We start from the raw sequence: 54,959 nt of genomic DNA on the forward strand, positions 1-54,959 counted from the left end.
CGAGGGCTTGTCCTCAGTTGCTCGCGTCCACTGTGTTGGTTCTGAAACCACGAACAGCCTCACGTTGCCACGCGTGGTGCGGCTGACAGTTTCATAGTGTTTCGGTGGTTATAGCGTAGGGGAAACGCCCGGTTACATTTCGAACCCGGAAGCTAAGCCTTACAGCGCCGATGGTACTGCAGGGGGGACCCTGTGGGAGAGTAGGACGCCGCCGAACTCCTTTTAGGGCTCTGGCTCTTGGGCGCACAGCCCGAGGGCCAGAGCTTTTTTGCGTTGAGGTAAGGTCAGGGGGCATCGTTGGTACGTTTCCCACAGGAGGCCCCCGGGTGGAGGTTCAGGAGACTCGCGTCCAGACGGACCGTGTGCTCACCATCCCGAACATCCTCAGCATGGCGCGGCTCGTCGGCGTGCCTCTCTTCCTGTGGCTGATCCTGCGGCCTGAGTTCGGTGGGCCCAAGAGTGACGGCTGGGCACTTCTGGTGCTGGCCCTGAGCGGCATCAGTGACTACCTGGACGGCAAGCTCGCGCGGCGCTGGAACCAGATCAGCAGCCTCGGCCGGCTTCTCGATCCCGCGGCCGACCGGCTCTACATTCTCTCGACATTGGTCGGCCTCACCTGGCGCGAGATTCTGCCCCTTTGGTTGACCGCCGTACTTCTGGCGCGCGAGCTGGTTCTGCTGGTGATGGTGGGCATCCTCCGCCGGCACGGCTATCCGCCGCCCCAGGTGAACTTCCTGGGCAAGGCCGCCACGTTCAACTTGATGTATGCCTTCCCCCTGCTCCTGCTCAGTGACGGAAGTGGTTGGATCTCGTCACTGGCTGCTATTTTCGGATGGGCGTTCGCCGGATGGGGTACAACGCTGTACTGGTGGGCAGGAGTCCTCTACGTGGTACAAGTCCGCCGCCTGGTCCGTGCGGACTCCATGGCCGATTGAACTCGCGGATTGGTTCGCCCAGCGCCGTGCGATGGCCCGTGGTCGAAAAGTGCGGGACAATCCTCGCGGGGGAAGTCGGCCAGACCGTCGTCTCTTCGAGGAGGACGCTTCCGACATGAAGGCCGTCGTGATGGCCGGAGGCGAAGGCACGCGCCTTCGCCCCATGACCTCAAGCATGCCCAAGCCGCTCCTGCCTGTGGCCAACCGCCCGATCATGGAGCACGTTCTGCGGCTGCTCAAAAGGCATGGGCTCAACGAAACAGTCGTAACTGTCCAGTTCCTGGCCTCGCTCGTCAAGAACTACTTCGGTGACGGCGAAGAGCTCGGTATGGAGCTCACCTATGCCAATGAGGAGAAGCCACTCGGTACCGCCGGAAGCGTCAAGAACGCCGAAGAGGCGTTGAAGGACGATGCCTTCCTTGTCATCTCCGGCGATGCTCTGACGGATTTCGACCTCACCGAGCTGATCAATTTCCACAAGGAAAAGGGCGCGCTGGTCACGGTCTGCCTGACGCGTGTGCCCAATCCTCTGGAGTTCGGAATCACCATTGTCGACGAGGAAGGCAAGGTGGAGCGCTTCCTCGAGAAGCCCACCTGGGGCCAGGTCTTCTCCGACACCGTGAACACCGGCATCTATGTGATGGAGCCCGAGGTCTTCGACTACGTCGAGCCCGATGTGCCCGTCGACTGGTCCGGCGACGTCTTCCCGCAGCTGATGAAGGAAGGCAAGCCGATCTACGGCTATGTGGCCGAGGGATACTGGGAGGACGTCGGTACCCACGAGAGCTACGTGAAGGCGCAGGCCGATGTCCTGGAGGGCAAGGTCGACGTCGACATCGACGGGTTCGAGATCTCCCCGGGAGTATGGGTCGCCGAGGGTGCCGAGGTGCATCCCGACGCCGTTCTCCGCGGGCCCGTCTATATCGGTGACTACGCCAAGGTCGAGGCCGGCGCCGAAATCCGCGAGCACACCGTCGTGGGTTCGAACGTGGTCGTCAAGAGCGGCGCTTTTCTGCACAAGGCCGTTGTCCACGACAACGTCTACGTGGGGCCGCACAGCAATCTGCGCGGCTGCGTGGTCGGTAAGAACACCGACATCATGCGTGCGGCGCGGATCGAGGACGGGGCGGTCATCGGTGATGAGTGCCTGATCGGTGAAGAATCGATCGTCCAGGGCAATGTGCGGGTCTACCCGTTCAAGACCATCGAGGCCGGTGCCTTCGTCAACACCTCGGTGATCTGGGAATCCAGGGGACAGGCGCACCTCTTCGGTGCCCGTGGTGTCTCCGGAATCCTGAACGTGGAGATCACGCCGGAACTGGCGGTGCGTCTTGCGGGTGCGTATGCGACGACCCTGAAGAAGGGCTCGACCGTCACGACGGCCCGGGACCATTCGCGTGGTGCCCGAGCGCTGAAGCGGGCGGTGATCTCCGCATTGCAGGCCAGCGCCATCGACGTACGGGACCTGGAGAACGTGCCGCTGCCCGTGGCCCGGCAGCAGACCGCGCGGGGCAGTGCGGGCGGGATCATGATCCGTACCACGCCCGGCGTGCAGGACTCCGTCGACATCATGTTCTTCGACGGGCAGGGCGCGGACCTCTCGCAGGGCAGCCAGCGGAAGCTGGACCGGGTGTTCGCGCGCCAGGAGTACCGGCGCGCCTTCCCCGGGGAGATCGGTGACCTGCACTTCCCGGCCAGTGTCTTCGACTCGTACACCGGGTCGTTGCTGCGGAACGTCGACACGACCGGGATCGCGGACTCCGGGCTCAAGGTGGTCGTGGACGCGTCCAACGGCAGCGCCGGTCTCGTGCTGCCGAGCCTGCTCGGGAAGCTCGGTGTCGACTCGCTGACGATCAACCCCGGTCTGGACGAGTCCAGGCCGACGGAGACGGCCGACATGCGGCGGTCGGGCATGGTGCGTCTCGGGGAGATCGTGGCGTCCTCGGGGGCCGCGTTCGGGGTGCGGTTCGATCCCGTCGGTGAGCGGCTGTCGCTCGTCGACGAGAAGGGGCGCATCATCGAGGACGACCGGGCGCTGCTCGTGATGCTGGACCTGGTCGCCGCCGAGCGGCGCAGCGGCAGGGTCGCGCTGCCGGTGACCACGACCCGGATCGCCGAGCAGGTGGCGGCGTACCACGGGACCCAGGTCGAGTGGACGACCACCTCTCCCGACGACCTCACGCGCGTGGGCGGTGAGGAAGGGACGATCTTCGGTGGCGACGGCAAGGGCGGGTTCATCGTCCCCGAGTTCAGCAGCGTGTACGACGCCACCGCGGCCTTCGTACGGCTCATCGGGCTCGTGGCGCGGACGCAGCTCACGCTCAGCCAGATCGACGCACGGATCCCGCGGGCGCACGTCCTGAAGAGGGATCTGGCGACCCCGTGGGCCGTCAAGGGCCTGGTGATGCGGCGGGTCGTCGAGGCGGCCGGAGATCGCTTCGTGGACACCACGGACGGTGTGCGGGTGGTGGAGACCGACGGGCGCTGGGTGATGGTGCTGCCGGACCCGGCCGAGGCCGTGACCCACCTGTGGGCCGAGGGGCCGGACGACGCGTCCGCGCAGGCCCTGCTCGACGAGTGGGCGGCGGTCGTGGACAGCGCCGGCCGGTAGAACGGGCTGCACGCGTGCGTGCCGGACAAGTGTCCCCAACAGGGCCTGTCCGGCACGCCGGTGGGGCCGTTCGGAGGTAGCGGCTCCGACGTGCGACGATGTGCGGCATGCCGCAGCAACCCCCCATTCGGAGTACACCCACGCGGCCCCGGCGCCCGGATGCGTCCATGTCGTTGATCACCAACGTCATGGATCACAGCCTCGACGACGGCTACGCCGAGGCCGCCGCGCGGAAGAGGGCCGCGGGCGACGGCGGCATGCCGAAGACGCTCAGGGCGAAGCTGGGGCTCGCCGCCGGGCTGGTGCTCGCGGCCCTGGTCGTGACCGTCGGAGCGGCACAGGCGCGGGTCGCCGCCCCGGTCGTCGCCAAGGAGCGGGAGGAACTGGTCGACCGCATCGACCGGGAGACCGAGGCGGCGGACAAGCTGGAGGACTCCGTCGACGAGCTGCGCGAGGACGTGAGCGCGCGGCAGCGCGAGGCGCTGAAGCACAGCGGCGGCAGCGCCCGGTCCGAGCTGGTGGGCATCCTGTCGGGCGCCGTGGCGGTGCACGGTCCCGGCGTGAAGCTCGTGGTGAACGACGCCAAGGAAGTCGGCACGGACGGCGACGGTGATCCCCGTGAGAACTCCGGGTTCTCCGACACCGGGCGGGTGCGTGACCGGGATATGCAGCGCGTGGTCAACGGGCTGTGGGAGTCGGGCGCCGAGGCGATCTCCATCAACGGGCAGCGGCTGACGGCGCTGTCCGCGATCAGGGCCGCGGGAGACGCGATACTGGTCGACAACAAGCCGCTGGTGCCGCCGTACACGGTGCTCGCGGTGGGGGACGGGCAGCGGCTGAGCACGCGGTTCCAGAACAGCGCGGACGGGTTGTACCTCAACGCGCTCCAGGAGAGCTACGGCATCCGGACGGCCATTTCCGCGGAGGACGACCTCCGGCTGCCCGCCGCACCGAGTGTGATCGTACGTACAGCACAGCCGAGCACTGAGAAGAGCGAGAAGGGCACATCGTGATCGCCGTACTGGGCCTCGTCGTGGGAGTCGTGGCCGGCCTGTTGGTCCGGCCTGAGGTTCCGGCGGTGGTCGAGCCTTATCTGCCGATCGCCGTCGTGGCGGCGCTCGACGCCGTCTTCGGCGGACTGCGGGCCATGCTCGACGGCATCTTCGACGACAAGGTCTTCGTGGTGTCGTTCCTGTCGAACGTGGTGGTGGCCGCGCTGATTGTGTTCCTGGGTGACAAGTTGGGCGTGGGTGCCCAGCTGTCGACCGGTGTGGTGGTCGTCCTCGGCATCCGGATCTTCTCCAACGCCGCGGCGATCCGCCGGCACGTGTTCCGGGCGTGAGGCCGATGAGCGAGCACGACGAGAAGCGCGCCGAGGAGCAGGGCGACCCGCGCGAGGAGCGGCAGCAAGGGCGCGTCGAGTCCGGGAACAGGCTGCGCAAGGAACTGCCCCAGGAGGTGTCCGCGTCGGTCCCCGCCGCCCAGGACGCCCCGAAGACCGACCCGAAGCCCGAGCCGGAGACCGACCCGAGGACCGACCCGGAGCCTGAGCCGGAGGCGGACCCCGAGCCGCGGCTGACCGGTCGGCAGCGGCTGGTGCAGGGACTGTGGCCGCCGCGTGTCTCACGGGCCCAACTCATCGTCGCGGTGCTGCTGTTCGGGCTCGGGTTCGGGCTGGCCGTGCAGGTGGCCTCGAACAGCGACAGTGACAGTGCCCTGCGCGGTGCGCGGCAGGAAGATCTTGTCCGGATCCTCGATGAACTGGATGACCGTACACAGCGTCTTGAGGACGAGAAGCAGGGTCTCGAGAAGCAGCGCGACGAGCTGGAGAACAGCTCGGACCAGGCCGAGGAGGCCCGGAAGCAGACGATCGAGAAGGAAAGGCAACTCGGCATCCTCGCGGGCACGGTGGCCGCGCAGGGGCCCGGCATCACCATGACCATCGAGGACACGAAGGGGACGGTCGAGGCGGACATGCTGCTCGACGCGATCCAGGAGCTGCGCGCGGCGGGTGCCGAGGCGATCCAGGTGAACGGTGTGCGGGTCGTCGCCGGAACCTATCTGACGGATTCCGGCAAGGGTGTGAGCGTCGACGGGAACAAGATCAACGCGCCCTATCGTTTCAAGGTCATCGGCAAGCCGCAGGACCTCGAGCCGGCGCTCAACATTCCCGGAGGCGTGGTGCAGACTCTCGAGAAGGAACAGGCCACCGTCACGATCGAGCGGTCGACCAAGATCGTCGTGGACGCCTTGCGAGCGGCGAAGCGGCCTGACTACGCTCGGTCGTCCTCCCAGTGAACCGGCGGTGCATGGGCGGCGTCCGGCCAGGGCATGAGGTTGCGGGGGGTCGGCGCACCGAATGGGTGGTGCGTGGTGGAAACTGTCTGGTGCAGACGGACGTTGTCAGGATGTCCGGGTCGGCCAGAGTGTTCAGTCAGGGTTCGTCCTGCCCCACGGGCGGGTCTGTTTCGGTCAAGGGGAATCGCCCGTGAAGTTGTTTGCGAAGTTGTTCGGCAAGAGCGCGCGAGAGGGCAGTGACAACGCCACCGCTCGTCATCGCGCACAGCCTGACGCGGAAGGCCAGCGGCCGCTGTTCCGTGACCAGGTCGGTGGTCCGGGCGGTGACATTTCCGGTGGTCAGGGCGCGCCGTCGGTTGACCCTGCGCAGCCCGGCGGCATAGGTTTCGGCCAACCGTCAGCCTCAGGTGCGGGTGGAGGGTTCTCCGACCCGTATGCGTCCAATGCCCCCGGTGGGCAGCCGCGGCAGGAGGATCCGATGTCGGCCCTGGTGTGTACGAGGTGCGGTAACCGCAACGCGGAGAACAGCCGCTTCTGCTCCAACTGCGGCGCGCCGCTGCGGGCCGGGGCGGCGGCCGAGCGTCCCTCCGAGACGACGTCCACGATCTCCATCTCCGGTCTCGAGGCCTACGACAGCGAGACCACCGGCCAGACGCCGATGCCGACGCTGTCCCCCGAGGCGCAGGCGGCCGTCGACGCGCTGCCGCTGGGCTCCGCGCTCCTGGTCGTGCGCCGCGGGCCGAACTCGGGCAGCCGCTTCCTGCTGGACGGCGATCTGACCACGGCCGGGCGCCATCCGCAGAGCGACATCTTCCTGGACGACGTGACGGTCTCCCGGCGGCACGTGGAGTTCCGCCGCGGGCAGGACGGCTCGTTCACGGTGGCCGACGTGGGCAGCCTGAACGGCACGTATGTGAACCGCGAGCGGATCGACCAGGTCGCCCTGAACAACGGTGACGAGGTGCAGATCGGCAAGTACCGGCTGGTCTTCTACGCCAGCCAGCGGGGCTACTGACCGGACTCGGTCCGGGGGAGACCCAGCGAAGGTCCATCCGTCAGGGAAGGTCCATGCTTCAAACACCGAGCGGCGGTGCCGGGCACGGCGCCGCCGCCACGGACAGTGGGCTGATGAGCATCGGCACGGTGCTGAACGTGCTTCGCGACGAGTTTCCCGAAGTCACCATCTCCAAGATCCGCTTCCTGGAGTCGGAGGGGCTCATCGAGCCGCAGCGCACCCCCTCGGGGTATCGCAAGTTCAGCGCCCACGACGTCGAGCGCCTCGGTCACGTCCTGAGGATGCAGCGGGACCACTATCTGCCCCTGAAGGTGATCCGGGAGCACCTGGAGGCCATGGAGCGCGGCGAGGCCGTACCGCTGCCCGCCCTGGGCCGCCAGCGGGACGGCGAGGCCGCGCCCGAGCAGGCCGAGGGGCCCACGGCCGCCAGGATCGGGCGTGCGGAGCTGCTCGCCGCCGCCGGTGTCGACGCGGAGGAGCTCAAGGAGTGGGAGTCGTACGGGCTCGTCACTCCCCTGGAGGACGGGGCGTACGACGCCGAGGCGGTCACGGTGGCCTCGCTCATCGCCGAGCTCGGGCGGTTCGGGATCGAGCCGCGGCACCTGCGGGTGATGAAGGCCGCCGCCGACCGTGAGGCCGGGCTCGTGGACCAGGTCGTGGCCCCGCTGAAGCGGCACCGGAACCCGCAGACCAGGGCTCATGCGGAGGCCCGCACCAAGGAACTGGCGGGGCTCACGGTGAAGCTGCACGCGGCGCTGGTGCAGACGGCGCTCGGTGTGCGGCTGCCCTGAGGCGGCCGGCCTCGCGAGGGCCGGATCAGGCGCCCGATCCCGGCCCGACTACCCAAACGTCCCGAGCACGGCCTAGGGTTGCTGTGTGAACGAGCTCGATGTCGTAGGTGTCCGGGTCGAAATGCCCTCCAACCAACCGATCGTGCTGCTGCGTGAAGTGGGAGGCGACCGTTACCTCCCCATCTGGATCGGACCGGGGGAGGCGACGGCGATCGCCTTCGCCCAGCAGGGCATGGCTCCCGCGCGGCCGCTGACCCACGACCTTTTCAAGGACGTGCTGGAAGCAGTCGGTCAGGAGCTCACGGAAGTGCGCATCACGGACCTGCGTGAGGGCGTCTTCTACGCGGAGCTGGTCTTCGCCAGCGGCGTCGAGGTGAGCGCCCGCCCCTCCGACGCCATAGCGCTCGCCCTGCGCACCGGGACGCCGATCTACGGCAGCGACACGGTGCTCGACGACGCCGGCATCGCGATCCCGGACGAGCAGGAGGACGAGGTGGAGAAGTTCCGCGAGTTCCTCGACCAGATCTCCCCGGAGGACTTCGGCAGCAGCAGCCAGTGAACCCCCGGGGCCGGTAAGGGCCGGACGAGGACGGAGAGCACCAGCGGTCGGTGAGGTGTGTGGGCGGTCCGGCGGACGATGTGGTCCGCGGCGGGGCCGCCCGCAGTGTTGTACCGGGTGAATTGCCCGCATGTGCCGGAGGCGAGTGAGAGCGTCACGCGGCCCGCGCCGAAGGCATTCGGCTAGCCTTTCCCCGCGGTGGGGCACGGGAAACCACTCCTAGGGTGATTATCACTCGGCGTGGCGAGTGTGGCGATCGTTGACGCACCCCTGGTGACTGCCTACCGTCGAGAAGGCAGGTCAAGGACGGAGGTCGGCGTGAGAAGCAGCGGCGACGGTACGGCTGGGGGCGGCCCCGAGCGCAGTCTCAGGGCGAGCGGTCCGTACCCTCCCCCCGGCTCTCGGCTCCGCTCGAGCGGGGGATACTCCCAGCCCGGCGGCGCGGCCGATCATGCTCCGCAACGACCGACGGCCGTGCCGAGCAGCGGAGGGACGACGTCCATGGCGTCCGAGCAGATCGGCTATCGCGGCCCCACGGCCTGTGCGGCCGCCGGTATCACCTACCGGCAGCTGGACTACTGGGCCCGCACGGGTCTCGTCGAGCCGAGCGTGCGCCCCGCCTACGGGTCCGGGACGCAGCGGCTGTACAGCTTCCGGGACGTCGTCGTCCTGAAGATCGTCAAGCGGTTCCTGGACACCGGAGTGTCGCTCCAGAACATCCGCACCGCCGTCCAGCACCTCAGGGAACGCGGTTTCCGCGACCTGGAGCGGATGACGCTGATGAGCGACGGCGCGACGGTCTATGAGTGCACCTCCCCGGACGAGGTCCACGCCCTGCTCCAGGGGGGCCAGGGCGTCTTCGGGATCGCCGTGGGCGTGGTGTGGCGGGACGTCGAGAGCGCGCTGTCCCAGCTGCACGGGGAGCGGATCGACACCGGTGAGACGCTGGTCGGGCCCAACCCGGCGGACGAGCTGGCGCGACGGCGGAACCGGGCCGTCTGAGGCCCTGGCAAGCAAGGGGCCGCAGTAGGCGGGACGTTTCCGCGCCCGACTGCAAGCGGTTTCCCCCGGCGCGGTCTGAGCGGTCGTCGGGGGCGTTGTCAGTGGCATAGGGCAGCATCGGAGATGTGAGAACCGCGCCTACGATCCTGCATCTCGACATGGATGCCTTCTTCGCCTCGGTGGAGCAGGCGTCCAAGCCGAGCCTGCGCGGGAAGGCCGTGGTCGTGGGCGGTCTCGGGCCCCGGGGCGTGGTCGCCACGGCGTCGTACGAGGCGCGGGTCTTCGGGGTGCATTCGGCGATGCCCATGGCGCAGGCCCGGCGGCTCGCGCCCAACGCCGCGTATCTCGTGCCGCGCTTCGGGTTCTACCGGGCGATCAGCGAGCGGGTGATGGAGCTGCTGCGCGCGCTGTCGCCGTTGGTGGAGCCGCTGAGCCTGGACGAGGCGTTCGTGGACCTGGAGGCCGGGGGAGCGGCCTGGGACGAGCAGTCGGCGCGGCTGGTCGGCGTGCGGCTGCGCGCGGACATCCGGGCCGTCACGGGGCTCACGGGGTCGGTGGGGCTCGCCGCCTCCAAGATGCTCGCGAAGATCGCCTCGGAGCAGGCCAAGCCCGACGGGCTGGTCGTGATCGAGCCGGGCACCGAGCGGGCGATGCTCGGGCCGATGTCGGTGCGGACGCTGCCGGGAGTGGGGCCGGCGACGGGCGACCATCTGCGGCGGGCCGGGATCACCACGGTCGAGGAGATCGTCGAGGCGGGTGAGGACGAGCTGGTCCGGCTGCTCGGGAAGGCGCACGGGCACGGCCTCTACGCGATGGCGCTGGCGCGGGACGACCGGCCCGTGGTGGCGGAGCGGGAGACGAAGTCGGTGTCGGTCGAGGACACGTACGACGTGGACATCCACGACCGGGTGCGGGTCGGGCTGGAGGTGCAGCGGCTCGCCGACCGGTGCGTGCGGCGGCTGCGCGAGGCCGGGCTCTCCGGGCGGACCATCGTGCTGAAGGTGCGGCGGTACGACTTCTCGACGCTCACCCGTTCCGAGACGCTGCGCGGGCCGACGGACGATCCAGGGGTGATCCGTGAGGCGGCGGCCAGGCTGCTGGACTCGGTGGACACGACGGGCGGGGTGCGGTTGCTCGGCGTTGGGGTCAGCGGGCTCGCCGACTACACGCAGGAGGACCTGTTCGCGCAGGCGGCGGGGGAGCGGGCGGTCGCGGAGGGGCCGGTCGAGGAGCCTGCCGTGGGGGAGGCCGAGGAACAGCCGGCCCTCGCCGAGCGGCGGTGGCCGGCCGGGCATGATGTGCGGCACGCCGAGTTCGGGCACGGGTGGGTGCAGGGCAGCGGCCTGGGGCGGGTGACCGTACGGTTCGAGACGCCCGCCTCGGAGCCCGGGCGGGTGCGGACCTTCCGAGTGGACGACCCCGAGCTGGAGCCGGCCGACCCGTTGCCGCTGGTGTTACGAATACCCGAGGGGAGCGGTGGCGCCGGTTCCGTAGCGGCTGAGGGTGGTGGGGGCAGCCGGGCTTGTGGGGTTTCCGGTTCTGGCTGACCGCCCTGGCCGCAGGCCGTCAGGTCGTCGTCTCGTCCTTGTCGGCCAGTCTGCCGAAGTCCTGGTCCGGGAGTGGGGGAGGAGCGGCGACGTCGAGGCCGTAGTGGTGGTAGAGCTGGAGTTCCTGCTCCGGGGAGAGGTGGCGGCCGACGCCGAAGTCGGGGGCGTCCTTGATCAGGGCGCGGTCGAAGGGGACGTGGAGGGCGCCGTCGATCAGTTCGCTGGGCTCCAGGGGGACGAAGGCGTCCCTGCTGAACAGGCCGGTCCGTATGGCCGCCCACTCCGGTTCGCCGGTGGCGTCGTCGAGGTAGACCTCGTCGATCGTGCCGATCCTGGTTCCGTTCCGGTCGAATGCCTTGCGGCCGATCAGGTTGCGCGGATCGATCTCGGTACGCACGGGCCCTCCACATGGTCGCAACTCATCCGTAATCACTACAAAACGGCACAATCGGAGAGGTGGCCACTCGAAGGTTCGTGCGTTGACCTCGCTGGTACGCTGGCAGCGGCTGTTGACCCTGTGCGGGAGAGTCCTCCGGACACCATCGGAGGCGCCGAAGGAGCAAATCCTCCCCGGAATCTCTCAGGCCCACGTACCGCACGGACGAGGTCACTCTGGAAAGAAGAGCGGGTGTCGACGGCTTCCGCTCTCACCGACGGTGAAAGCCGGAGGCCTTCGGGCGATCCGGTGAAGCTCTCAGGTTGAGATGACAGAGGGGGAGGCCGTCCGGGTACCCGCGCCGTGGTGCCCCTCGAAGGTCGTGTCGACCAGGAGGCCTCCGCAAATGACCGCCCACCGCATTCCGCTCTCCGAGCTCGAAGAGGCAGTCCCCTTCGAGCAGCGCCACATCGGCCCCGACCACGAGGCCCGCGCCAAGATGCTCGCGCAGGTCGGCTACGGCTCGCTGGACGAGCTGACGGCCGCCGCGGTCCCGGCCGTGATCAAGAGTGCCGAGGCCCTCGACCTGCCGAGCGCGCGCAGTGAGGCCGAGGTGATCGCCGAGCTGCGTTCCCTCGCCGACCGCAACCAGGTCCTCGACTCCATGATCGGACTCGGCTACTACGGCACGTTCACGCCGCCGGTCATCATGCGCAACGTCATGGAGAACCCGGCCTGGTACACGGCCTACACGCCGTACCAGCCGGAGATCTCGCAGGGGCGGCTCGAGGCGCTGCTCAACTTCCAGACCATGGTCGCCGACCTGACCGGACTGCCGACCTCCGGCGCCTCCCTGCTCGACGAGGGCACGGCAGCCGCCGAGGCCATGGCGCTGTCCCGGCGTATGGGCAGGAACAAGAAGGGCCTGTTCCTGGTCGACGCGGACGCGCTGCCGCAGACCATCGCGGTGATCCAGACCCGGGCCGAGCCGACCGGCGTGGAGGTCGTCGTCGCGGACCTGAGCGAGGGCATCCCGGCCGAGGTCGCCGAGCGCGAGATCAACGGCGTGCTGATCCAGTACCCGGGCGCCTCCGGGGCCGTACGGGACATCAAGCCGGTCATCGACCAGGCGCACGGGCTGGGGGCGCTCGTCACCGTCGCCGCCGATCTGCTCGCGCTGACGCTGCTGAAGTCGCCCGGTGAGCTGGGCGCGGACATCGCCGTCGGGACGACGCAGCGCTTCGGTGTGCCGATGGGCTTCGGCGGACCGCACGCCGGTTACATGGCGGTCCAGGAGAAGATGGCGCGCAGCCTGCCCGGGCGGCTCGTCGGCGTGTCCGTGGACGCGGACGGGAACAGGGCCTACCGGCTGGCGCTCCAGACCCGTGAGCAGCACATCCGCCGGGAGAAGGCGACCAGCAACATCTGCACCGCGCAGGTGCTGCTCGCCGTCATGGCCGGCATGTACGCCGTCTACCACGGGCCGGAGGGCCTGAAGGGCATCGCGCGGCGCACCCACCGCTACGCCACCGTCCTCGCCGCCGGGCTCGCGAACGGCGGGGTCGAGGTCGTGCACGGGTCCTACTTCGACACCCTCACCGTGCGTGCCGAGGGCCGGGCCGCCGAGATCGTCGCCGCCGCGCGGGACAACGGGGTCAACCTGCGTCTCGTCGACGCCGACCACGTCTCCATCGCCTGCGACGAGACCACCACGCGGGCCCAGCTGCGGGCCGTGTGGGCCGCCTTCGGTGTCGAGGGCGTCATCGAGGCGCTGGACGCGGCCACGGAGGAGGGGCTTCCGGAGGCGCTGCTGCGCACCGACGAGTACCTGGCGCACCCCGTCTTCCACCAGCACCGCTCCGAGACCGCCATGCTGCGCTACCTGCGCCGGCTGGCCGACCGGGACTACGCGCTGGACCGCGGCATGATCCCGCTGGGCTCCTGCACCATGAAGCTCAACGCGACCACGGAGATGGAGCCGGTCACCTGGCCCGAGTTCGGGCAGCTGCACCCCTTCGCGCCCGCCGAGCAGGCCGCGGGCTACCTCACCCTCATCCACGAGCTGGAGGACCGGCTCGCCGAGGTCACCGGCTACGACAAGGTGTCCCTCCAGCCGAACGCCGGGTCGCAGGGCGAGCTGGCCGGACTGCTCGCCGTACGCGGGTACCACCGGGCCAACGGCGACGAGCAGCGGACCGTGTGCCTGATCCCGTCCTCCGCGCACGGCACCAACGCCGCCAGCGCGGTGATGGCGGGCATGAAGGTCGTCGTCGTGAAGACCGCCGAGGACGGCGAGATCGACGTCGAGGACCTGCGGGCGAAGATCGAGCAGTACCGCGACGAGCTGGCGGTGCTGATGATCACGTACCCGTCGACGCACGGCGTGTTCGAGGAGCACGTCTCCGAGATCTGCGCGCAGGTGCACGAGGCGGGCGGGCAGGTCTACGTGGACGGGGCCAACCTCAACGCGCTCGTGGGGCTCGCCAAGCCGGGGCACTTCGGCGGGGACGTCTCGCACCTGAACCTGCACAAGACCTTCTGCATCCCGCACGGCGGCGGCGGTCCCGGCGTGGGGCCGGTCGCGGTGCGCGAGCACCTCGCGCCCTACCTGCCGAACCACCCGCTCCAGCCCGAGGCCGGCCCCGAGACGGGTGTCGGGCCCATCTCCGCGGCGCCCTGGGGCTCCGCCGGCATCCTGCCGATCTCCTGGGCGTACGTCCGGCTCATGGGCGGCGAGGGGCTGAAGCGGGCCACGCAGGTGGCGGTGCTCAGCGCCAACTACATCGCCAAGCGGCTGGAGCCGCACTACCCGGTGCTCTACACCGGCCCGGGCGGGCTCGTCGCGCACGAGTGCATCATCGACCTGCGGCCGCTGACCAAGGCGACCGGCGTGAGCGTCGACGACGTGGCCAAGCGGCTGATCGACTACGGCTTCCACGCGCCGACGATGTCGTTCCCGGTGGCCGGGACGCTGATGATCGAGCCGACCGAGTCGGAGGACCTGACCGAGCTGGACCGGTTCTGCGAGGCGATGATCGCCATCCGCGCGGAGATCGAGAAGGTCGGCTCCGGTGAGTGGCCCGCGGACGACAACCCGCTGCGGGGCGCCCCGCACACCGCCGGCGCGCTCGCCGGGGAGTGGGAGCACGCCTACAGCCGTGAGGAGGCCGTCTTCCCGGCCGGCGTCTCGGTCGCCGACAAGTACTGGCCGCCGGTGCGCCGCATCGACCAGGCCTTCGGCGACCGGAACCTGGTCTGCTCCTGCCCGCCGCTGGACGCGTACGAGGACTGAACCGGTCTGGGAGGGGCTCCGCTGTGCGGGGCCCCTCCCGTCATGCGGCGGAGAGTGCCACCTCGGTCGCCTTGATCAGGGCGACGACGGGCGTTCCGGGCGACAGGGCGAGGTCGTCCACGGCGTCCCTGGTGATCGCGGCGGTCAGTTCGCCGTCCTCGACCGTGACACGGACGGACGCCATCGCGTCTCCGGCCGCGACGTCCCGGACCGTACCCGGGAGCCGGTTGCGGATGGACAGACCCTCGACGGGCCCGGTGGCCAACGAGATCTCCGTCGACTTCACCAGGGCGCGCACGGCGGTGCCGAGGGTGAGGCGGAGGTCTTCGGCGGCCTCGCGGGTGATCGCCGCGGTGAGGTCCTGACCGCCGGTGAGGCGGACCCGGACCGTCGCCATGGCCTCGCCGGGCGTGACGGCGGTGACGATGCCGGGGAGCTGGTTGCGGATGCTCAGGCTCATGGGGGCACGGTAGCCCGGCGAGTGTCCTATGCCGGGTATGCGTGGGTCTGCGTCGCCTTGACCGCCGCCCACACCGGTGCGCCGGGGTGCAGATCGAGTTCGGCCGCGGCGACCGTGGTGAGGTCGGCGGTCAGGGCGAGTTCGCCGGTGAGGTCCGCGCGGATCTGGTCGCCGTGCGTCTCCAGGCCGGCGACCTCGCAGCGCCAGAGGTTGCGTGCGCTGGCGCCGGCCGGGCGCTCCCGGTACAGCGTCACCGCGCCGGGCGGGAACGCCACGAAGGCCGGGCCGGACAGTTCCTCGGTGGTCGTGATGTCCGGGCCCGCGTCGAGCCGGACCGTGTGGCCCTCGGCCCGCCCCCGGTAGAGGTTGAGGCCGACCAGCCGGGCGATGTAGTCCGTGCGGGGATGGCGGGCGATGTCGGAGGGCGTGCCCTCCTGGACGACCTGGCCGTGCTCGATGACGACCAGGCGGTCGGCCAGCACCATGGCGTCCAGCGGATCGTGCGTGACGAGGACCGCCACCGCCTCGAACCCGGCGAGATGGCGCCGCAGCTGGGCGCGCACCTCCAGACGGGTACGGGCGTCGAGGGCGGCGAGAGGCTCGTCCAGGAGCAGCAGCCGGGGCCGGGTGGCCAGGGCACGGGCCAGGGCCACGCGCTGGGCCTGGCCGCCGGAGAGGCGGCGGGGCTTGGCGCCGGCGTGGTCGGCGAGGCCCATGCGGTCCAGCCACTCGGCGGCCTGGGCCCGGGCCTCGGCCTTGCCGGCGCCCCGGCAGCGCGGCCCGAAGGCGACGTTGTCCAGGGCGGTCAGATGCGGAAAGAGCAGATAGTCCTGGAAGACGACACCGACCGGGCGGGACTCGGGCGGGGTGTCGTCCAACCGGACGCCGTCCAGCCGCAGATGGCCGGAGGTGAGCGGGATCAGGCCCGACAGTGCGCGCAGGGCCGTGGTCTTGCCGGCGCCGTTGGGGCCGAGCAGGGCGACGACGTCGCCGGGGGCCGCGGTGAGCGTGACGTCGAGGCGGAAACCGCCGCGGTCGACGACGAGACGGGCGTCGAGGCCTTCGGGGCTAGGGCCCTTCTGATGGATCTCCGTGGGAGAAGGAGCGGCGTTCGGTGCGTGCGATCGGCGTGCGGGGCGCAGGGTCATGTGGCGGAGCCACCTGGCCCTGCGCCCCGTGCGGCGAGCGGGCGTGCCGGGCGTCGCGACGCCGCGGAGATCCATCAGAAGGGCCCTAAGGCCGGGCGGCGTTGCGTCGAGCTCGGTCGTCTCGGTCATGAGGATCACGTCCAGGGTGTCAGGGGCCCGGGCCGGCGCGTCACGACGCCGTCAGCCAGCGGTCGCGCAGGGCCGCCAGCACGGCGATGGACACGGCCAGCAGCACCAGGCTGAGGGCGATCGCCGCCGCCGGGTCGTTCTGGAGGGCGAGGTAGACCGCGAGGGGCATGGTCTGCGTACGGCCCGGGAAGTTGCCCGCGAAGGTGATCGTCGCGCCGAACTCCCCGAGCGCCCGGGCCCAGGCCAGCACCGCACCGGCCGCGACGCCCGGCGCGATCAGCGGCAGGGTGACCCGGCGGAACGCGGTGAAGCGGGAGGCGCCCAGGGTCGTGGCGGCCTCCTCGTAGCGTGGGTCGGCGGCCCGCAGGGTGCCCTCCACGCTGATGACGAGGAACGGCATCGCCACGAAGGTCTCGGCGAGGATCACACCCGTCGTGGTGAAGGGCAGGGTGATCCCGAACCAGGCGTCCAGCCACTGCCCGATCACGCCGTTGCGCCCGAAGGCGAGCAGCAGGGCGACACCGCCCACGACCGGCGGCAGCACCAGCGGCAGCGTGACCAGGGCCCGGACGAAACCGCGGCCGGGGAAGCGCGTACGGGCCAGCAGCCAGGCCAGGGGGACGCCGACGACCAGGCTCAGGGCCGTCGCCGCCGTGGCGCAGACGAGGGACAGCCGGAGCGCCTCCCACACCTCGGCGCTGGTCAGCTGTTCCGGCAGGCTGCTCCAGGGCGCCCGGACGAGCAGGGCGATCAGGGGCAGGAGCAGAAAGGCCAGGCCGATCAGGGCGGGCACCAGCAGGGGGATCGGGACCGCTCGGGTACGGCCGCGGGGGCGCTCGCGGCGGGGCCGGCTCTGCAGGGTGTCGGTCACGGCTTGAGGAACCCGGCTCCGGACAGCACCTTCTGGCCCTCGGCGGACCGCACCAGTGCGATGAAGGCCTTCGCCGTCTCGGGGTTGGGGGCGTTCTCGAGCAGGGTGATCGGATAGTCGTTGACGGCCTTGGCCGACTCGGGGAAGTCCACGCCCGTCACCTTGTCACCCGCCGCGCGCACGTCGGTCCGGTAGACGACGGCCGCGTCGGCCTCCTGCAGCTCGACCTTCGTCAGGGCGCTCTTGACGTCCTGTTCGTAGGAGACGGGGGTGAGCTCCACCCCGCCGGCGTCCAGGGCCTGCCGGGCGGCGGCACCGCACGGAACCGTCCTGTCGCACAGGACGACCTTCAACCCGGGCTTGGCGAGGTCCTTGAGGGAGGTGATCCGGTCGGGGTTGCCCGGCAGGGTGGCGATCTCCAGCCGGTTGCGGACGAAGGTGGCCGGGGTGCCCGCCGCGTCCCCCTTGTCCGTCACGGTCGCCATGGTCCTGGTGCTGGCGGCGGCGAAGACGTCGGCGGGTGCGCCGCTGGTGATACTCGCGGCGAGGGTGTCGCTGCCGCCGAAGTTGAAGGTGACCCTGGTGCCCGGGTGCCGCTTCTCGAACGTCTTGCCCAGGGCCTCGAAGCTCTCCTCCAGGGAGGCGGCGGCGAAGACGGTGACCGTGCCGGAGAGTTTCGGCGACGAGGACGAGCCCTGGTCCGAACCCGGGCCGGAGGAGGAGCAGGCGCTCAGCGTCAGCAGCGCGGCGGTGGACACACCGGCGACCTGAAGCATCCGGCGGGTCCAGTGCGCGGAACGGGTCATCTCGGGGCCACTCCCTCTGACTGCCGGGAGGAAGAGCCTGCCGGGCCCTTCCGGTACGCCGATCATACTGACGCATCTGCCAGGCAGAAGTCTCCTGTCGCATCGCATGAGCGAAGCTGGCAGGGGTGGGAGGTGGGTATGTGCGTTCGTACGGACTCAGGCCCGGTCGATGTGGACGTTCGTCGACTTCACCCGGGCCGTCGCCTCCATGCCGACCTCCAGGCCCAGTTCCTCCACGGCCTCGCGGGTGAGCAGGGAGACGAGCCGGTGCGGGCCGGCCTGGATCTCGACCTGGGCGGCGACGTCGCCGAGCTTGATCGCGGTGACGATGCCGTGGAAGGCGTTGCGCGCCGAGGTGTACGGGGCGTCCTCCTCCGAGGCGCCGGACCGGGCGAGTTCGACCGAGAACGCGGCCAGGTCCCGTCCGTCGACGAGCCGCCGCCCGGCCTCGTCGCGATGGGTGGTGATGCGGCCCGCGTCGGCCCAGCGCCGGGCGGTGTCGGGGCTCACGCCGAGCAGTCGTGCTGCCTGGCCGATCGTGTAGGACTGCATGCCCGTCACATTAGGGGCGGGGGAGGGGAACGGCGGCTGCGGGGTTGGCCGTTGGGTATAACGCGATATAGCGTTAGACGTCGAACCGGGTGGGTGGGGATCGGGGTGGAGTCGATGGTGGCTGAAGTGGCGAGGACCGGCGGATCGCCCGAGGTGAGGGCCTCGCACGCGGACCGGGACCGGATCGTGGACGTACTGCGCGTCGCCGCGGGTGACGGCCGGCTGACCCTGGAGGAGCTCGACGAGCGGCTGGAGGCCGCGCTGGCCGCCCGTACGGTGGGTGAGCTCGCCGTGCTGACGGCGGATCTGCCCGAGGTGGTGGGCGAGGGCGCCGTCGAGGCCGAGGACGTCGTCCGCATCGAGCAGGAGGGGTCCTCGACCCGGCGTGGCGACGCCTGGGTGGTGCCCCGGCGGCTGGAGATCCGGTCGGCGTGGGGCGAGGTGACGCTCGACTTCACCGACGCGGTGATCACCCAGGACACCCTGCACATCGACCTGGACCTGCGCGGTGGCGCCCTGAAGCTGGTGACCCGTCCGGGTGTCGTGGTGGACACCGACGCCCTGGTGACGAACTACTCGAAGATCAAGGCGCGCCCGGCGGCCGACGCCACTGTCCTGCTGCGCGTACGGATCACCGGTGAGGTCGCTTTCGGGCAGGTCGTGGTGCGTCCGCCGCGGAGGGGCCTCGGCAGGCGGAGAGCGACGGCCTGACTCAGCCCACGTGCACCTTCGGCCGCCGCTTGCGGTCCGGCTCCGCCTCGCGCAGGACCTCGCGGGTCACCGGGGCGACCTCGCCCTGGCCGAACAGGAAGAAGCGCAGGAGGTTGGCGAAGGGCCCGCCCTCGGTCCACTCGAAGTAGATGTGCGGGATCGAGCCGGTCGTGTCGCGGGCGTGCAGCAGGAGCGCGGCAAGCGCGTTGGGGACGGAGGAGGACTCCAGGGTCAGGACGCGGTAGCGGCCGTGCAGCACCTCGCCGCGTACGGTCAGGCCGGCCTCGAACTCGGACGGGTCGGTGACCGTCACCTCGACGAAGACGAAGTCCTCCTGCCCGGGCACGTCGTTGTCCTGCCGGATCTGCTCGATCTTGTCGCGGTACTCGGCGATGTCGCGCCGGTCGGGCTCGTTGGCGATGAACCGCATCCGGCGGCTGGCCAGGTCGCGGACGAAGCGTTGCGCCATGTCGTCCAGCGTCACGCTGGTCACGCGCAGCTCGAAGGCCCGGGCCAGCCGTGACAGCAGGGAGACCAGGATGATGCCGGCGATGAAGCAGGCGCCGATCTTCACGCCGTCCGGGCGCTCGATGACGTTGGCGACGGTCGTGTAGAGGAACACCGCGGAGATGACCGCGAACGCGATGGTCCAGTTCCGCTGCCGGGCCTTGCGGGCGGCGATGGTCACGGCGATCGCGGCGGAGCTGATGAGGACCAGCACACCGGTGGCGTAGGCGCCGCCCTGCGCGTTGACGTCGGCGTCGAAGATCCAGGTGACCAGGAAGGCGATCAGTGTGAAGACGATGACCATGGGGCGCACGGCACGGGCCCACTGCGGGGCCATGCCGTAGCGGGGCAGATACCGCGGCATCAGGTTGAGCAGCCCGGCCATCGCGGAGGCGCCGGCGAACCACAGGATGGCGATCGTCGAGACGTCGTAGACGGTGCCGAAGGTGTTGCCCAGGTAGTCGTGCGCCAGGTAGGCCAGCGCGCGTCCGTTGGCCTGGCCGCCCGCCTCGAACTCCTTCTCGGGGATGAGGAGGGTGGTGATGAAGCTGGTGGTGATCAGGAAGACGCTCATGATCAGCGCGGCCGTGGTGAGCAGCTTCTTGGTGTCGCGGATGCGGCCGGCCGGCCGCGCCTCCGTGTCGTCCGGGTCGCCCTTGACGTGCGGCATCACGGCGACGCCGGTCTCGAACCCGGACAGCCCGAGGGCCAGTTTCGGGAAGACGAGCAGGGCGACGCCGATCATGACGAAGACGTTGCCGTGCTGGGTGGTGAGGGCGCTCGACCAGTCGGTGACCACATGCCCCGCGGTGATGACATGGTAGAGGCCGACGACCACCACGACCGCGTTCAGCGCGAGGTAGGCGCCCACCAGGGCGACCGCGACGCCGATCGCCTCCAGGAAGCCCTTGAGGAACACCGCGCCGAGCAGCGCCACCAGGACGAGGGTGATCAGCATCTTCTGGTCGTGCAGCACGCCGGTCAGATGCGGGTTCTCCACGAGGTGGGTGGAGGCGTCGGCGGCCGACAGCGTGATGGTGATGAGGAAGTCGGTGGCCGCGAAGCCCAGCAGGGTCAGCACGAACAGCTTGCCCTGCCAGAAGGAGAGGAGCCGCTCCAGCATCGCGATCGAGCCCTCGCCGTGGGGGCTCTCCTCGGCCACGCGACGGTAGACCGGCAGGGCGCCGGCCAGGGTGACGACGACCAGCACGATGGTCGCGATGGGCGACAGCAGGCCGGCGGCGAGGGCGGCGATGCCCGGCTGGTAGCCGAGCGTGGAGAAGTAGTCGACGCCGGTCAGGCACATCACCCGCCACCAGGGCTGGCCCTGGTGCGGGGGTTCCGGTTCGGCGTGGGGACCGGTGTGGCCGCCGCCCTTGCCCATGTCGGACAGGCCCTCCAGCATCCAGGCGCGCAGGCGACCGGGTGGGGCGGGCTCCGTGCGGCTGGGTGCGGAGTGCTCGGTGGTGGCCATCGACGTGCTCCCGATGTGCGGATCGGTGTGGTTCCGGCCATCGCTGGACGGCCCGATCAGCGTAAGCGGAGCGTGACGCATTGGCCCGTGGATGAGGGTGCTGTGCGCGTCAAGCTTCCGTTAAGACTGGGTGTGGACGCCCCCCGCCGGGATGGCCGGATGAGTGAAACGCGAGTTGAGAGCGTGTGGCGCGGCTGCCGGGTCGCCCGTCCGTGAGGTGTGCCGGTGTCTCGGGCCGACCGGTAGGTGAACACCCTCTGTGATCAGACGAGAAGCGGCTTCGTAAGGTTCGCCTTTCGAGTCGAATGTTTCGTCCTCGCGCAAGTCCCCTGCGGGGACTGAAGATTCACTGCCTACGAGGGGTTGTCACCGTTTGGCGGCTGTCTCTAGGGTGCGGCAACAGCGCAGCTTTCTGAATCTCATTCGAAACTTTCGAGGAGCATGATGGGCGACCCGGCACTGTCCCGCCGCGGCTTCCTGGCGGCCTCCGCCGCGGCCGGTCTCGGGATGACGGCACTGACCGCATGCGGCGGGGACTCGGACGGAGGGTCGTCGGGGACGACCACGATCGAATGGTGGAACATCTCCACCACCGAGCCGACCAAGAGCGTCTGGGCCGCCCTCGCCCGGAAGTTCGAGGCGCAGAACCCCAAGGTCAAGGTGAAGATCGTCCAGTTGGAGAACGACGCCTACAAGTCGAAGATGACGGCGCTGACCTCCTCCGGGAAGCTGCCCGACATCTTCCACACCTGGGGCGGCGGCGTCCTCCGGCAGCAGGTCGACGCCGGGATGGTGGAGGACCTCACGGACCGGACCAAGCCGTGGGGCGACGCCCTGCTGCCGGTCGCCCGGGAGCCGTACCTCTTCGACGACAGGGTCTACGGCATCCCGTTCGACATCGGCATGATCGGCTTCTGGTACAACAAGGCGCTGTTCAAGAAGGCCGGCATCAGCGCCCCGCCGACCACCTGGAGCGGCTTCCTCGACGCCGTACGCAGGCTGAAGTCCGCCCAGGTCACGCCCCTGGCCCTGGCGGGCAAGGAGAAGTGGCCCGGCATGTACTACTGGGCCTACCTGGCGATGCGCACCGCGGGCGCCGAGGCGCTCCAGAAGGCCTACGAGGCCAAGGACTTCACCGGCGCTCCCTTCGTCGAGGCGGGAGAGCACCTGGAGGAACTCGTCGGCCTGAAGCCCTTCCAGAAGGGCTTCCTCGGCGCCGCCTACTCCAGCCCCACCGGCCAGGCCGCCACGGTCGGCAACGGCAGGGCGGCGATGGAACTCATGGGCCAGTGGGCGCCCGTGGTACAGGCCGACTCGGGCAAGGGCCTCGGCAAGGACCTCGGCTTCTTCCCGTTCCCCGAGGTCGAGGGCGGCAAGGGCGCCCTCACCGAGGTGTTCGGCGGAGGCGGCGGGCACGCCCTGCGCCGGGGCGCCCCGCAGGAGGCCGTCGACTTCCTCAAGTTCTTCGCGTCCGAGGCCACCGATCTGGAACTGGTCAAGAAGACCGGCGTGCTGCCCGTGGTCCCGGCGGCCGAGAGCGCCATCGCCGACCCCAACATCAAGGCCGTACAGGAGCAGCTGAAGAAGGCCACCGGCTTCCAGCTCTACCTCGACCAGGCCTACGCGCCCGCCGTCGGCCAGGAGGTCAACGACAGCGTCGCCGCGCTCATCTCCGGGTCCAAGTCTCCCGAGCAGGTCGCCCAGTCGATCACGAAGACCGCGAAGGAAGAGCAGTAGCCGGCGATGACCTCCACGTATCTGCCGGACAAACGGGCCGGCCGCGACGCCGGCCCCCCACCCCCGGCCGTCCGCCGGGACCGGGGCCGGGCCCGGCGGCGCATGCTCAACTGGCTGACCGCGACCGGCTTCCAGCTGCCCGCCCTGGTGCTGTTCATGGGGTTCGTGCTGCTGCCGATGCTGTTCGCCCTGTACGCCGCCTTCTTCCGCTGGGGCGGCTTCGGGATGCCCTCGGACTACGTCGGCGGCGAGAACTTCACCCGGCTCTTCCAGGACGACGTCTTCCTCGGCGACCTGTGGCGCTGCCTCGTCCTGGTCATGCTGTCGCTCGTCATCCAACTGCCGTTCGCGCTCGCCATGGCCGTCCTGCTCAACCAGCGGATGCGCGGCCGGGCGGTGTACCGGATGCTGTTCTTCGCCCCGTACGTGCTGTCCGAGGCCATCACCGGAATCCTGTTCGGCATGATCTTCGCGCCGGACGACGGCTTCGCCGACCAGGTCCTCGGCAGGATCGGGCTGGACGGGCTGGGCGGAGAGTGGTTCGCCGACCCGTCGACCGTCATGGCGACGCTGTTCCTCGTCATGACCTGGAAGTACTTCGGCTTCCACATGATGCTGTACCTGGCCGGGCTCCAGGCCGTCCCCAGGGAGCTGACCGAGGCGGCGCTCATCGACGGGGCCGGGCCCTGGCAGCGCTTCCGCAACGTCACCCTGCCGCTGCTCGCACCCACCCTGCGCATCAGCGTCTTCCTGTCGGTCATCGGGGCCATCCAGCTCTTCGACCTGGTGTGGGTGACCACCGCGGGCGGCCCCGACCACCACTCCGAGACCATGGCCGTGACCATGTTCCAGTACGGCTTCAAGCGCTACCAGGTCGGCTACGCCAGCGCGATCAGCGTGGTCATGTTCGCCATCAGCCTCGTCTTCGCCCTCGCCTACCAGCGGTTCGTGCTCCGGCGCGACCTGGCAGGGGCCACCACGACCATGCGGGGGGACGGAAAGTGACAGCCAGTCAGAAAGCCCGCCGGGGCAGGAACCTCCCGCTGCACCTGGTCCTGGTCGTCGTCGGCGCGGTCATGGCCGTCCCCCTGGTCTACGCCGCGCTGTCCGGCTTCAAGTCCACCGACGAGCTCTCCCGCAACCCGGTCGGACTGCCCGAGTCGTGGGTGACCTCCAACTACACCCAGATCCTCGGCTCGGGGGACTTCTGGCGGCTGATCGGCAACAGCACGCTGATCGCGGTGGGCACGACCGTCCTGGTCGTCGCCGTCTCCGCGCTCTCGGCCTTCTCCTTCGCACGGTTCGCCTTCCGCGGCAGGGAAGTGCTCTTCACGCTGTTCACGATGGGGCTGATGTTCCCGTTCGCGGTGGCGGCCCTGCCGCTGTTCCTGCTGCTGCGGTCCCTGGACCTGCTGGACAACCCGCTCGGCGTGATCCTCCCGCAGGCGGCCTTCGGGCTGCCGATGACCATCATCATCCTGCGGGGCTTCTTCCGGCAGATCCCCGGCGAGCTGGAGGAGGCGGCGACGCTCGACGGATGCAGTCCGTTCGGCTTCTTCTGGCGGGTGCTGCTGCCCATGGCGCGGCCCGCGCTCGGCACGGTCTCCGTGCTGGCCGTCGTCACCAGCTGGAACAACTTCTTCCTGCCGCTGCTGGTGTTCACCGACGCGCAGTGGTGGACGCTGCCGATCGGCGTGCAGCAGTTCCAGGGGCAGTACTCGGCTGAGTACGCCAAGGTCTTCGCCTATCTGGTGCTCGCCATGGTCCCCGCCCTGGCCTTCTACTCGGTCGCCGAGCGCCAGCTCGTCGGCGGCCTCACCGCGGGCGCCACGAAGGGCTGACGCGCGCGGCGGACGTACGGCTCACCGACCCATCGATCGTGAGGAGTCGCACCATGCGCACCACCGCAACACGGCTCAGACTCGCCGGGGCGCTCGCCGCCGCGCTGATGCTCGGAGGCATCGCCACCGGGCCGACGGCACAGGCGGACGAGCGGCACGGCAAGGAACCCACCCTCGCCGAACTCGCCCAGCGGCACGGCCGCTACTTCGGCAGCGCGACCGACAACCCCGAGCTCGTCGACGAGCCGTACAAGGCCCTGCTCGGCCGCGAGTTCGACCAGATCACCCCCGGCAACGGCATGAAGTGGTACGCGACCGAGCCCCAGCAGGGCGTGTTCGACTTCTCCCAGGGCGACGAGATCGTGAACCTCGCCCGCGCCAACCGGCAGCGGGTGCGCGGACACACCCTGGTCTGGCACAGCCAGCTGCCGGGGTGGCTGACGGGCCGGGAGTGGACGGCCCCGGAGCTGCGGGTCGTGCTGAAGAAGCACATCCAGGCGGAGGTACGCCACTACCGGGGCAAGGTCTTCGCCTGGGACGTCGTCAACGAGGCCTTCAACGAGGACGGCACGTACCGCGAGTCCGTCTTCTACAAGACGCTCGGGCCCGGCTACATCGCCGACGCGCTGCGCTGGGCCCACCAGGCCGATCCGCGCGTCAAGCTGTACCTCAACGACTACAACATCGAGGCGATCGGCCCGAAGAGCGACGCCTACTACAAGCTCGCCAAGGAGCTGAAGGCCGCGGGCGTCCCGCTGCACGGCATCGGCCTCCAGGCCCATCTGGCCCTCCAGTACGGCTATCCCACCACCTTGGAGGACAACCTCCGCCGCTTCTCGCGGCTCGGACTGGACACCGCGCTGACCGAGGTCGACATCCGGATGCAGCTGCCCGCGACCGAGGAGAAGCTGGCCCTGCAGGCGGAGTGGTACGGCGACCTGACCGAGGCGTGCCTGGCGGTGCGCCGGTGCGTTGGCATCACCCTGTGGGACTACACGGACAAATACTCCTGGATTCCCGCGTTCTTCCCGGGGGAGGGCGCGGCCCTGCCGTGGGACGAGGAACTGCGGCGGAAGCCGGCGTACTTCGCGCTGCGTGAGGCGCTCGGCGGGAAGTAGCGGCAGGCCCTGGCGGATCCGTCAGTTCCGGACTGCCGGAGGCGCCGTGCTCGCCCGTACCACCAGGTCGGTCCCCAGCTCCACCCGCGGCGAGTCCGGCTGCTCGTCGCGGGTGAGGCGGAGCACCGTACGCACGGCCAGCTTGCCCATGTCGGCCAGAGGCTGACGGACCGTCGTCAGCGGCGGAGCCGACCAGCGGACTTCCGGAAGGTCGTCGAAACCCACCACGCTCATGTCCTGCGGCACCCGCAGCCCGCGCCGGCGCAGTGCCTCGATCGCGCCGAGCGCCATCCGGTCGCTGGCCGCGAAGACGGCGGTCGGCGGCTCGGTCAGGTCGAGCAGGGTGTTGCACGCGGTGCAGCCGGACTCGGGACGGAAGTCGCCGGGGACGACGAGGGACTCGTCCAGCGCGATGCCGGCACCCTCCAGAGCCGCGCGGTAGCCGTCCAGCCTGGCCCGGGAGCACAGCAGGCGCGGCGGGCCGGCGATCAGGCCGATCCGGCGGTGGCCCAGCGACAGCAGGTGCTCGGTGGCCGCCATGCCCCCCGACCAGTTCGCGGCGCCGATCGTGGGCGCGTCCAGGGCGGGCGAGCCCGCCGGGTCGACGACCACCAGCGGCACCCCGAGGATCCGCAGCTCCTCGTGGAGCATCGGCTCCAGCGCCGACGTGACGAGCACGACGCCGTCCGAGGCGCGGGCCCGGAGGTTGCGCATCCACTCACGGGCGTCGCCCGAACGCCCGTGGATGGCCGACACGACCGTGCCGACCCCGGCCGCGTGGGCGACCTCCTCCACCCCGCGGATGATCTCCACGGCCCAGGGGCTGTCGAGGTCGTTGAAGACCAGGTCGAGCAGGGCGGCGCGGGTGCCGGAGGGCGCGGGGCGCCTGCGGTAGCCGTGCCGGCGCAGCAGGTCCTCGACCCGGGCGCGGGTCTGCGGCGACACGTCGGACCGGCCGTTGACGACCCGGGACACGGTCGGTACGGACACGCCGGCCTGCCGGGCGATCTCCGTGATCGTGACCCTGTTGCCGGCGTCGGCCTCTTGTGCCGCCACTTGCCCACCTCCGTCGACGGGTGACCGCGAAACTTCCAGGAGTCTTCCGGAAAACGGGCATCCGTGGGAAGGCGCGCGAGCCGGGAACGGGGCGTCGCGGGGGGTGACGGCGAGTGACAGCCCTCGGACACGCGTCGGGGCCGGTGCGCAGGAGGTCCTACGGCCGGCCCCTCTTGTCTGCGGGCGGAGCGGCGCCCCTAGGCGGCCGTCATCACCTGGCTGCCGGCCAGCGGACGGTGCGGTGCGATGATCCGGCCGTCCGGCAGGAGCTCACCGGTGTCCTCGAAGAGCACGACGCCGTTGCACAGCAGGCTCCACCCCTGCTCCGGGTGGTGCGCCACGAGGCGGGCGGATTCCCGGTCGGCGGAGTCGGCGGAGGGGCACGGTGTCTGGTGCTGGCACATGGGTGGGATCTTTCGCTTGGTCGTGGTGGACGAGGTGACTGAGGTTGCTGTGGTCTTCGTTTCGCGGCTAGACGTGTCGTTCATGGCCGCCCCCCGTTGTGATAAGTCGTCGGAACCCAGTGTTGCCCCACGGGCGTCGATCCGCAGGGATTTCGCCGCACCGCTCCTCACAGGTTCAGGACGCATCACCCGCGCGGACGGTTCATCCCAACTGGACTGTCACTTCGGGTGGTTCTCGGTGGCCGGATGGGGCTAGTCCGGTCGGGTCGGCCCCTTCTTGCGGCTCGTACGAGCTATTCGGTGCTCGTACGAGCGTGAAAAAGGGGCGACCCCGCCGCCGGGAATTCGGCGACGGGGTGCGGCAAACTACGCGGCGCTTCAGGCGGGTGAACCGAGCAGGCGCGTGGGAGTCACCCGATGGGTCAGCACCGGGAGGAGTTCGGCGACGCGGTGCGGGCGGTGGGCCGCGATGCCGGGAGGCGCGGGAGCCAGCGGGACGAGCAGGTCGGTGGCGGCGGGGTGGCCGGCGGCGCCGTCCGCGGCGCAGTCCTCGTGCAGCCAGAGCGTCAGCATGTACAGGCTGGGCACCGACAGCAGGCGGGGCTGGTACGGCTGCTGCATCGTCTCGGCCTGGCGCAGGGCGCGCTCGGTGGAGGTGATGTACGGGCCCTCGAAGAAGTGGGAGAAGGCCCAGCCGTCGGGAGTCAGCATGGTGTCCGCCGCGGCCACGGCACGGTCGCCGCAGCGGACCAGGAAGCGCCACCCGGCGAGCCTGGTGGCCGACAGGCCCTCGGGCGTGACCGCGTCGAGTACGTGCACGGGCAGGGGCAGCTCGGGCGTGGCGGGTCCCTGGGCGCCGAGCAGGGCGGGAGTTCGGGCTTCGCGTACCGCGGTGGGCGAGGAGAGCGCAGCCAGGACGGAACGGAGTGCGGGCGCGGGAGCCGGGGGGACATGCAGCGGCATGGTGGGTCGCCTCTCATTCAAAGGCACGGTGGCGCGAGGGCGGGGGCGGGGGCGGACGGCGCTGTCTGCTCACGGGGGTCAGAGAGGCAGGGGCCGGGGTCTTGTGAACGAGAGGGGGGTGGGGTCCGCCGTAGGTCGCCACGACGGCAGGACCCATCGACCGTGGGCGCCAACCTTCTGCCTTGTTCGCGGAGTTTATACGACACGGGTTCAGACTGTGTTTCGTCTAGCCGTTTCCGGTGAGTAGAACAAGGGTACATTCGGTCGGCGATACGCGAGAATTATCCCGATTCCGGGCGGGGGTCCGCGGCGATGACCTCGGTTAATGCCCGCGACCCGGTCGGCCCATTCTCGTCGGCGTTTTTCACGAGTTCGCAGTACCCGGAACCGGCATGAGCGTCATGCCGAGTGAATGTGCCACCGGTCACACGTGACCAGCGTAGCGGCCGGCGGGCCCGCCCGGGACGTTATCGATCGCTTTCGCTGGGCATCCTCCACCTGACCGGAACCCGGCGGCCGGATCTTCGGCCCGCATCATCCGAGGAGGGACGCTTCGATGGGGGAGAAGGTCGTGGCAGGCCGGTTCGACCTGTCCGATCGCCAGCGCTACCGTGACAAGCTCCGTCAGTGCCTGACGGGCTTGGAGCGACTCCTGGCGGAGAAGCGGTTCGATCGCCCGAAGAACCTCATGGGGCTGGAGATCGAATTGAATCTCGCGGGCACCGACGGCATGCCGAAAATGTTGAATGCGCAAGTCCTGGAACGCATCGCCAGTCGCGATTTCCAAACAGAACTCGCCATGTTCAATCTGGAAGTAAACATTCCTCCACACCGCCTGGGGGGCCGGGTATTCGACCGGCTCGCGGAGGAACTCCGCACGTCACTGGCATATGCCGACCGGAAAGCCAGCGAGGTCGACGCGGGAATCGTGATGATCGGTATTCTGCCGACCCTCGACCGGGACGACCTGGTGTCGTCGAACCTCTCCGACGTCGACCGCTACACCCTCCTCAACGACCAGATCGTGGCCGCCCGCGGCGAGGAGTTCACCCTCGACATCGCCGGTGTGGAGCACCTCAGCTGCACGTCCAAGTCCATCGCGCCGGAGGCCGCCTGCACCTCCGTGCAGCTGCACCTCCAGGTCACCCCGGCCCGGTTCGCCGACGTGTGGAACGCGGCCCAGGCGGTCGCCGCCGCCCAGATCGCCGTCGGCGCCAACTCGCCCTTCCTGTTCGGCCGCGAGCTGTGGCGCGAGTCGCGGCCCCCGCTGTTCCAGCAGTCCACCGACACCCGCCCGCCCGAACTCCAGGCCCAGGGCGTCCGGCCGCGCACCTGGTTCGGGGAACGCTGGGTGACCTCGGCCTACGACCTCTTCGAGGAGAACCTGCGCTACTACCCGGCGCTGCTGCCCATCTGCGACGACGAGGACCCGCTCCAGGTGCTCGACCAGGGTGGCACCCCGAACCTCGCCGAGCTCGTCCTGCACAACGGCACGATCTACCGCTGGAACCGCCCGGTCTACGGCGTCGCCGACGGCGTCCCCCACCTGCGCGTGGAGAACCGCGTGCTGCCCGCCGGGCCCACCGTCACCGACGTCATCGCCAACGCGGCGTTCTACTACGGCGTCGTCCGCGCCCTCGCCGAGGAGGCCCGGCCGGTGTGGACCCGGCTGCCGTTCGAGGCGGCCGCCGCCAACTTCGACGCCGCGTGCAAGGACGGCATCGACGCCCGCTTCACCTGGCCCCGGCGCGGCCGCTACGGCGGCACCACCCAGGTCGACGCGGTGAGCCTGGTCCGCGACGAACTGCTGCCGCTCGCCGAGGCCGGGCTGGACGCTTGGAACGTCGAGCCGGCCGACCGCGACCTGTACCTGGGCGTGATCGAGGAACGCTGCCGGCGCCGGGTGAACGGGGCGAGCTGGCAGGCCGCGACCTTCCACCAGGCCCTGGACGCCGGCCTTACCCGGGAGGAGGCGCTGGCCGCCACGACCCGGCGCTACCGCACGCTGATGCACCAGGGGGATCCGGTGCACAGCTGGCCGGTGGGACTGCCGGAGCCGGTGTCGCTGGGCTGAGGCGCCTGCGAGGTGCCGGGCCGCTGCCGCCATACTGATCCGACGGATCGGTGAAGTGGAGGCAGGTGTGCAGGCGGAGGCGAGCCCGGCGGGCGATTCCATTCCCCAGCAGGGGCTGTCACGGCGGATGCTCCGCAACGAGACGCTGCTCGTCCTCGCGCTGTCGCTGGGGGCCAGCGGGGTCTCCGCGCTGATCAGCTTCATCGGGTCGGTCACCAAGCCGGGCGGGCTCAAGGACCAGGCGGCCACGATGAACGCCTCGGCCGCGCCCGGCCGCCCCTGGCTCGACCTCGCCTGGCAGCTCTTCGGGATCACCACGGCGCTCGTGCCCGTCGTGCTCGTGGCCCACTTCCTGCTGCGCGAGGGCGCGAGCCTGCGCACCCTCGGCTTCGACCGCACCCGCCCCTGGCCCGACCTCGGCCGCGGGGCGGCGATCGCCGCGGTCATCGGCAGCACAGGCATCGCCTTCTACCTGGCGGCCCGCGGCCTCGGCTTCAACCTCACCGTGGTGCCCGAGGCGCTGCCCGAGGTGTGGTGGAAGTACCCGGTGCTGATCCTCTCGGCGATCCAGAACGCCGTACTGGAGGAAGTGATCGTCGTCGGCTACCTGCTGCGCCGGCTGGGCCGGCTGGGCTGGACTCCGACGGCCGCGCTGCTGGGCAGTTCCGTCCTGCGCGGGTCGTACCACCTCTACCAGGGCATCGGCGGCTTCATCGGCAACATGGTCATGGGCGTCGTCTTCGTCTACCTCTACCGCCGCTGGGGCCGCGTCGGCCCCCTGGTGGTGGCCCACTCGCTGCTCGACATCGGGGCGTTCGTCGGGTACGCGCTGCTGGCGGGCAAGGTCGGGTGGCTGCCGACGGCGTGACGAGAGGCGGGAGGGGCGTACGGCGGTGTCGTACGCCCCTTCGCCGGTCTCAGGCGAGCAGCTCGCCCTCGATGACGGTGACCGCCCTGCCGGTCAGCAGGGTGCGGTCGCCGCGCAGTTCGGTGCGGACGCGGCCGGAGCGGGGTGAGGCCTGGAGGCCGGTGAGGCGGGGCCGGCCCAGGCGCTCGGACCAGAACGGGGCGAGGGCGGTGTGGGCGCTGCCGGTCACCGGGTCCTCGTCGATGCCGACGTTCGGGAAGAAGCAGCGCGAGACGAAGTCGTAGCCCCGGGCCGGGTCTGCCGCGCGGGCGGTGGCGATGACGCCGCGCTCGGAGTGGGCGGCGAGGGCCCGGACGTCGGGGCTGAGGGCGTGCACCGTCTTCTCGTCGGCGACCTCGACCAGCAGGTCGCCGACGTTCGGGCCGGTGTGGAGGACCGTGAGCGGCTCGGCGCCCAGGGCCTGGGCGAGGCCGACGGGCGGGTCGATCCGGGTGAGCGGGGCCGTCGGGAAGTCGAGCGTGAAGGAGCCGTCGGCGGCGGGCGTGGCGACGAGGACGCCGCTGCGGGTGGCGAACCGCACGGGGCCCTCGTGGACGCCACTGCCGTGCAGGACATGGGCGGTGGCCAGGGTCGCGTGGCCGCACAACGCGACCTCGGCGGCCGGGGTGAACCAGCGCAGCGCCCAGTCGGCCTCACCGCCCTCGGGGAGGGGGTGGGCGAAGGCCGTCTCGGAGTGGTTGACCTCCAGGGCGACGTTCCGCAGCCAGGTGTCGTCCGGGAAGGCGTCCGCGTCGTTCAGGAGCAGGACGCCGGCCGGGTTGCCGGAGAAGGGGCGATCGGTGAAGGCGTCGACGATTCGAATCCGCATGGCCTGACGCTAGGGGCTCCGCGAAGCCCCGGACCAAGGCCAATTCACCAGTGCTGGCCCGGTTCCGCCGGCAGAGTCGCCCTTATCCCGGTGTCCCGATGGCGAGGCTGATCGCGGAGGCGGCGTCGGCGGCGACATGGGTGGGGCGGTAGGAGTCCTGGGTCCAGGCACGTCCGTCCGCCACCCACACGCTCCGGAGTCCGAGCGCGTCGGCGCCCGCGATGTCGGCGTGGGGGGAATCGCCGATGACCCACGCGCCCGGGAGGGAGACGCCGACGGCATCGGCTGCCGCTCGGAAGATCTCCGGGGCCGGCTTCTTGTGACCGACTGCTTCGGAGACGACCCAGCCCTGGACGAGCCGGTCGAGTCCGGTTTTGCGGATCTTCGTTTCCTGCTTGAGGACGCGCCCGTTGGTGACGATGACGCATGTCCAGCCGTCGGCCTGCGCCGCGCCCAGCGCCTCGCGGGTGGCGGGCGCCAGGACGACGTGGTCGGCGGCGCCCCGGTCGAGAAGGGCGTGGACGGCTGTGCCGGGCACCAGGTCGCCGTATCGCTCGGTCAGGGCCGCGGCGACCTCGGGGCGCGGGGTGTAGCCGCTCGCGTCGGCGGCCATCACCCAGGTGAGGTCGGCGGCGGGCAGACCGTGCTCGGCGAGAAAGCCGGCGACGGCGGTGCGGAAGGCCGCGTCGCGGTCGACGAGGGTGTTGTCGAGGTCCAGTAGCAGCAGCGGCATGACCGGCAGTAGACCACAGCCGAGCCGAACCTTGTCATCCGAACTGTTCCGATATATCGTTGAAGCATCGCGACAGATCAACGATGGAATGGAGTGGTTGCGATGCGTACCCATGGATTCGAGCACGGACATGGCCACGGCGGACCGCGCGGCCGAGGCGGCTTCGAGGGACTGCGGGCGGCCTTCGGCCCCTTCGGGCCGGGCGGCGGCTCCGGCTGGGGCGGGCCCGGTGGTCCCGGCTTCGGCCCTGGCCCCTGGGGCGGTCGAGGGCGCGGCGGGCCGAGGGGAAGGGCGCGGCGCGGTGACGTACGGGCCTCGATCCTGGCCCTGCTCAAGGACCGGCCGATGCACGGCTACGAGATGATCCAGGAGATCGCCGAGCGCAGCGGCGGGGCGTGGAAGCCCAGCCCCGGCTCGGTGTACCCCACCCTCCAGCTGCTGGAGGACGAGGGCCTGATCACGAGTGAGTCCGAGGGCGGTAAGAAGCTGTTCTCGCTCACCGAGGCGGGCCGGACCGCGGCCGACGAGGGGCCCGAGGCGCCCTGGGAGGAGGCCTCCCGCGGTGTCGACTGGGAAGCCCTCGGCGAGATCCGCCAGGCCGGCTTCGGCCTGATGGAGGCCTTCGGCCAGGTCTGGAAGACCGGCAGCAAGGAGCAGCGGGAGAAGGCGCTCGGCGTCATCAACGACGCGCGCAAGAAGCTGTATCTGATCCTCGCCGACGAGGACTGAGGATCCGGCTGCTCGTGGAGAGGGTCCGACTGCTCGTGGAGAGGGCCCGGCTGCTCTTGGAAACAGGCGCCCCCCGGAGATCCGGGGGGCGCTTCTGCGTCCCGGGGCGTCAGGCCACCAGCGCGTCCAGCCTGCGCAGCGACTCGTTGAGGGCCGCCGTGGCCGAGTCCTTGAGCTTGGCCGCCATCAGGGACACCGTCGCGCCCGTGAACGCGCCGTCGATGCGGACGGTCGTCGCGTCGCCGTCGGGCGTGAGGGTGTAGCGCGTCGCGACGGTCACGGCCATCGGGCCCTTGCCGCGGATGGCGAGCACCCGGGCCGGTTCGACTTCCTCGACGGTCCAGGCCACCTCTGCGGGGAAGTTCATGAGCCGCATGTTCTCCTGGAAGGCCGCGCCCACTTCGAGGGGCTCGGGGCCGCCCGCCGGGAAGCTCGTGTGGGTCGCGTTCCACTCGCCGTAGGCGGACCAGTCCGTGAGCCTGGCCCACACCTTCTCGGCCGGCGCCCCGATGCGTGCCTCCGCGCTGACTTCGGCCATGCGACCACCTCTTCGTCTCGGGCTGGGTGTCGCGGAACGTAGCCGTGACGGCCGCAATGTTCAATACTGACGAACTGTCAGCCGTGGTGGGGCCTACGGACGAATCAGCCTGATCTCCTCCGTAAGGAGGAGATTCCGGCCGGGGGAGTCCACTTCCCGTGGGACGCGAAAATGCTTCCTGCCGAGGATGACCCGGGCGCCCGGGACTGATGGGGTGGAGGATGTGCAACCCCGCATCCCCCGGCAGTCGGCCCATGAGCACGGCATCCACCGCGCAGAGCACGATGCCAGGCTCAGTGACGAGCTGGCATCGGTGGTCGGCGGTGCCCGCCGCAGGGCGGTCCGGGACGGGGACCGCCAGATCGACACCGCCCACCTGCTCCACTCGCTGCTGGAGTCCGACGCGGAGGCACGCGCCGTCTTCGGCGAGGGACCGCGGATCGCGCGACTGCTCGGCTATCTCGTCCAGCGCAGCATCGGCTACGGCCTGCGCTGGCAGAGCGGTGTCGAAGACTCCGGTGCCGTCCCCGTGGTGACGGAGAGCGCGGGCTTCTCGCCGCTGGCCGCGGCGTCCATGGAGTACGCCTGCGAACGCGCCGTACGGCACGGCGGACCGGCCCGCGGCACCGACCTCCTCGCGGCGATCCTCGTCGACCCGCAGGCGCGCGCGGTCGAGGTGCTCCAACGCGCCGGGATCGACGCGCACGAGGTGCTCGCCCGGCTCCAGGACCTGTCCGACCGGCCCCAGGAGTACGCCGGCGGCGGCGAAGCCGCTCACTGACCCGGCCCGCACGTCCCGTCCGGACAGTGAGACAGGTGTCATAGGGGGTGACGCTCCTGTCGGGGCCTGCCATCATGTGCCGGTGCGTACGTCTGACAGCAGTGTGAGCAGGCGCGGCAAGGGCGTGGGGCTCGGCCTCGCGATCCTGTCCGCGGTCGCCTTCGGCGGATCCGGTGTCGCGGCCAAACCGCTGATCGAGGCGGGCCTGGACCCGCTGCACGTGGTGTGGCTACGGGTGGCCGGGGCGGCCTTGGTGATGCTGCCGCTCGCCGTCCGCCACCGCGCGCTGCTGCGCCGCCGCCCCGGACTGCTCGCCGGGTTCGGGCTGCTGGCCGTCGCCGGTGTCCAGGCCTGCTACTTCGCCGCGCTCTCCCGGATCCCCGTCGGGGTGGCGCTGCTCATCGAGTACCTGGCACCCGCCCTCGTGCTGGGCTGGGTGCGGTTCGTGCAGCGGCGGCCCGTGACCCGGGCCGCCGCCCTCGGTGTCGTTCTGGCCGTCGGCGGACTCGCGTGTGTCGTCGAGGTGTGGTCGGGCCTCGGCTTCGACGTCCTGGGGCTGCTGCTCGCGCTCGGCGCGGCCTGCTGCCAGGTCGGCTACTTCGTCCTGTCCGACCAGGGCAGCGACGCCGGCGACGAGGCGCCCGATCCGCTCGGGGTCATCGCCTACGGCCTGCTGATCGGCGCGGCCGTCCTGACCGTCGTCGCCCGGCCCTGGTCCATGGACTGGTCCGTGCTCACGGGCACCGCCCGCATGGACGGCACGCCCGTCGCCGCCGTCGTCCTGCTGGCCTGGATCGTGCTCGTCGCCACCGTCGTCGCCTACGTCACCGGCGTGCTCGCCGTGCGCCGGCTCTCCCCGCAGGTCGCCGGAGTCGTGGCCTGCCTCGAAGCGGTGATCGCCACCGTCCTGGCCTGGGTCCTGCTCGGCGAGCACCTGTCGGCGCCGCAGATCGCCGGTGGCGTGATCGTGCTGCTCGGCGCGTTCATCGCGCAGTCCTCGACGCCCGCGAAGGGATCGGAGCGGCCGGTGGCGGGCGGCGGCCCGGAAAGGGAGTGGTCCACCCCCGGGACCACCGCATAAGGTGTCGATCATGCCTTCCGACGCGCTCGTTCTTCCGCCTCCGGCCGCCTGAGGCGGGCCCTCCGGAAACCGCGCCCGGCGCGTTCGCCGCCGGGCCGAACGGTGCTGCCCGCAGACGAAGTCCGTGGACCCCGCTGATCCCGAGCGATCCGGGGCCCTTCCCGAACTTCGCGCACCAGCCGCCGCCCGTCGTGCGCGGCGCCTCGTGCGCTTCTGCGGAGAGAACACGTGTCGAACACCACCTCCGGCCTGCCCGTAGGGCGAGGCCTCCTCTATCTGATCGTCGCCGGTGCCGCCTGGGGCACCGCGGGCGCGGCCGCCTCCCTGGTCTACCAGGCCAGTGACATGGGGCCGATCGCCCTCTCCTTCTGGCGCTGCGCCGCCGGTCTGGTCCTGCTGCTCGCCGTGCGCCCGCTGCGGCCGCGCGCCGGTACCCCCGTCCGCGAGCCGTTCGGCCGCCGGGCGCTGCGGGCCGGTGTCACCGGGCTCGGCCTCGCCGTCTTCCAGACGGCCTACTTCGCGGCCGTCGCCGCCACCGGCCTCGCCGTGGCCACGGTCGTCACCCTGGGCGCGGGGCCCGTCCTCATCGCGCTCGGCGCCCGGCTGACGCTGGCCGAACGCCTGGGCCGCGGGGGCGCCGCCGCCGTCGCGGGTGCCCTCGCGGGTCTCGCGGTCCTCGTCCTGGGCGGCGGCGGTACGGCCGTACGCCCGTGGGGCGTGCTGCTCGCGCTGCTGTCTGCGGCCGGGTACTGCGCGATGACCCTGCTCACCCGCCGCTGGGGCCGCGACGGCGACACCGACGCCTCCCGGACGACCGCCGGGGCCTTCGCCGTCACGAGCCTGTGCCTGCTGCCGTTCGCCCTGGCGGAGGGGCTGCTGCCGCACACCGAGGAGCCCGGGCGGCTCCTGCTTCTCCTGCTGTACGTCGCCGCCGTGCCCACGGCCCTCGCCTACGGCCTCTACTTCGCGGGGGCGGCCGTCGTACGGTCCGCCACCGTCTCGGTGATCATGCTGCTGGAGCCGGTGAGCGCGGCCGTGCTGGCCGTGGTCGTGCTCGGTGAGCGGCTGACGGTGGCGACGGTGGCCGGGACCCTGTTGATGCTGGGGTCGGTCGCGGGGCTTGCCGTGGGGGAGGTGCGGACGCCCAAGGAGCGGGCGGTGCCTGCCTGACGGCGGCTGCGGGCCGCCGTCGGCCGGCCGCGCAGTTCCCCGCGCCCCTGAAGGTCACCGGTCCAGCAGGTAGGGGGGAAGTGCCGTGTCCGCGGCCAGGGCCGGGTCGGGAACGGGGGTGCCGTACGTCTTCCGCACCGGGACCACACCCGCCCAGTGCGGAAGACCGAGGTCCTCCGGTTCGTCGTTCACGCCGCCGGTGCGGAGCTTGGCGGAGACCTCGCCCAGGTCCAGGCGGACCACGGCGGTGGCGGCCAGCTCCTTCTTGTTGGCCGGCCGCGAGTCGGCGGAGCGGCCCGGAACCACGTGGTCGACCAGCGCGTCCAGGGCCTGGCGCTTCTCCTCGGGGTCCGTGACGTCGTGGGCGACGCCGTGCACCACCACCGAGCGGTAGTTGATCGAGTGGTGGAAGGCCGAGCGGGCCAGGACCAGTCCGTCGACGTGTGTGACGGTCAGGCAGACCGGCAGGCCCGGGTCGGCCTGGCCGGCCGCCCGCAGCGGGCGCGACCCCGTCGAGCCGTGCACGTAGAGCCGCTCGCCGACCCGGGCGTACAGGGTGGGCAGCACGACCGGCGCGCCGTCGCGGACGAAGCCGAGGTGGCAGACGTAGGCCTCGTCGAGTATCGCGTGCACCAGTTCCCTGTCGTACGAGGCCCGGTTCGGGGAGCGGGTGGGGACGGTGCGGTCGGTCGGTGTGTAGGCGGTGGTGGGCTGCGACGGCGTCTGCGAGGTCCCCTGCATGGCGCTCTCCATTGCACTAGTGCATAATTGGCTTTGTGCTAGGAGAGTATCCGATCAGCGGGCGCCGTGCAGCGGACATTTCCGCGAGCATCGAGCGGGCGGTAGGAGCCGGTGAGCTGCGGCCGGGTCAACTGCTGCCGCCCATGCGGGAGTTGGGGGAGCGGCTGGGAGTGAATCCCAACACGGTCGCGGCCGCGTACCGGACCCTGCGCGAGCGCGGGGTCATCGAGACCGCGGGCCGGCGCGGCAGCCGGGTGCGGCCGGCGCCTGCCACGACCGGGCGGGACCACATCCGGGTGGACGTCCCCGAGGGCGTGCGGGACGTGGCGAACGGCAATCCGGACCCGGCGCTGCTGCCGCCGCTCGCGGGCGCGTTCGCGGCGGCCGCCGCCGAGGGCGACCGTGCGCCGGTGCTCTACGGAGCAGCTCCCGTGGAACCGGAGCTGGCCCGGATCACACGGGCCGGATTCGACGCCGACGGGGTGCCGGACGGGCCGCTCGCCGTGGTCTCCGGGGCGCTCGACGGCGTCGAACGGGTGCTGGCGGCCCACCTCAAGCCCGGCGACACCGTCGCCGTCGAGGACCCCGGCTGGGGCCGCACCCTCGATCTCGTGCCGGCGCTCGGCCTGCGGACCGTCCCGGTCGGCATCGACGACGAGGGGCCGCGCGCGGACGACGTGCGCCGGGCGCTGGAGGCCGGGGCGCGGGCCCTGATCGTCACGGACCGGGCGCAGAACCCGACCGGTGCCGCGGTGAGCGCCACGCGCGCGCGTGCCCTGCGGTCCGTGCTCCGCGAGCACCCGGAGGTCCTGCTGATCGAGGACGACCACGGCCACGGCATCGTCGACCTGCCCCTCCACCCCCTGGCCGGCGCCACCCGGCACTGGGCGTTCGTACGTTCGGCCGCCAAGGCCTACGGCCCCGATCTGCGCCTCGCCCTGCTCACCGGGGACGCCGTCACCGTCGACCGGGTCCGCGGCCGGCAGCGGCTCGGGCCCGGCTGGGTGAGCCGGCTGATGCAGCGGGCGCTGGTACGGCTGTGGGCCGACGGTGCGGTGGACACGGCCGAGGTGGCGGCGGCGTACGGGCGGCGGAGGGACGCGCTGATCGGCGCGCTCGACCGGCGCGGTGTCGCGGCGCACGGACGCAGCGGGATGAACGTGTGGGTGCCCGTGCCGGACGAGACCGGCGCCGTCGCCCGGCTGCTGCACGCCGGCTGGGCGGTCTCCCCCGGCGCCCGCTTCCGGATGAGCGCGCCGCCCGGCATCCGCGTCACCGTCTCGACGCTCGGCGACGACGAGACGGAGGCACTGGCCGACGCGATCGCCTCGGCACTCGGCCCGGCGCCGGCGCGGAGTTACGTCTGAGGTGTCCGCCGGGAGTTCGGCCGCACCTGGGTCAGCGCCGCCCCCGTCAGTACGATCACCGCCCCGACCGGTGTCGACCAGGCGAGCGGCTCACCGAGGAGCGCGAAGCCCGCGGCCGTGGCGATGACCGGGACGAAGTACGTGACCATCTGGGCGGTCGTCGGGCCGACCTCGGCGACCAGGCCGTACTGGAGGAGCACGGCGAGGCCCGTGCCCAGGGCGCCCAGGGCGGCGATCGCCAGCAGCGGCACGACGGACACGCGGGTGGGCAGGGACGTGAACAGCGGGGTGACGACGGCCAGTTGGACCGTCGCGAGCAGCAGCTGCGCGCCGGTCATCGACAGGTGGGAGTGGCCGGTGCCGGCCAGGGTGCGGCGGACGTAGATCCAGCCGACCGGGTAGCTGAGGGAGGCGAGCAGGGCCAGGGCCGTGCCGGTGGCGTCCAGGCCGTGGAAGCCCTGCCAGGCGCCCAGCACCGTGAGCACCCCGAGGAAGCCCAGCCCCAGCCCGGCGACCCGCACCCGGGTCGGGCGGTCCTCCGACAGGGCGACCAGGGACAGCGCCATGCCCCACAGCGGCGAGGTCGCGTTGCAGATGCCCGCCAGCGTGGACGGAATGGTCAGCTCGGCGTACGCGAACAGCGAGAACGGCAGGGCGTTGAGCAGGAACGCGGCCACCGCCAGATGCCCCCAGGTGCGGGCCCCGCGCGGGAGCCCCTGGCGGCGCACCGCCATCGCGGCGGCCAGCACCGCCGTACCGAACGCCAGCCGGCCGAGCGTGACCTGGAACGGCGCGTACCCCTGGGTGCCCACCTTGATGAGCAGGAAGCTGAAACCCCAGATCAGGGAGAGGGCGGCGAACCGCAGGCGCCAGTCGAGGCGGGGCGGCCGGGCGCGGTCGGGCGAGGCGGTGGCGACCCGGCTGGAGGCGGTGGTGACGGTGCTCATGGACGCCACGATGCGGGAGGAGAACTTCGTAGCACAATCGAGATTTCGCACCCGGTATTGCGTAGCATTGCTTACATGTTGAACCTGGAGCGCCTGCGCACCCTCGACGCCCTCGCCCGGCACGGCTCGGTCAGCGGCGCCGCCGAGGGACTGCACATCACGACGTCCGCCGTCTCGCAGCAGATGTCCAAGTTGGAGCGGGAGGTCGGCCAGCAGCTCCTCGCCAAGAACGGCCGGGGCGTGCGGCTCACCGACGCCGGCCGGCTGCTCGCCGAGCACGCCGCGCGCATCCTGTCCCAGGTCGAACTCGCCCAGTCCGACCTGGAGGCACAGCGCGGGCAGGTCGTCGGCGAGCTCAGGCTGTCGGCGTTCCCGACGGCCGCGCGCGGCCTGCTCCCGCTCGCGCTGTCCGCGCTGCGCGAGCGGCACCCGGCGCTGCGCCTGCGCTCCTGCGAGCTGGAGCCGGAGCAGGGCATCGCCGGAGTCGTGCGCGGCGACCTCGACCTCGCCGTGGTGCTCGACTGGTACAACAAGCCGATGGCACTGCCGGACGGCCTGGTCAAGGCACCGATCCTGGACGACCCGGCCGATGTGGCCATGCCGGTCGACCACCGGCTCGCAGGGCGTGAGGAGGTGGACCTCGCCGAGTTCGCCGACGACGAGTGGATCACCTGGGGCGAGGGCGAGTTCTGCCACGAGTGGCTGATGTTCACGCTCCGCTCGAAGGGCATCGAGCCGATCGTCGGCCACCGCGCCGCCGAGACCCACACGCAGCTCGGGCTGGTCGCCGCGGGGCTGGGCGTGTGCATCGCCCCGCTGCTCGGCCGCCATCCCGTGCCGGCCGGAGTCGTGACCGTCCCCCTCAAGCAACGGGTGCGGCGGCATGTCTACGTCGTCTGGCGCGCGGACGCCGACCGCCGCCCGTCGATCCGGGTGGCGGTCAAGGCCCTGCGGGCGGCGGGGGAGAGCGTCGGCTGAGCCTCGGCGACGGCCGCTGCCCGACCGTCGCGAGGGCTACCGCGCGCCCAGCTTGCGGAAGTCCCAGGAGACGATCTTCTCCGGCGTCAGCCGCAGCCAGGCGTGCCGGCCGTCGTGCGGCATCTCCTCCATGCGGAAGTTCTTCCGGGCGAACAGCGTCTCCGGCACGTCGAGTTCGGCGCGCAGCTCGCCGGTGCGCGGGATCTCGCCCACGAACTCGACGGTGCCCGACAGCTCGACGCCGCGCAGTTCGTCGTACTCCTCGCCGGTGTCGACCACGATCGCCACACGAGGGTCGCGCCGCAGGTCGGTCCACCGCTTGCTGCGCACGACCGAGTACAGCCACATCGAGGTGCCGTCCCAGGCGAACCACAGCGTGCTCACGTGCGGAGCGCCGTCGGCCGACACCGTGGCGACCCGGCAGGTGCGCTGCGTGGTCAGGAAATCGTCCAGCTCGCCCGGCGTCATCATGATCTTCCGGCCCCGGCGCTGCTGTGTGACGGTCATGCTCCCCCTCTTTCTTCACTCACGTCGTGTCAGAGGAGATCCTCTGACATCACGTCAGAAAAGAATGAGCGCTCTTCCGTCCGTGCGCAACGGTGGCTACGCTCGCCGCCCGGCCGCCGGCGACAGGGGGAAACCGTGCCCTCGTACGAAGCGCTCAGCGAACTCCTCGATCCGGACACCACCGTGCTGCTCACCGTCGAATGCCAGGAGGGCGTCGTCGGAGCGCACAGCGCACTGCCCGAACTCGCCGGCGAGGCACGCTCCAGCGGCATGCTCGCCAACGTGGCCCGTCTGGTGGCCGCCGCCCACCAGGGCGGCGTCCAGGTCGTGCACGCCGTCGCCGAGCGCCGGCCCGACGGCCGGGGCGCCGGCCGCAACGCCCGCCTCTTCCGCGCCGCCGCACGCCTGCCCGTCCAGCAGCTGGCCGGCACGCCGGCGGTGCGGGTCGCCGCCCCGATCGAGGTCGCCGAGGAGGACCTCGTCGTACGGCGCCTGCACGGGCTGTCGCCCCTTCAGGGCACCGACGTCGACCCGCTGCTGCGCAACCTCGGCTGCCGCACGCTGATCGTCACCGGGGTCTCGGCCAACGTGGCCGTTCCCAACGCCGTGTTCGACGCCGTGAACCGCGGCTACACCGCCGTCGTCCCGGCGGACGCCATCGCGGGGGTGCCCTCCGACTACACCCCCGCGATGATCCGCCACACCCTCGCGTTGGTCGCCACGGTCGCGACCACGGACGAGGTGCTGGCGTGTCTGGAGCGTCCGCGCGGGGTCAGGCTAGCGTGATGGAGTCGCCGTTCACGGTGATCTGCTTCGGCTCCAGCGGTTTGACCGCGGGGTCCTTCTTCACGCTGCCGTCGAGGACGGAGAACTGACTGCCGTGGCAGGTGCAGGAGATGATGTCGTCCTTGAGGTCCACCATCGGGCAGTTCCGGTGGGTGCAGACCGTCGAAAACGCCTTGAACTCGCCCGCGGTCGGCTGCGAGACCACGACCTTCTCTTTCTCGAAGATCTTGCCGCTGCCTTCGGGGATGTCGGTGGTCTTCGCGAGCGCGGCGCCGCCGGCTCCGGCGGACGAGCCGCCCCCTTCGTTCGTCGCGCCGCCGCCCTGTTCGGTGGACGAGCCGGACGCCTCGTCGTCCGACCCGCACGCCGTCAGCGCCACGGTGAGCCCCGCCGCGCCGACCGCCGCCACGACGGTACGGCGGCTCGGTCCCGACACCGGCTGAACTGATTCGCTGGTCATGCTGACGTTCCTTCCGGGGGTTTCGAGATCTGCCGAGAGGTACGGCCCTTGCGGACCGGCTGTTCAGACCATGTCGAAATCCTGACCCGTTCGCGGAGCGGGGTAGGTAAAACGGGGCTGTCGGTTCGCTGTCGGGTTCCGGCCCGCCGCCGCGAGGCCGTCGCCGGTGTTCCCGGGTGCGTCAGTAACCTGGGGCGATGCTCAAGGAAGTGATCGCGACCCGTTTCATCGCGCCCCTGCGCGAGGGCGGTTCGCTGCCGGGTCTGGTCGAGGCGGACGACTTCGGCATGTACGTCCTGAAGTTCACCGGCGCGGGCCAGGGCCGCAAGACGCTCGTCGCCGAGGTGGTCTGCGGGGAGCTGGCCCGCCGGCTGGGGCTGCGCGTGCCGCGCCTCGTCACGGTCGAGCTCGACGCGGAGCTGGGACTCGGCGAGCCCGACGAGCAGGTGCAGGGGCTGCTGAGGTCCAGCGGCGGCACCAACCTCGGCATGGACTTCCTCTCCGGCGCGCTCGGCTTCGACCCGCTCGCCTTCCGGGTGAGCCCCGAGGAGGCCGGGCGGATCGTCTGGTTCGACGCGCTGGTCAACAACGTCGACCGGTCCTGGCGCAACCCCAACCTGCTGATGTGGCAGGGCGAGTTGTGGCTCGTCGACCACGGCGCGACCATGATCTGGCACCACAACTGGCGCGGCGCGCAGGCTTCGGCGGCCCGCCCGTACGACGCCTCCGACCACGCGCTGGCGCCCTTCGCGCCCGACACCGCCTCGGCGGCGGCCGAGTTGGCACCCCGGATCACCGAGCAGCTCCTCGCCGACGTCACCGCGCAGATCCCGGACACCTGGCTGACGGACGAGCCCGGCTTCGACACGCCGGACGACCTGAGGCAGGCCTACGCGCGGCCGCTGCTCGCCCGGGCCGCCGCCATCCACGACCGCATCCAGGGGATCAAGTGAGCGACCGGCACATCATCAAGGGCGGGACCCGCGACCGCCAGGTCTACGAATACGCCCTGCTGCGCGTCGTCCCGCGCATCGAGCGCGGCGAGTGCGTCAACGCCGGGGTGCTCGTCTACTGCCGTGCCGAGGCCTACGTCGGCGCCCGCACCCACCTCGACGAGGCACGGCTGCTCGCCCTGGACCCGCAGGCGGACGTGGCCGGAGTCCGCGCCGCCCTGCGGGCCGTCGAGAGCGTCTGCGCGGGCGGCCCCGCGGCCGGCCAGGCCGCGTCCGACGACCCCGGCCGCCGCTTCCGCTGGCTCGTCGCCCCCCGCTCGACGATCGTCCAGCCCGGCCCCGTCCACACCGGCCTGACCACCGACCCGGCCGCGGAGACGGAACGGTTGCTGGACCTGCTGGTGAGGTGAGGGACCCCACGGCACGCCCTGCGTCAGCGCAAGCGGCGTCTCACCAGCCAGCCGGCCGTGACCGCGGCGCCCCCGGCGAAGGCCAGACCGATGCCGACGTCCCAGTCACTGGGCCCCGAAGCCACCGCGCCCCCGACTCCGCCTCGCACGCCTCGGGACGGGGTGATGGTGGGCATGGGGGTGGTGACCGTCGCGGTCGGGCTGGCGGGAACAGTGGGGGAGACGACACCGGCACCACGGCGGGGCAGCGCCTCGCATGCGATGCCGTCGTCCGGGCCCTGGTCCTCGTCGAGTCGGTGGGGATCGCTGGGATCCGCGTCGAAAACGGCCTGCGCGTCCTCCTGGAAGGCGAAGTCGCGGCAGTCCCGGTCGGGCTGGGCATGAGCGGGGTCGGCCAACGGCACGATCGCGGTGATCGCGAACAGCGTGCCTATGGCACCGGTGCGACGGCGCATGGGGCGCCTCCTTTCCGGCCACGAGTGGCTCGCGCTTCGACGCTAGGCGGCGTGGGGCACAGCGGCTCGGAGCCATAGCCCGATCGAGTGGTCGCGCGAGTGGTGTCGGGCAGGGTGGGGCCGGGGGATGGATCACATGGCCGGGCTGGGCGTTGACACCGGGTGCCAGGGCTTCTAGCGTCACATCCATTGAAGGTACTAAGCGGTCGCTCACCTGAGGAGAAGCAGCCATGTCCACCACTGAGCAGCGGGTCGCCGTCGTCACCGGTGCCGCGCGCGGGATCGGCGCCGCCACCGCCGTACGGCTGGCCGCCGAGGGCCGCGCGGTCGCCGTGCTGGACCTCGACGAGGCCGCCTGCAAGGACACCGTCGAGAAGATCACCGCCGCCGGGGGCAAGGCCATCGCGGTCGGCTGCGACGTCTCCGACGAGGCCCAGGTCGAGACGGCCGTCGCCCGGATCGCCGAGGAGCTCGGCGCGCCGACGATCCTGGTCAACAACGCGGGCGTGCTGCGCGACAACCTGCTGTTCAAGATGAGCGTCTCCGACTGGGACACCGTCATGAACGTGCACCTGCGCGGCGCCTTCCTGATGTCCAAGGCCTGCCAGAAGCACATGGTGGACGCGGGATTCGGGCGGATCGTCAACCTCTCCTCCTCGTCCGCCCTCGGCAATCGCGGCCAGGTCAACTACTCCGCCGCCAAGGCCGGACTCCAGGGCTTCACCAAGACCCTCGCCAAGGAGCTCGGCAAGTTCGGCATCACCGCCAACGCCGTCGCCCCCGGCTTCATCGCCACCGAGATGACCAAGGCCACCGCCGACCGCGTCGGCATGGGCTTCGAGGACTACAAGGCCGCCGCCGCCACCCAGATCCCGGTCCAGCGCGTCGGCGAGCCGGAGGACATCGCCAACGCCATCGCCTTCTTCACCGGCGAGGCGGCCGGATTCGTCTCCGGCCAGGTGCTGTACGTGGCCGGCGGACCGCTCGACTAGGGGATCAAGAACATGACTTCCGTGGAACTCTCCGGCAAGACCGCCCTGGTCACGGGCGCCAGCCGCGGCATCGGCTACGGCGTCGCCGAGGCGCTCGTCGCGCGCGGCGACCGCGTCTGCATCACCGGCCGCAACGAGGACGCCCTCAAGGAGGCCGTCGAGCGGCTCGGCGCCGACCGCGCGATCTACGTGGCCGGCAAGGCGCACGACGAGGCCCACCAGGCCGTCGCCGTCGAGCGCGCGATGGAGGCCTTCGGCCGCATCGACTTCCTGGTCAACAACGCCGGCACGAACCCGGTGTTCGGGCCGATCGCCGACCTCGACCTGAACGTCGCCCGCAAGGTCTTCGAGACCAACGTCGTCTCCGCGCTCGGCTTCGCCCAGAGGACCTGGCACGCCTGGCAGAAGGACAACGGCGGCGCGATCGTCAACATCGCCTCCGTCGCGGGCCTCTCGCCCTCGCCGTTCATCGGCGCGTACGGCATCAGCAAGGCCGCGATGATCAACCTGACCGTGCAGCTCGCGCACGAGTTCGCGCCCAGGGTGCGGGTCAACGCGATCGCCCCGGCCGTCGTGAAGACCAAGTTCGCCCAGGCCCTGTACGAGGGCCGGGAGGAGGAGGCCGCCGCGGCCTACCCGCTCGGCCGGCTCGGCGTGCCCTCCGACATCGGCGGCGCGGCCGCGTTCCTCACCTCCGAGCAGTCCGACTGGGTCACCGGCCAGACGCTCGTCGTGGACGGCGGCATCTTCCTCAACGCCGGCACCGGCTGACACCGGCGTACGGACGAGGCCACACGGGCGCTCCTTGACGCAAGGGGCGCCCGTGCCGGCGTAAAGACATCGCAAAGGACGATGACAACGTAGTCAAAGGTTTATCGATCAAGGAGTCATGTCCGGGGAGGGTCAGCGGCCGCAGCACTGCGGTATGGTCTGCCGACCCTTGGTATGGCAGATCGAGGAGCGTGCGCGTGTTCAACCGGAACCGATGCCTGCGGCGGGTGGCGGCCATCGCGTCCATATCGTCCCTGGTGACCGGGTGCGGCGTGCTGTCGTCCGACACCCCGGAGGACGAAGGGCCGATCGTCGTCGGCACCACCAGTGCCCCCAGCACGCTCGACCCCGCCGCCTCCTGGGACAGCTCCTGGGAGCTGTTCCGCAACATCTACCAGACGCTCCTGAGCTACCCGACCGGCGCGACCGAGCCCGAGCCCGACGCCGCCGAGCAGTGCGGCTTCAGCGACGCCTCGAACCAGGTCTACCGCTGCGAGCTGCGCGAGGGCCTGACGTTCTCCAACGGGGACGCGCTCGACGCCCGGGCGGTCAAGTACTCGTTCGACCGGATCCGCAAGATCAACGTCAACGGCGGCCCCGCCGGTCTGCTGGGCAGCCTCGAACGGGTCCAGGCACCGAACGACCGCGAGGTGATCTTCCACCTCAACAAGCCGGACGCCACGTTCCCCTTCGTGCTCGCCACGCCCGCCATGTCGATCGTCTCCCCGGAGGCCTACCCGGAGAGCTCCCTGCGCGAGGGCGAGGACGTCGTCGGCTCCGGTCCGTACACCCTCGACTCGTACGACGACGGCAAGGAGGCCGTCCTCGTCCGCAACGACTCCTACAAGGGCTACGCCGAGCGCCGGAACGACGCGGTGACCATCCGCTACTTCCAGGACTCCGCCACCATGGTCAAGGCCCTGCGCGACCAGCAGATCGACGTCACCTACCGCGGTCTGGCCGCCGGCGACGTCGTCGACCTGCAGAGCAAGACCTCCAAGGAGGAGGAGATCCAGCTCGTCGAGGGCACCGGCACGGACATCAACTACCTGGTGTTCAACCCGAAGGACTCCTGGGCCAACAAGAAGGCCGTGCGCCAGGCCATCGCGCAGGTCGTCGACCGGGCGGCGATCGCCCACAAGGTCTACAAGGACACCGTCGACCCGCTGTACTCCATGGTCCCCAAGGGCCTCACCGGCCACACCACGGGCTTCTTCGACGACTACGGCGACCCGGACGTGGGCAAGGCCCGCAAGATCCTCACCGACGCGGGCATCACCCAGCGGGTCCCGCTCACCTTCTGGTACACGAGCGACCGCTACGGCTCCGAGACCGCCGGGGAGTTCAAGGAGCTGGAGCGCCAGCTGGAGGCCTCGGGCCTGTTCACGATCAGCCTCAAGAGCCGCCCCTGGAAGACCTACGTCGAGGGCTACCAGAAGGGTGAGTACCCGGTGTTCGGGCGTGGCTGGTTCCCCGACTTCCCGGACGCGGAGAACTTCATCGCGCCGTTCGTCGGCGAGCAGAACGCCCTCGGTACGCCCTACCCGGCCCCCGAGATCACCGGCGAGCTGCTGCCCCGGTCGCGCCGGCAGAGCGACCGCGCGAACGTGGAGAAGGAGTTCGAGGAGGCCCAGCGGATCCTCGTGGACGACGCGCGGCTGCTGCCGCTGTGGCAGGGCCGGCAGTACGTGGCGGCCAGCCGGGACGTCTCGGGCGCCGAGCGGGCCCTGGACCCGTCGACGATCATGATGATGTGGGAGCTGCACCGCAAGACCGCCTGGTAGGCGGGGCGGGAGTCCGGCTTTCCGGGCGCGTTGTCAGTGGTCGCCTGTAGGTTCTGAGGCCTGGAAGTGACCGCACATCGTGAGGACGTTGACGTGACCGACACCGCCATGCTGCCCGAGTCCTGGCGCGGGGTTCTGGGTGACGAGCTTCAGCAGCCCTACTTCAAGGAGCTGACGGAGTTCGTCGAGGAGGAGCGGGCGAAGGGGCCGGTGTATCCGCCGCGCGAGGAGGTCTTCGCCGCGCTGGACGCCACGCCGTACGAGGGGGTCAAGGTTCTGATCCTCGGTCAGGACCCCTACCACGGCGAGGGCCAGGGGCACGGGCTGTGCTTCTCGGTCCGGCCCGGTGTGCGGATCCCGCCGTCCCTGCGGAACATCTACAAGGAGATGCACGAGGAGCTGGGCACGCCGGTCCCGGACAACGGCTATCTGATGCCGTGGGCCCGCCAGGGCGTGCTGCTGCTCAACGCGGTGCTCACGGTCCGCGGCGGCGAGGCCAACTCGCACAAGGGCCGGGGCTGGGAGAAGTTCACCGACGCCGTGATCCGGGCCGTGGCCGAGCGGCCGGACCCGGCGGTGTTCGTGCTGTGGGGCAACTACGCGCAGAAGAAGCTCCCGCTGATCGACGAGTCGCGGCATGTGGTGGTCAAGGGCGCGCATCCCTCGCCCCTGTCGGCGAAGAAGTTCTTCGGCTCCCGGCCGTTCACGCAGATCAACGCGGCGGTGGCGGCGCAGGGGCACGAGCCGATCGACTGGACGATCCCCAATCTGGGCTGAGGAACGCCGGCCTGGGCTGAAGAGCACCGGCCGTGACGGGCCCGGTCGCGTTCGGAGCCGCCTGAGCCGGATCGCCCCCGCGTGCGGTTAGCGTCGGGGGCGACAGCGGACGAGGGTGCGGAGGGCGTGGTGGTCGAGCGACAGGGGCAGGCGGCGCCGGATGCCGTGCTGACGCGGATCGGGCAGGTCGTGATGCTGCACCACGCGGGGGACCGGGAGGAGGCCCGGCACCGGCTCCTGGACCTGTGGGCGGAGATCGGGGAGCACGGCGATCCGCTGCTCCGCTGCACCCTCGCCCACTACCTGGCCGACACGCAGGACGACCCCGCGGACGAACTGGCCTGGGACCTGCGCGCGTTGACCGCGGCGGAGGAGGAGATCGCCGGGGACGGGCCCGCCTCGCGGGACGGGTCGCTCGCGGTGCGCGCGTTCTACCCCTCCCTGCATGTGAGCCTGGCCGCGGACTACGCCGGGCTGGGCGAGCGCGATGCCGCCCGCACCCACCTGCGGCGGGCCAGGGGAGCGGCCGCCGCCCTCACCGACGACCGCTACGCGGAGGGTGTGTGGACGGCCATCCGGCGGCTGGAGTCCCGGCTGGATGAGGGCGGCGGAGGGTCCGGCGGAGGCACGTGGGGGACGCCGCCGAGGCAGCGGCCCTGACGGAGTCGGTCACCGCCCGTAGGTGTCCTGGCAGATGGTCGCCTCCGGGCTGTCGGCCCGCCACCCCCCGTAGCGCCTGCCCAGCGCGCACACGTCCGTGCCGCCCGGGACGTTCTCGTGGACGTCCTGCCGTACCGGCTCCGAGACGTCGGGGAGACCGGGGCGTGGCCGCTGCGGACCGCGCGGGGCCCGCTCGGGGCGTTCCGGGCGGGCCGGGCGCGGGCGAGCGTCGCGGGTGCCGGCCGGCGGCTCACCCCGCTGGGGCGGGGCCGCCGCGGGAGTGGTCAGACGCGACTCGGACGGGGCCGGTTCCGGGCGGCGCGACTCCTCGATGAGTTGCAGGGCCTCGCGGGCCGGAGCCTGCACGATCTGCGTCTCCGCCTGCCCCGCCGGCTGGGGCACCGACGGCCGGGACGGTGCCGTCGGCGGCCCCGGGACGGGAGGATGCTGGACCGTCACGCAGCCGGAGAGGGCCGAGACAGCCACGGTCACCAGGAGCGTCGCTGTGGTCGTCGTTCGATGCACCCGCGCCACTCTGGTGCGTCCGGCCGGGGAGGGTACGGCGGACAGGCGGAGGATGCCCCGCACGGGTGATGTCCCACCCCGTACGGAGGGCATCGGCGCGCCGGGGTGACGTCAGTCGCCGGTCGAGCCGTCGATGCGCTCGCGGATCAGGTCGGCGTGGCCGTTGTGCCGGGCGTACTCCTCGATCATGTGGGTGTAGATCCACCGCAGGTTGAACTTCTCGCCGGTGCGCCGGTGCGCGCCCTCGGAGAGGTCGTCCAGGCCGAAGCGGGCCGCGTTGCGCCGGGCGGTCTCGATCTCGGCCTGCCAGGCGGCGTACGCCTCCTGGTAGGTGTCCGCCTCCGTCAGACGGAACTCGCCGTCGCGGTCCTCGTCGCTCCAGTACAGGGGCGCCGCGTCCTCGTCCGCCAGCACCCGGCGGAACCAGCTCCGCTCCACGTCCGCCATGTGCCGCACCAGCCCCATGAGGGACAGGTTCGAGGGCTCCACGGCGGCGGACCTGAGCTGCTCGTCGCTCAGGCCCTCGCACTTGAAGGCCAGGGTCTTCCGGTGGAACTCCAGCCAGCCTTCCAGCATGGCGCGTTCGTCGAGGGTCGTGGCGGGCATACGGCGTTCGGTCGTCATACAGGCATCCTGTCCCAACGCCCTCTCGCCACACCATGGCATTTCAGGCGGCCCCGAGCATCCCGTCCAGCAACTCCCGTGTGGTCGCGCTGTCGAAGGCCGGGCCCGCCCTGTTCCCCCAGCAGCCGTATGCTTCCGAGCAGGCCCCGGCAGGCACCACCAGAGGAGCGCACCACGTGAAGGTCGGCTGCATCGGACTCGGTGACATCGCGCAGAAGGCCTACCTTCCGGTCCTCGCCTTCCAGCCCGGGGTCGAGCTGCACCTGCAGACCCGCACACCCGCCACGCTCGACCGGGTCGCCGACCGCCTCCACCTCCCGCCGGAGCGGCGGCACACCACCCTCGACTCCCTGCTCGCGGCGGGCCTCGACGCCGCCTTCGTGCACGCGCCCACGCTCGTCCACCCGGAGATCGTGACGCGGCTGCTGGAGGCGGGCGTACCGACGTACGTCGACAAGCCGCTCGCCTACGAACTCGGCGACTCGGCGCGGCTGGTGGCCCTCGCCGAGGAGCGGGACGTGAGCCTGGCCGTCGGCTTCAACCGGCGCTTCGCCCCCGGCTACACGCAGTGCGCCGACCATCCGCGCGAGCTGATCCTGATGCAGAAGAACCGCATCGGGCTGCCGGAGGAACCGCGCGCGATGATCCTCGACGACTTCATCCACGTCGTCGACACCCTGCGGTTCCTGGTGCCCGGCGCGATCGACGACGTGACCGTGCGCGCCCGCGTCCGGGACGGTCTGCTGCACCATGTGGTGCTCCAGCTCGCCGGGGACGGCTTCACCGCGCTCGGCGTGATGAACCGGCTCAGCGGTTCGGCCGAAGAGGTCCTGGAGGTCTCCGGGCAGGACACCAAGCGGCAGGTGGTCAACCTCGCCGAGGTGGTCGACCACAAGGGACAGCCGACCGTGCGGCGGCGCGGGGACTGGGTGCCGGTGGCCCGGCAGCGCGGGATCGAGCAGGCGGTGCTGGCGTTCCTGGACGCGGTGCGGGCGGGCAAGGTGCTCAGCGCCCGGGACGCGCTGGAGACCCATGAGCTGTGCGAGCGGGTCGTACGCGCGGTTCAGGAGCGGACCGCCTGAGCCGCAGGGTCCGCAGGCCCTCGCCGGCGGCCCAGGCGGCGAGGATCAGCAGCGCCGCGTGCACCGTCCAGTCGCCGAGACGGACGTAGGGCGTGGTGCCGTGGGCGAGGGGGACCTCGTAGACCTGCGCGGCGGACGCCTCCGTCCCGAGCCAGGAGCCGACGCGCTGTCCGCTCGGGCCGTAGACCGCGGAGACGCCCGTCAGGGTCGAGTGCACCATCGGGCGGCCGGTCTCGGCGGCCCGCAGCGCGGCGAGGGAGGCGTGCTGCTCCGGGGCCCAGCTGTGCTGGAACGTGGACGTCGCCGACTGGCCGATGAGCACGTCGACGCCCTCCCGGGTGAGGTGGCGGGTCATGTCGGGGAAGGCGGTCTCGAAGCACACCATCGGGCCGACGCGCAGCCCGCTGCCCACGTTCATCACGATCGGCTGGGAGCCGCGCCTGCGGTCCTCGCTCGCGGCCTCGCCGACGGAGGTGGCCCAGCCGAGCAGGGAGCGGGCCGGGATGTACTCGCCGAAGGGCACGAGCCGCATCTTGTCGTAGCGCTGGCCGGTGAGACCGTCCGGGCCGACCAGGACGGAGCTCTTGTAGATGCCCGGCTTGTCGGAGCGCCGGGCGTCCACGTTGACCAGGATGTCGGCGTCCGTCGCGCGGGACAGGCCGGCGAGCCGCCGGGCGAGGTCGGGCCGGTCCCCGAGGTCGAAGCCGACGCTGCTCTCGCCCCAGACGATCAGGTCCACGTCCTGTCCGGCGAGCCGCCGGGTGAGCTGCTCCTCGCGTGCGAACCGGCGGTCCCCGCTGTCCGCGCCGTCGATGACGCCCGGCTGGACGACGGCGATCCTGACCTGGCCGTCGACGGCGGGCCGGGGCGCGAGGGTCCAGGCGGCGGAGGTGGCGGCGGCGGTGGCGACGAGACCGGCCACGGCGGGCAGCCGGGCCCGGCGGACCGCGACGAGGACGGCGGCCGCGACGTTGAGGGCCACCAGCAGGAAACTGATCAGCCACACCCCGCCGACCGAGGCGAGCCGCAGCGCCGGTTCGACCTGCCACTGGCTGCTGCCGAGCATGCCCCAGGGCCCGCCGAGCCCCTGCCAGGAGCGGACCAGCTCGGCGGCCAGCCAGCCCGACGGCAGCACCACGAGCGCGGCCGCGATCCGGCTCCGCGAGGGCACCCCGGCCAGGAGGCGGCGCACCAGCCAGCCCCACGGGGCCCACAGCGCGCCGAGGAGGGCGGCGATGACGAACGTGAACACGTGCAGGTTCGGCAGCAGCCAGTGGTGCATGGCCAGCATGAAGCCGAAGCCGCCGCTCCAGCCGTCGTACGCGGCCCGCTTCCCGGTCGGCGCGGTCCGCAGCAGCAGGAGCCAGGGGACCAGGGCGACATAGGCGCACCACCACAGGGACGGCGCGGGAAAGGCGAGGACGGGGAGGGCGCCCGCGACCGCCGCGGCGGCCGAGCGCCGCCACGGGGAGGCGAGCCAGTGGCCGAGCGTCTTCATAGGCGCCTCCTACCCCGCGGGTGCCTCCAGTGTGCGCCCTGCGGACGATCTAGGACAGAGGACGCCGGGTCAGTTGACCACAGGTGCCGTCCGCCGCTCGGGAAGGCGTCGCCACTTCTCCCGGACGACCACCTCGCTCAGCCGCCAGCCGTCGTCCGTGCGCAGCAGGGCGAAGGCGTACCGGCCGCCGCACACGAAGTCGGGGGCGGGTCCCTCGGTGGCCATGGGGTTGACGTAGTCGGCCTGCACCTGGGCCGTGTCGCCGGTGTCCTGCTCCCATACTCCGAACCGCACCCGGCGGTTGACGATCAGGTGCTGCCGCACGGGGAACAGCCGCATGCTGTCGGCGAGCCATGCGGCGACCGCCCCGGCCTCTCCCTCGATGCCGCCGGCCGACCGGTAGTCGGCTCGCCCTCGCGGGGCGAACAGTCCCCGGTACGCCTCCCAGTCGCCGTCGTCGACCGCCACCGCGTAGTCGGTGATCAGACCGTCGACGGCCAGCCGGTCCCTCACGGTGGCGAGCTCCACGCGCTGCGTCATCGGCTCAGTGTTGGGCATGGGAGGCGCCGAGCCAAGAGCCGTGCGCCCCCGGCGGGGCTCAGGCTGCTGTGACGACGCCGCTGCGGATCGCCGCGGCCCACTCGACGACCAGCAGCTCGTACTCCGCGCGCTCTTCGGCGGACAGGGTGCCGCCCGTGCGCCGCCACAGCGCACGGATCTCCTCGTTGACCTCGGCAGCGGACCGCACGGAACCAGGGGTCACGGAATCGGGGGACATGCGGACAAGCCTAGGGGCAGCCACTGACAGGCCGCTACCGGACGGCTACCCGATCGGTATGCGGTTGGTCACGAGACCCGGGTCACAGGGGGCCGGGTCAGCCCGCCGACTCGGCCGCGTGCGGGCTCAGGGCACCCGTGCTGACCAGGACGATGATGACGATGCCGAGCGCGATGCGGTACCAGACGAACGGCATGAAGCTCTTGGTCGAGATGAACTTCATGAACCAAGCGATCACCGCGTATCCGACCCCGAAGGCGATGACCGTCGCGAAGATCGTCGGGCCCCAGGAGACGTGCCCGCCCTCCGTCGCGTCCTTGAGCTCGAACAGGCCCGAGGCGAGCACCGCCGGGATGGCGAGCAGGAAGGAGTAGCGGGCCGCGGCCTCGCGCTTGTAGCCCATGAACAGGCCGCCGCTGATGGTGGCGCCGGAGCGGGAGACGCCCGGGATGAGCGCCATGGCCTGGCAGACGCCGTAGATCAGGCCGTCGCGTACGCCCAGGTCCTCCAGGGCCTTGCGCTGCTTGGGCGCGCGGTGCCGGCCGCCGTTCTCGTCCCGTGCCGCGAGCCGGTCGGCGACGCCGAGGACGATGCCCATGCCGATCAGCATCGTCGCGGTGATCCGCAGGTCGCGGAACGGCCCCTCGATCTGGTCCTTCAGCGTCACGCCGAGCACGCCGATCGGGATCGAGCCGACGATGACCAGCCAGCCCATCCGCGCGTCGGGGTCGCTGCGCAGCGCCTTGTTCGTGAGCGAGCGCGTCCACGCCGAGATGATCCGCCCGATGTCCTTGCGGAAGTAGATCAGCACGGCGGCCT

57 protein-coding genes, 1 rRNA gene and 1 riboswitch (1 of these 59 running past the window's edge) are annotated in these 54,959 nt (G+C 71.2%); of the genes, 34 read left to right on the plus strand and 24 right to left on the minus strand.

Translation table 11 applies throughout. From position 1 onward, the window contains the following. The first annotated feature begins 100 nt into the window (after positions 1-100). From rrf to IE255_RS15145, 11 genes are all read left to right on the plus strand, one after another. Positions 101-217 (plus strand): 5S ribosomal RNA (rrf, locus tag IE255_RS15095). Positions 218-326: 109 nt separating this feature from the next. Further along, complete coding sequence (gene clsA / locus IE255_RS15100; RefSeq protein ID WP_190050777.1) at positions 327-935, plus strand: cardiolipin synthase ClsA; 609 nt, start codon at positions 327-329, stop codon at positions 933-935. Between the two features lie 115 nt (positions 936-1,050). Beyond that, the gene (locus tag IE255_RS15105) at positions 1,051-3,546 is read left to right on the plus strand and encodes a mannose-1-phosphate guanyltransferase (RefSeq protein ID WP_190050778.1); all 2,496 of its coding nucleotides are present in this window, start codon (positions 1,051-1,053) and stop codon (positions 3,544-3,546) included. Between the two features lie 98 nt (positions 3,547-3,644). Continuing rightward, positions 3,645-4,559, plus strand: coding sequence for a DUF881 domain-containing protein (locus IE255_RS15110; protein ID WP_190050779.1), 915 nt, complete (start codon positions 3,645-3,647; stop codon positions 4,557-4,559). Continuing rightward, positions 4,556-4,888: a small basic family protein gene (locus tag IE255_RS15115; protein ID WP_003988855.1), complete on the plus strand. Its 333-nt coding sequence runs from the start codon at positions 4,556-4,558 to the stop codon at positions 4,886-4,888. The genes IE255_RS15110 and IE255_RS15115 overlap by 4 nt, the downstream gene beginning before the upstream one ends. Positions 4,889-4,893: 5 nt before the next feature. Further along, positions 4,894-5,844: a DUF881 domain-containing protein gene (locus tag IE255_RS15120; protein ID WP_190050780.1), complete on the plus strand. Its 951-nt coding sequence runs from the start codon at positions 4,894-4,896 to the stop codon at positions 5,842-5,844. Between the two features lie 61 nt (positions 5,845-5,905). Beyond that, entirely contained in the window at positions 5,906-6,859 is a 954-nt protein-coding gene (locus tag IE255_RS15125; RefSeq protein ID WP_114250828.1) for a zinc-ribbon and FHA domain-containing protein, read from the plus strand. Between the two features lie 53 nt (positions 6,860-6,912). Beyond that, positions 6,913-7,650 carry a transcriptional regulator FtsR gene (ftsR, locus tag IE255_RS15130; protein ID WP_190050781.1) on the plus strand — a complete coding sequence of 246 codons (738 nt, stop codon included), beginning with the start codon at positions 6,913-6,915 and terminating at the stop codon, positions 7,648-7,650. Between the two features lie 85 nt (positions 7,651-7,735). Then, positions 7,736-8,209: a bifunctional nuclease family protein gene (locus tag IE255_RS15135; RefSeq protein WP_003988851.1), complete on the plus strand. Its 474-nt coding sequence runs from the start codon at positions 7,736-7,738 to the stop codon at positions 8,207-8,209. A 318-nt stretch (positions 8,210-8,527) separates the two neighbouring features. Then, entirely contained in the window at positions 8,528-9,211 is a 684-nt protein-coding gene (locus tag IE255_RS15140) for a MerR family transcriptional regulator (RefSeq protein ID WP_078651095.1), read from the plus strand. Between the two features lie 125 nt (positions 9,212-9,336). Beyond that, entirely contained in the window at positions 9,337-10,758 is a 1,422-nt protein-coding gene (locus IE255_RS15145) for a DNA polymerase IV (protein WP_190050782.1), read from the plus strand. Between the two features lie 19 nt (positions 10,759-10,777). Here IE255_RS15145 and IE255_RS15150 read toward each other — a convergent pair whose 3' ends face one another. Continuing rightward, positions 10,778-11,155, minus strand: coding sequence for a PRC-barrel domain-containing protein (locus tag IE255_RS15150; protein ID WP_190050783.1), 378 nt, complete (start codon positions 11,153-11,155; stop codon positions 10,778-10,780). A gap of 113 nt (positions 11,156-11,268) precedes the next feature. After that, positions 11,269-11,364, plus strand: a riboswitch (glycine riboswitch). A 176-nt stretch (positions 11,365-11,540) separates the two neighbouring features. Between IE255_RS15150 and gcvP the strand changes: the two genes are divergently transcribed. Next, positions 11,541-14,426, plus strand: a complete 2,886-nt coding sequence (gene gcvP / locus IE255_RS15155; RefSeq protein ID WP_190050784.1) for an aminomethyl-transferring glycine dehydrogenase — start codon at positions 11,541-11,543, stop codon at positions 14,424-14,426. Between the two features lie 40 nt (positions 14,427-14,466). Here the strand turns inward: gcvP and IE255_RS15160 are convergent, their stop codons facing one another. From IE255_RS15160 to IE255_RS15180, 5 genes are all read right to left on the minus strand, one after another. Continuing rightward, positions 14,467-14,886 (minus strand): TOBE domain-containing protein, encoded by a 420-nt coding sequence (locus IE255_RS15160; RefSeq protein WP_190050785.1) that lies wholly within the window; start codon positions 14,884-14,886, stop codon positions 14,467-14,469. Between the two features lie 26 nt (positions 14,887-14,912). Further along, entirely contained in the window at positions 14,913-16,028 is a 1,116-nt protein-coding gene (locus tag IE255_RS15165; RefSeq protein ID WP_229906460.1) for an ABC transporter ATP-binding protein, read from the minus strand. A 175-nt stretch (positions 16,029-16,203) separates the two neighbouring features. Further along, on the minus strand, positions 16,204-17,034 hold the full coding sequence (locus tag IE255_RS15170; protein WP_372487546.1) for an ABC transporter permease: 831 nt from the start codon (positions 17,032-17,034) through the stop codon (positions 16,204-16,206). After that, positions 17,031-17,840, minus strand: coding sequence for a molybdate ABC transporter substrate-binding protein (gene modA / locus IE255_RS15175; protein WP_190050786.1), 810 nt, complete (start codon positions 17,838-17,840; stop codon positions 17,031-17,033). Before modA ends, IE255_RS15170 begins: the two co-directional genes overlap by 4 nt. Before the next feature lie 156 nt (positions 17,841-17,996). After that, positions 17,997-18,392: a TOBE domain-containing protein gene (locus IE255_RS15180; RefSeq protein ID WP_190050787.1), complete on the minus strand. Its 396-nt coding sequence runs from the start codon at positions 18,390-18,392 to the stop codon at positions 17,997-17,999. A gap of 114 nt (positions 18,393-18,506) precedes the next feature. Between IE255_RS15180 and IE255_RS15185 the strand changes: the two genes are divergently transcribed. Continuing rightward, a complete protein-coding gene (locus IE255_RS15185; protein WP_190050788.1) occupies positions 18,507-19,103 on the plus strand; it encodes a DUF1707 SHOCT-like domain-containing protein in 597 nt (198 codons plus the stop codon). 1 nt (position 19,104) lies between these two features. Here the strand turns inward: IE255_RS15185 and IE255_RS15190 are convergent, their stop codons facing one another. Beyond that, positions 19,105-21,084: an APC family permease gene (locus tag IE255_RS15190; protein WP_190050789.1), complete on the minus strand. Its 1,980-nt coding sequence runs from the start codon at positions 21,082-21,084 to the stop codon at positions 19,105-19,107. A gap of 444 nt (positions 21,085-21,528) precedes the next feature. Between IE255_RS15190 and IE255_RS15195 the strand changes: the two genes are divergently transcribed. The 4 genes from IE255_RS15195 (at position 21,529) to IE255_RS15210 (ending at position 25,780) form a co-directional block, all read left to right on the plus strand. Next, positions 21,529-22,821, plus strand: coding sequence for an extracellular solute-binding protein (locus IE255_RS15195; protein WP_190050790.1), 1,293 nt, complete (start codon positions 21,529-21,531; stop codon positions 22,819-22,821). Between the two features lie 6 nt (positions 22,822-22,827). Continuing rightward, positions 22,828-23,826, plus strand: coding sequence for a carbohydrate ABC transporter permease (locus IE255_RS15200; RefSeq protein WP_190050791.1), 999 nt, complete (start codon positions 22,828-22,830; stop codon positions 23,824-23,826). A 71-nt stretch (positions 23,827-23,897) separates the two neighbouring features. Continuing rightward, positions 23,898-24,662: a carbohydrate ABC transporter permease gene (locus tag IE255_RS15205; protein WP_229906461.1), complete on the plus strand. Its 765-nt coding sequence runs from the start codon at positions 23,898-23,900 to the stop codon at positions 24,660-24,662. A gap of 53 nt (positions 24,663-24,715) precedes the next feature. Next, complete coding sequence (locus IE255_RS15210; protein ID WP_190050793.1) at positions 24,716-25,780, plus strand: endo-1,4-beta-xylanase; 1,065 nt, start codon at positions 24,716-24,718, stop codon at positions 25,778-25,780. Between the two features lie 21 nt (positions 25,781-25,801). On the opposite strand, the gene IE255_RS15215 is transcribed toward IE255_RS15210, so the two are convergent. From IE255_RS15215 to IE255_RS15225, 3 genes are all read right to left on the minus strand, one after another. Beyond that, positions 25,802-26,836: a LacI family DNA-binding transcriptional regulator gene (locus tag IE255_RS15215; protein ID WP_190050794.1), complete on the minus strand. Its 1,035-nt coding sequence runs from the start codon at positions 26,834-26,836 to the stop codon at positions 25,802-25,804. A 197-nt stretch (positions 26,837-27,033) separates the two neighbouring features. After that, positions 27,034-27,240, minus strand: a complete 207-nt coding sequence (locus tag IE255_RS15220) for a DUF5999 family protein (RefSeq protein WP_114250812.1) — start codon at positions 27,238-27,240, stop codon at positions 27,034-27,036. 378 nt (positions 27,241-27,618) lie between these two features. Beyond that, complete coding sequence (locus tag IE255_RS15225) at positions 27,619-28,203, minus strand: hypothetical protein (RefSeq protein ID WP_190050795.1); 585 nt, start codon at positions 28,201-28,203, stop codon at positions 27,619-27,621. A 556-nt stretch (positions 28,204-28,759) separates the two neighbouring features. Between IE255_RS15225 and IE255_RS15230 the strand changes: the two genes are divergently transcribed. Continuing rightward, complete coding sequence (locus tag IE255_RS15230; RefSeq protein WP_190050796.1) at positions 28,760-30,277, plus strand: glutamate-cysteine ligase family protein; 1,518 nt, start codon at positions 28,760-28,762, stop codon at positions 30,275-30,277. A 127-nt stretch (positions 30,278-30,404) separates the two neighbouring features. Continuing rightward, the gene (locus tag IE255_RS15235; RefSeq protein WP_267974576.1) at positions 30,405-31,145 is read left to right on the plus strand and encodes a CPBP family intramembrane glutamic endopeptidase; all 741 of its coding nucleotides are present in this window, start codon (positions 30,405-30,407) and stop codon (positions 31,143-31,145) included. Positions 31,146-31,194: 49 nt separating this feature from the next. On the opposite strand, the gene IE255_RS15240 is transcribed toward IE255_RS15235, so the two are convergent. Next, positions 31,195-32,013 carry a PhzF family phenazine biosynthesis protein gene (locus tag IE255_RS15240; protein ID WP_190050797.1) on the minus strand — a complete coding sequence of 273 codons (819 nt, stop codon included), beginning with the start codon at positions 32,011-32,013 and terminating at the stop codon, positions 31,195-31,197. Between the two features lie 82 nt (positions 32,014-32,095). Then, positions 32,096-32,746: an HAD family hydrolase gene (locus IE255_RS15245; protein ID WP_190050798.1), complete on the minus strand. Its 651-nt coding sequence runs from the start codon at positions 32,744-32,746 to the stop codon at positions 32,096-32,098. A gap of 102 nt (positions 32,747-32,848) precedes the next feature. On the opposite strand from IE255_RS15245, the gene IE255_RS15250 reads away from it, so the two are divergent. After that, a complete protein-coding gene (locus IE255_RS15250; RefSeq protein ID WP_190050799.1) occupies positions 32,849-33,475 on the plus strand; it encodes a PadR family transcriptional regulator in 627 nt (208 codons plus the stop codon). A gap of 109 nt (positions 33,476-33,584) precedes the next feature. On the opposite strand, the gene IE255_RS15255 is transcribed toward IE255_RS15250, so the two are convergent. Beyond that, positions 33,585-34,013 (minus strand): type II toxin-antitoxin system Rv0910 family toxin, encoded by a 429-nt coding sequence (locus IE255_RS15255; RefSeq protein WP_190050800.1) that lies wholly within the window; start codon positions 34,011-34,013, stop codon positions 33,585-33,587. Between the two features lie 223 nt (positions 34,014-34,236). On the opposite strand from IE255_RS15255, the gene IE255_RS15260 reads away from it, so the two are divergent. The 3 genes from IE255_RS15260 (at position 34,237) to IE255_RS15270 (ending at position 37,045) form a co-directional block, all read left to right on the plus strand. Continuing rightward, entirely contained in the window at positions 34,237-34,794 is a 558-nt protein-coding gene (locus tag IE255_RS15260) for a Clp protease N-terminal domain-containing protein (protein ID WP_229906423.1), read from the plus strand. A gap of 76 nt (positions 34,795-34,870) precedes the next feature. Further along, the gene (locus tag IE255_RS15265) at positions 34,871-35,875 is read left to right on the plus strand and encodes an EamA family transporter (protein ID WP_190050802.1); all 1,005 of its coding nucleotides are present in this window, start codon (positions 34,871-34,873) and stop codon (positions 35,873-35,875) included. 228 nt (positions 35,876-36,103) lie between these two features. Beyond that, positions 36,104-37,045, plus strand: coding sequence for a DMT family transporter (locus IE255_RS15270; RefSeq protein ID WP_190050803.1), 942 nt, complete (start codon positions 36,104-36,106; stop codon positions 37,043-37,045). Positions 37,046-37,099: 54 nt separating this feature from the next. Here IE255_RS15270 and IE255_RS15275 read toward each other — a convergent pair whose 3' ends face one another. Next, positions 37,100-37,786: a pyridoxamine 5'-phosphate oxidase family protein gene (locus IE255_RS15275; RefSeq protein WP_190050804.1), complete on the minus strand. Its 687-nt coding sequence runs from the start codon at positions 37,784-37,786 to the stop codon at positions 37,100-37,102. A gap of 35 nt (positions 37,787-37,821) precedes the next feature. Here IE255_RS15275 and IE255_RS15280 point away from each other — a divergent pair, with 35 nt between their 5' ends. Continuing rightward, complete coding sequence (locus IE255_RS15280) at positions 37,822-39,153, plus strand: aminotransferase class I/II-fold pyridoxal phosphate-dependent enzyme (RefSeq protein WP_190050805.1); 1,332 nt, start codon at positions 37,822-37,824, stop codon at positions 39,151-39,153. Here IE255_RS15280 and IE255_RS15285 read toward each other — a convergent pair. Then, on the minus strand, positions 39,144-40,100 hold the full coding sequence (locus IE255_RS15285; RefSeq protein WP_190050806.1) for a DMT family transporter: 957 nt from the start codon (positions 40,098-40,100) through the stop codon (positions 39,144-39,146). The two genes, IE255_RS15280 and IE255_RS15285, sit on opposite strands and share 10 nt — an antisense overlap. Positions 40,101-40,175: 75 nt before the next feature. Between IE255_RS15285 and IE255_RS15290 the strand changes: the two genes are divergently transcribed. Next, positions 40,176-41,078 (plus strand): LysR family transcriptional regulator, encoded by a 903-nt coding sequence (locus IE255_RS15290; protein WP_190050807.1) that lies wholly within the window; start codon positions 40,176-40,178, stop codon positions 41,076-41,078. A 36-nt stretch (positions 41,079-41,114) separates the two neighbouring features. Here the strand turns inward: IE255_RS15290 and IE255_RS15295 are convergent, their stop codons facing one another. Continuing rightward, positions 41,115-41,585 carry a pyridoxamine 5'-phosphate oxidase family protein gene (locus tag IE255_RS15295; RefSeq protein ID WP_190050808.1) on the minus strand — a complete coding sequence of 157 codons (471 nt, stop codon included), beginning with the start codon at positions 41,583-41,585 and terminating at the stop codon, positions 41,115-41,117. Positions 41,586-41,720: 135 nt separating this feature from the next. Between IE255_RS15295 and IE255_RS15300 the strand changes: the two genes are divergently transcribed. Further along, positions 41,721-42,371: a cysteine hydrolase family protein gene (locus IE255_RS15300; RefSeq protein ID WP_190050809.1), complete on the plus strand. Its 651-nt coding sequence runs from the start codon at positions 41,721-41,723 to the stop codon at positions 42,369-42,371. On the opposite strand, the gene IE255_RS15305 is transcribed toward IE255_RS15300, so the two are convergent. Continuing rightward, positions 42,358-42,831 (minus strand): Rieske (2Fe-2S) protein, encoded by a 474-nt coding sequence (locus IE255_RS15305; RefSeq protein ID WP_190050810.1) that lies wholly within the window; start codon positions 42,829-42,831, stop codon positions 42,358-42,360. The two genes, IE255_RS15300 and IE255_RS15305, sit on opposite strands and share 14 nt — an antisense overlap. Before the next feature lie 197 nt (positions 42,832-43,028). Between IE255_RS15305 and IE255_RS15310 the strand changes: the two genes are divergently transcribed. Then, positions 43,029-43,784 carry a HipA family kinase gene (locus IE255_RS15310; protein WP_190050811.1) on the plus strand — a complete coding sequence of 252 codons (756 nt, stop codon included), beginning with the start codon at positions 43,029-43,031 and terminating at the stop codon, positions 43,782-43,784. Continuing rightward, positions 43,781-44,194, plus strand: a complete 414-nt coding sequence (locus IE255_RS15315; protein ID WP_190050812.1) for a DUF3037 domain-containing protein — start codon at positions 43,781-43,783, stop codon at positions 44,192-44,194. Before IE255_RS15310 ends, IE255_RS15315 begins: the two co-directional genes overlap by 4 nt. Positions 44,195-44,217: 23 nt before the next feature. Here IE255_RS15315 and IE255_RS15320 read toward each other — a convergent pair whose 3' ends face one another. Beyond that, entirely contained in the window at positions 44,218-44,649 is a 432-nt protein-coding gene (locus tag IE255_RS15320; RefSeq protein WP_190050813.1) for an excalibur calcium-binding protein, read from the minus strand. 230 nt (positions 44,650-44,879) lie between these two features. Here IE255_RS15320 and fabG point away from each other — a divergent pair, with 230 nt between their 5' ends. From fabG to IE255_RS15345, 5 genes are all read left to right on the plus strand, one after another. Further along, the gene (fabG, locus tag IE255_RS15325) at positions 44,880-45,641 is read left to right on the plus strand and encodes a 3-oxoacyl-ACP reductase FabG (protein WP_190050814.1); all 762 of its coding nucleotides are present in this window, start codon (positions 44,880-44,882) and stop codon (positions 45,639-45,641) included. A gap of 12 nt (positions 45,642-45,653) precedes the next feature. After that, positions 45,654-46,412: an SDR family oxidoreductase gene (locus tag IE255_RS15330; protein ID WP_190050815.1), complete on the plus strand. Its 759-nt coding sequence runs from the start codon at positions 45,654-45,656 to the stop codon at positions 46,410-46,412. Between the two features lie 197 nt (positions 46,413-46,609). Next, entirely contained in the window at positions 46,610-48,196 is a 1,587-nt protein-coding gene (locus tag IE255_RS15335) for an ABC transporter substrate-binding protein (protein ID WP_190050816.1), read from the plus strand. Between the two features lie 93 nt (positions 48,197-48,289). Further along, positions 48,290-48,973, plus strand: coding sequence for a uracil-DNA glycosylase (gene ung, locus IE255_RS15340; RefSeq protein ID WP_190050817.1), 684 nt, complete (start codon positions 48,290-48,292; stop codon positions 48,971-48,973). Between the two features lie 129 nt (positions 48,974-49,102). Beyond that, positions 49,103-49,633, plus strand: a complete 531-nt coding sequence (locus IE255_RS15345; RefSeq protein ID WP_190051350.1) for a hypothetical protein — start codon at positions 49,103-49,105, stop codon at positions 49,631-49,633. A 9-nt stretch (positions 49,634-49,642) separates the two neighbouring features. Here IE255_RS15345 and IE255_RS15350 read toward each other — a convergent pair whose 3' ends face one another. Both IE255_RS15350 and IE255_RS15355 read right to left on the minus strand, forming a co-directional pair. Beyond that, positions 49,643-50,167 (minus strand): hypothetical protein, encoded by a 525-nt coding sequence (locus IE255_RS15350; protein ID WP_190051351.1) that lies wholly within the window; start codon positions 50,165-50,167, stop codon positions 49,643-49,645. Between the two features lie 102 nt (positions 50,168-50,269). Next, positions 50,270-50,782, minus strand: a complete 513-nt coding sequence (locus tag IE255_RS15355) for a DinB family protein (RefSeq protein ID WP_190050818.1) — start codon at positions 50,780-50,782, stop codon at positions 50,270-50,272. A gap of 176 nt (positions 50,783-50,958) precedes the next feature. Between IE255_RS15355 and IE255_RS15360 the strand changes: the two genes are divergently transcribed. Further along, a complete protein-coding gene (locus tag IE255_RS15360) occupies positions 50,959-51,864 on the plus strand; it encodes a Gfo/Idh/MocA family protein (RefSeq protein ID WP_190051352.1) in 906 nt (301 codons plus the stop codon). Here IE255_RS15360 and lnt read toward each other — a convergent pair. The 4 genes from lnt to IE255_RS15380 form a co-directional block, all read right to left on the minus strand. Further along, positions 51,788-53,362: an apolipoprotein N-acyltransferase gene (gene lnt, locus IE255_RS15365; protein WP_190050819.1), complete on the minus strand. Its 1,575-nt coding sequence runs from the start codon at positions 53,360-53,362 to the stop codon at positions 51,788-51,790. The genes IE255_RS15360 and lnt overlap by 77 nt on opposite strands. A gap of 69 nt (positions 53,363-53,431) precedes the next feature. Continuing rightward, positions 53,432-53,902, minus strand: coding sequence for a nuclear transport factor 2 family protein (locus tag IE255_RS15370; protein ID WP_190050820.1), 471 nt, complete (start codon positions 53,900-53,902; stop codon positions 53,432-53,434). A 58-nt stretch (positions 53,903-53,960) separates the two neighbouring features. Beyond that, on the minus strand, positions 53,961-54,140 hold the full coding sequence (locus tag IE255_RS15375) for a hypothetical protein (RefSeq protein ID WP_190050821.1): 180 nt from the start codon (positions 54,138-54,140) through the stop codon (positions 53,961-53,963). Positions 54,141-54,237: 97 nt separating this feature from the next. Then, positions 54,238-54,959 carry the 3' portion of an undecaprenyl-diphosphate phosphatase gene (locus tag IE255_RS15380; RefSeq protein ID WP_190050822.1) on the minus strand. The gene runs 154 nt beyond the window's last position, so the window shows 722 of its 876 coding nt (coding positions 155-876); its start codon lies off the right edge, out of view — the gene reads right to left on this strand; its stop codon occupies positions 54,238-54,240.

Source organism: Streptomyces lomondensis (genome assembly GCF_014651035.1).
Lineage (GTDB): Bacteria > Actinomycetota > Actinomycetes > Streptomycetales > Streptomycetaceae > Streptomyces > Streptomyces lomondensis.

Excerpts from the sequence above, each read along its gene's own strand:
- IE255_RS15105 (WP_190050778.1), top strand. The coding sequence starts at position 1,051 with ATGAAGGCCGTCGTGATGGCCGGAGGCGAAGGCACGCGCCTTCGCCCC.
- IE255_RS15110 (WP_190050779.1), top strand. The coding sequence starts at position 3,645 with ATGTGCGGCATGCCGCAGCAACCCCCCATTCGGAGTACACCCACGCGG.
- IE255_RS15120 (WP_190050780.1), top strand. The coding sequence starts at position 4,894 with ATGAGCGAGCACGACGAGAAGCGCGCCGAGGAGCAGGGCGACCCGCGC.
- IE255_RS15125 (WP_114250828.1), top strand. The coding sequence starts at position 5,906 with ATGGGTGGTGCGTGGTGGAAACTGTCTGGTGCAGACGGACGTTGTCAG.
- ftsR (WP_190050781.1), top strand. The coding sequence starts at position 6,913 with ATGCTTCAAACACCGAGCGGCGGTGCCGGGCACGGCGCCGCCGCCACG.
- gcvP (WP_190050784.1), top strand. The coding sequence starts at position 11,541 with ATGACCGCCCACCGCATTCCGCTCTCCGAGCTCGAAGAGGCAGTCCCC.
- IE255_RS15160 (WP_190050785.1), bottom strand. The coding sequence starts at position 14,886 with ATGAGCCTGAGCATCCGCAACCAGCTCCCCGGCATCGTCACCGCCGTC.
- modA (WP_190050786.1), bottom strand. The coding sequence starts at position 17,840 with ATGACCCGTTCCGCGCACTGGACCCGCCGGATGCTTCAGGTCGCCGGT.
- IE255_RS15180 (WP_190050787.1), bottom strand. The coding sequence starts at position 18,392 with ATGCAGTCCTACACGATCGGCCAGGCAGCACGACTGCTCGGCGTGAGC.
- IE255_RS15185 (WP_190050788.1), top strand. The coding sequence starts at position 18,507 with ATGGTGGCTGAAGTGGCGAGGACCGGCGGATCGCCCGAGGTGAGGGCC.
- IE255_RS15190 (WP_190050789.1), bottom strand. The coding sequence starts at position 21,084 with ATGGCCACCACCGAGCACTCCGCACCCAGCCGCACGGAGCCCGCCCCA.
- IE255_RS15195 (WP_190050790.1), top strand. The coding sequence starts at position 21,529 with ATGGGCGACCCGGCACTGTCCCGCCGCGGCTTCCTGGCGGCCTCCGCC.
- IE255_RS15200 (WP_190050791.1), top strand. The coding sequence starts at position 22,828 with ATGACCTCCACGTATCTGCCGGACAAACGGGCCGGCCGCGACGCCGGC.
- IE255_RS15205 (WP_229906461.1), top strand. The coding sequence starts at position 23,898 with ATGGCCGTCCCCCTGGTCTACGCCGCGCTGTCCGGCTTCAAGTCCACC.
- IE255_RS15210 (WP_190050793.1), top strand. The coding sequence starts at position 24,716 with ATGCGCACCACCGCAACACGGCTCAGACTCGCCGGGGCGCTCGCCGCC.
- IE255_RS15220 (WP_114250812.1), bottom strand. The coding sequence starts at position 27,240 with ATGTGCCAGCACCAGACACCGTGCCCCTCCGCCGACTCCGCCGACCGG.
- IE255_RS15225 (WP_190050795.1), bottom strand. The coding sequence starts at position 28,203 with ATGCCGCTGCATGTCCCCCCGGCTCCCGCGCCCGCACTCCGTTCCGTC.
- IE255_RS15230 (WP_190050796.1), top strand. The coding sequence starts at position 28,760 with ATGGGGGAGAAGGTCGTGGCAGGCCGGTTCGACCTGTCCGATCGCCAG.
- IE255_RS15235 (WP_267974576.1), top strand. The coding sequence starts at position 30,405 with ATGCTCCGCAACGAGACGCTGCTCGTCCTCGCGCTGTCGCTGGGGGCC.
- IE255_RS15240 (WP_190050797.1), bottom strand. The coding sequence starts at position 32,013 with ATGCGGATTCGAATCGTCGACGCCTTCACCGATCGCCCCTTCTCCGGC.
- IE255_RS15245 (WP_190050798.1), bottom strand. The coding sequence starts at position 32,746 with ATGCCGCTGCTGCTACTGGACCTCGACAACACCCTCGTCGACCGCGAC.
- IE255_RS15250 (WP_190050799.1), top strand. The coding sequence starts at position 32,849 with ATGCGTACCCATGGATTCGAGCACGGACATGGCCACGGCGGACCGCGC.
- IE255_RS15255 (WP_190050800.1), bottom strand. The coding sequence starts at position 34,013 with ATGGCCGAAGTCAGCGCGGAGGCACGCATCGGGGCGCCGGCCGAGAAG.
- IE255_RS15275 (WP_190050804.1), bottom strand. The coding sequence starts at position 37,786 with ATGCAGGGGACCTCGCAGACGCCGTCGCAGCCCACCACCGCCTACACA.
- IE255_RS15285 (WP_190050806.1), bottom strand. The coding sequence starts at position 40,100 with ATGAGCACCGTCACCACCGCCTCCAGCCGGGTCGCCACCGCCTCGCCC.
- IE255_RS15290 (WP_190050807.1), top strand. The coding sequence starts at position 40,176 with ATGTTGAACCTGGAGCGCCTGCGCACCCTCGACGCCCTCGCCCGGCAC.
- IE255_RS15295 (WP_190050808.1), bottom strand. The coding sequence starts at position 41,585 with ATGACCGTCACACAGCAGCGCCGGGGCCGGAAGATCATGATGACGCCG.
- IE255_RS15305 (WP_190050810.1), bottom strand. The coding sequence starts at position 42,831 with ATGACCAGCGAATCAGTTCAGCCGGTGTCGGGACCGAGCCGCCGTACC.
- IE255_RS15310 (WP_190050811.1), top strand. The coding sequence starts at position 43,029 with ATGCTCAAGGAAGTGATCGCGACCCGTTTCATCGCGCCCCTGCGCGAG.
- IE255_RS15320 (WP_190050813.1), bottom strand. The coding sequence starts at position 44,649 with ATGCGCCGTCGCACCGGTGCCATAGGCACGCTGTTCGCGATCACCGCG.
- fabG (WP_190050814.1), top strand. The coding sequence starts at position 44,880 with ATGTCCACCACTGAGCAGCGGGTCGCCGTCGTCACCGGTGCCGCGCGC.
- IE255_RS15330 (WP_190050815.1), top strand. The coding sequence starts at position 45,654 with ATGACTTCCGTGGAACTCTCCGGCAAGACCGCCCTGGTCACGGGCGCC.
- IE255_RS15355 (WP_190050818.1), bottom strand. The coding sequence starts at position 50,782 with ATGACGACCGAACGCCGTATGCCCGCCACGACCCTCGACGAACGCGCC.
- lnt (WP_190050819.1), bottom strand. The coding sequence starts at position 53,362 with ATGAAGACGCTCGGCCACTGGCTCGCCTCCCCGTGGCGGCGCTCGGCC.
- IE255_RS15370 (WP_190050820.1), bottom strand. The coding sequence starts at position 53,902 with ATGACGCAGCGCGTGGAGCTCGCCACCGTGAGGGACCGGCTGGCCGTC.
- IE255_RS15375 (WP_190050821.1), bottom strand. The coding sequence starts at position 54,140 with ATGTCCCCCGATTCCGTGACCCCTGGTTCCGTGCGGTCCGCTGCCGAG.